Source organism: Streptomyces sp. NPDC001100 (assembly GCF_053598575.1).
In genome coordinates, this window is record NZ_JBSFKO010000058.1 from 1 (window position 1) to 45714 (window position 45714).

General features: G+C 70.5%; 37 protein-coding genes and 1 pseudogene. 23 read left to right on the forward strand and 15 right to left on the reverse strand.

Translation table 11 applies throughout. From position 1 onward, the window contains the following. Positions 1-137: 137 nt before the first annotated feature. Positions 138-890 carry an NPP1 family protein gene (locus ACWDEW_RS45685; protein WP_450521863.1) on the forward strand — a complete coding sequence of 251 codons (753 nt, stop codon included), beginning with the start codon at positions 138-140 and terminating at the stop codon, positions 888-890. Positions 891-915: 25 nt separating this feature from the next. On the opposite strand, the gene ACWDEW_RS45690 is transcribed toward ACWDEW_RS45685, so the two are convergent. The 3 genes from ACWDEW_RS45690 to ACWDEW_RS45700 all read right to left on the reverse strand — a co-directional run bounded on the left by ACWDEW_RS45690 (position 916) and on the right by ACWDEW_RS45700 (position 5608). After that, positions 916-2331 (reverse strand): FAD-binding oxidoreductase, encoded by a 1416-nt coding sequence (locus ACWDEW_RS45690; RefSeq protein WP_450521803.1) that lies wholly within the window; start codon positions 2329-2331, stop codon positions 916-918. A 102-nt stretch (positions 2332-2433) separates the two neighbouring features. After that, entirely contained in the window at positions 2434-5034 is a 2601-nt protein-coding gene (locus tag ACWDEW_RS45695; RefSeq protein ID WP_450521805.1) for an ATP-binding protein, read from the reverse strand. 64 nt (positions 5035-5098) lie between these two features. Beyond that, a complete protein-coding gene (locus ACWDEW_RS45700; protein WP_450521807.1) occupies positions 5099-5608 on the reverse strand; it encodes a hypothetical protein in 510 nt (169 codons plus the stop codon). Between the two features lie 304 nt (positions 5609-5912). On the opposite strand from ACWDEW_RS45700, the gene ACWDEW_RS45705 reads away from it, so the two are divergent. The 6 genes from ACWDEW_RS45705 (at position 5913) to ACWDEW_RS45730 (ending at position 14075) form a co-directional block, all read left to right on the forward strand. After that, positions 5913-7283, forward strand: coding sequence for a ricin-type beta-trefoil lectin domain protein (locus ACWDEW_RS45705; RefSeq protein ID WP_450521809.1), 1371 nt, complete (start codon positions 5913-5915; stop codon positions 7281-7283). Between the two features lie 53 nt (positions 7284-7336). Then, positions 7337-9562 (forward strand): RICIN domain-containing protein, encoded by a 2226-nt coding sequence (locus ACWDEW_RS45710; protein ID WP_450521811.1) that lies wholly within the window; start codon positions 7337-7339, stop codon positions 9560-9562. A 26-nt stretch (positions 9563-9588) separates the two neighbouring features. Then, positions 9589-10887, forward strand: a complete 1299-nt coding sequence (locus ACWDEW_RS45715; protein WP_450521813.1) for a ThuA domain-containing protein — start codon at positions 9589-9591, stop codon at positions 10885-10887. A gap of 120 nt (positions 10888-11007) precedes the next feature. Further along, the gene (locus tag ACWDEW_RS45720) at positions 11008-11715 is read left to right on the forward strand and encodes a TetR/AcrR family transcriptional regulator (protein ID WP_450521815.1); all 708 of its coding nucleotides are present in this window, start codon (positions 11008-11010) and stop codon (positions 11713-11715) included. After that, complete coding sequence (locus tag ACWDEW_RS45725) at positions 11708-12451, forward strand: SDR family oxidoreductase (RefSeq protein WP_450521817.1); 744 nt, start codon at positions 11708-11710, stop codon at positions 12449-12451. The genes ACWDEW_RS45720 and ACWDEW_RS45725 overlap by 8 nt, the downstream gene beginning before the upstream one ends. Positions 12452-12467: 16 nt before the next feature. Further along, positions 12468-14075 (forward strand): FAD-dependent oxidoreductase, encoded by a 1608-nt coding sequence (locus tag ACWDEW_RS45730; RefSeq protein ID WP_450521819.1) that lies wholly within the window; start codon positions 12468-12470, stop codon positions 14073-14075. A gap of 54 nt (positions 14076-14129) precedes the next feature. On the opposite strand, the gene ACWDEW_RS45735 is transcribed toward ACWDEW_RS45730, so the two are convergent. Both ACWDEW_RS45735 and ACWDEW_RS45740 read right to left on the reverse strand, forming a co-directional pair. Continuing rightward, positions 14130-14744: a TetR/AcrR family transcriptional regulator gene (locus ACWDEW_RS45735; RefSeq protein WP_450521820.1), complete on the reverse strand. Its 615-nt coding sequence runs from the start codon at positions 14742-14744 to the stop codon at positions 14130-14132. 36 nt (positions 14745-14780) lie between these two features. Further along, positions 14781-15641, reverse strand: coding sequence for an alpha/beta fold hydrolase (locus ACWDEW_RS45740; protein ID WP_450521821.1), 861 nt, complete (start codon positions 15639-15641; stop codon positions 14781-14783). Between the two features lie 169 nt (positions 15642-15810). Here ACWDEW_RS45740 and ACWDEW_RS45745 point away from each other — a divergent pair, with 169 nt between their 5' ends. Together ACWDEW_RS45745 and ACWDEW_RS45750 are read left to right on the forward strand one after the other, a co-directional pair. Continuing rightward, on the forward strand, positions 15811-16683 hold the full coding sequence (locus tag ACWDEW_RS45745) for a VOC family protein (protein WP_450521823.1): 873 nt from the start codon (positions 15811-15813) through the stop codon (positions 16681-16683). A 331-nt stretch (positions 16684-17014) separates the two neighbouring features. Then, complete coding sequence (locus ACWDEW_RS45750) at positions 17015-18571, forward strand: peptidoglycan-binding protein (RefSeq protein WP_450521825.1); 1557 nt, start codon at positions 17015-17017, stop codon at positions 18569-18571. Positions 18572-18680: 109 nt separating this feature from the next. Here ACWDEW_RS45750 and ACWDEW_RS45755 read toward each other — a convergent pair whose 3' ends face one another. Further along, complete coding sequence (locus ACWDEW_RS45755) at positions 18681-18872, reverse strand: ferredoxin (protein WP_200709256.1); 192 nt, start codon at positions 18870-18872, stop codon at positions 18681-18683. Positions 18873-18885: 13 nt separating this feature from the next. Further along, positions 18886-19005: pseudogene (locus ACWDEW_RS45760) on the reverse strand (SDR family oxidoreductase); the annotation flags it as partial. Between the two features lie 38 nt (positions 19006-19043). On the opposite strand from ACWDEW_RS45760, the gene ACWDEW_RS45765 reads away from it, so the two are divergent. Further along, positions 19044-19271, forward strand: a complete 228-nt coding sequence (locus tag ACWDEW_RS45765) for a GMC oxidoreductase (protein WP_450521865.1) — start codon at positions 19044-19046, stop codon at positions 19269-19271. 14 nt (positions 19272-19285) lie between these two features. Here the strand turns inward: ACWDEW_RS45765 and mftR are convergent, their stop codons facing one another. The 3 genes from mftR to ACWDEW_RS45780 form a co-directional block, all read right to left on the reverse strand. Then, positions 19286-19915, reverse strand: coding sequence for a mycofactocin system transcriptional regulator (gene mftR, locus ACWDEW_RS45770; RefSeq protein WP_450521827.1), 630 nt, complete (start codon positions 19913-19915; stop codon positions 19286-19288). Positions 19916-20064: 149 nt separating this feature from the next. After that, positions 20065-20280, reverse strand: coding sequence for a hypothetical protein (locus ACWDEW_RS45775; protein WP_450521829.1), 216 nt, complete (start codon positions 20278-20280; stop codon positions 20065-20067). Between the two features lie 63 nt (positions 20281-20343). Continuing rightward, positions 20344-21573 (reverse strand): PP2C family protein-serine/threonine phosphatase, encoded by a 1230-nt coding sequence (locus ACWDEW_RS45780; protein ID WP_450521831.1) that lies wholly within the window; start codon positions 21571-21573, stop codon positions 20344-20346. Positions 21574-21695: 122 nt separating this feature from the next. Here ACWDEW_RS45780 and ACWDEW_RS45785 point away from each other — a divergent pair, with 122 nt between their 5' ends. Together ACWDEW_RS45785 and ACWDEW_RS45790 are read left to right on the forward strand one after the other, a co-directional pair. Beyond that, the gene (locus ACWDEW_RS45785) at positions 21696-22250 is read left to right on the forward strand and encodes an AAA family ATPase (RefSeq protein WP_450521833.1); all 555 of its coding nucleotides are present in this window, start codon (positions 21696-21698) and stop codon (positions 22248-22250) included. Next, positions 22247-23110: a fructosamine kinase family protein gene (locus tag ACWDEW_RS45790; RefSeq protein ID WP_450521835.1), complete on the forward strand. Its 864-nt coding sequence runs from the start codon at positions 22247-22249 to the stop codon at positions 23108-23110. Before ACWDEW_RS45785 ends, ACWDEW_RS45790 begins: the two co-directional genes overlap by 4 nt. 156 nt (positions 23111-23266) lie before the next feature. Here the strand turns inward: ACWDEW_RS45790 and ACWDEW_RS45795 are convergent, their stop codons facing one another. Beyond that, a complete protein-coding gene (locus ACWDEW_RS45795) occupies positions 23267-24694 on the reverse strand; it encodes an alkaline phosphatase family protein (protein ID WP_450521837.1) in 1428 nt (475 codons plus the stop codon). Between the two features lie 253 nt (positions 24695-24947). Continuing rightward, positions 24948-26180: a PP2C family protein-serine/threonine phosphatase gene (locus tag ACWDEW_RS45800; protein ID WP_450521839.1), complete on the reverse strand. Its 1233-nt coding sequence runs from the start codon at positions 26178-26180 to the stop codon at positions 24948-24950. A 180-nt stretch (positions 26181-26360) separates the two neighbouring features. On the opposite strand from ACWDEW_RS45800, the gene ACWDEW_RS45805 reads away from it, so the two are divergent. Continuing rightward, positions 26361-26957 (forward strand): CoA transferase, encoded by a 597-nt coding sequence (locus ACWDEW_RS45805; protein ID WP_450521841.1) that lies wholly within the window; start codon positions 26361-26363, stop codon positions 26955-26957. A 30-nt stretch (positions 26958-26987) separates the two neighbouring features. On the opposite strand, the gene ACWDEW_RS45810 is transcribed toward ACWDEW_RS45805, so the two are convergent. Further along, positions 26988-28469 (reverse strand): serine/threonine-protein kinase, encoded by a 1482-nt coding sequence (locus tag ACWDEW_RS45810; protein ID WP_450521843.1) that lies wholly within the window; start codon positions 28467-28469, stop codon positions 26988-26990. Between the two features lie 296 nt (positions 28470-28765). On the opposite strand from ACWDEW_RS45810, the gene ACWDEW_RS45815 reads away from it, so the two are divergent. The 3 genes from ACWDEW_RS45815 to ACWDEW_RS45825 all read left to right on the forward strand — a co-directional run bounded on the left by ACWDEW_RS45815 (position 28766) and on the right by ACWDEW_RS45825 (position 33100). Next, entirely contained in the window at positions 28766-31003 is a 2238-nt protein-coding gene (locus ACWDEW_RS45815) for an MMPL family transporter (protein WP_450521845.1), read from the forward strand. A gap of 142 nt (positions 31004-31145) precedes the next feature. Next, positions 31146-32447 (forward strand): sensor histidine kinase, encoded by a 1302-nt coding sequence (locus tag ACWDEW_RS45820; RefSeq protein WP_450521867.1) that lies wholly within the window; start codon positions 31146-31148, stop codon positions 32445-32447. After that, a complete protein-coding gene (locus tag ACWDEW_RS45825; RefSeq protein WP_019068012.1) occupies positions 32444-33100 on the forward strand; it encodes a response regulator in 657 nt (218 codons plus the stop codon). The genes ACWDEW_RS45820 and ACWDEW_RS45825 overlap by 4 nt, the downstream gene beginning before the upstream one ends. A gap of 9 nt (positions 33101-33109) precedes the next feature. Here ACWDEW_RS45825 and ACWDEW_RS45830 read toward each other — a convergent pair whose 3' ends face one another. Beyond that, the gene (locus tag ACWDEW_RS45830) at positions 33110-33892 is read right to left on the reverse strand and encodes an alpha/beta fold hydrolase (protein WP_450521847.1); all 783 of its coding nucleotides are present in this window, start codon (positions 33890-33892) and stop codon (positions 33110-33112) included. Between the two features lie 255 nt (positions 33893-34147). Between ACWDEW_RS45830 and ACWDEW_RS45835 the strand changes: the two genes are divergently transcribed. After that, a complete protein-coding gene (locus ACWDEW_RS45835; RefSeq protein ID WP_450521848.1) occupies positions 34148-34555 on the forward strand; it encodes a hypothetical protein in 408 nt (135 codons plus the stop codon). Positions 34556-34562: 7 nt separating this feature from the next. Here the strand turns inward: ACWDEW_RS45835 and ACWDEW_RS45840 are convergent, their stop codons facing one another. After that, a complete protein-coding gene (locus ACWDEW_RS45840; RefSeq protein WP_450521850.1) occupies positions 34563-36374 on the reverse strand; it encodes an ABC transporter ATP-binding protein in 1812 nt (603 codons plus the stop codon). A gap of 367 nt (positions 36375-36741) precedes the next feature. Here ACWDEW_RS45840 and ACWDEW_RS45845 point away from each other — a divergent pair, with 367 nt between their 5' ends. The 6 genes from ACWDEW_RS45845 (at position 36742) to ACWDEW_RS45870 (ending at position 45598) form a co-directional block, all read left to right on the forward strand. Continuing rightward, a complete protein-coding gene (locus ACWDEW_RS45845) occupies positions 36742-37893 on the forward strand; it encodes a LacI family DNA-binding transcriptional regulator (RefSeq protein WP_450521852.1) in 1152 nt (383 codons plus the stop codon). 358 nt (positions 37894-38251) lie between these two features. After that, positions 38252-39649: an ABC transporter substrate-binding protein gene (locus ACWDEW_RS45850; protein WP_450521853.1), complete on the forward strand. Its 1398-nt coding sequence runs from the start codon at positions 38252-38254 to the stop codon at positions 39647-39649. A 70-nt stretch (positions 39650-39719) separates the two neighbouring features. Then, positions 39720-40637 carry a carbohydrate ABC transporter permease gene (locus ACWDEW_RS45855; protein WP_450521855.1) on the forward strand — a complete coding sequence of 306 codons (918 nt, stop codon included), beginning with the start codon at positions 39720-39722 and terminating at the stop codon, positions 40635-40637. Next, on the forward strand, positions 40634-41560 hold the full coding sequence (locus tag ACWDEW_RS45860) for a carbohydrate ABC transporter permease (RefSeq protein WP_450521857.1): 927 nt from the start codon (positions 40634-40636) through the stop codon (positions 41558-41560). Before ACWDEW_RS45855 ends, ACWDEW_RS45860 begins: the two co-directional genes overlap by 4 nt. 52 nt (positions 41561-41612) lie before the next feature. Further along, on the forward strand, positions 41613-43769 hold the full coding sequence (locus tag ACWDEW_RS45865; RefSeq protein ID WP_450521859.1) for a beta-galactosidase: 2157 nt from the start codon (positions 41613-41615) through the stop codon (positions 43767-43769). A 23-nt stretch (positions 43770-43792) separates the two neighbouring features. Further along, positions 43793-45598: an RICIN domain-containing protein gene (locus tag ACWDEW_RS45870; RefSeq protein ID WP_450521861.1), complete on the forward strand. Its 1806-nt coding sequence runs from the start codon at positions 43793-43795 to the stop codon at positions 45596-45598. Positions 45599-45714: the final 116 nt, after the last annotated feature.

Consider the following 45714-nt stretch of genomic DNA (forward strand, 5'->3'; position numbering starts at 1 on the left):
GCCGAACTCGCCGACTGCTCCCCCGAGCGCGTCATGCGCTACTACAAGGCCTGGGCCAAGAAACTGGAGTCGGCGTGCCCGAACAGACACCCCCCACCGACAGCCCGGCGAGAACCCCGAAGTCCCGCGGCCGGCGCCTGCGCCGCTCCGCCGTCGTCACCGTCCTCGGTGCGCTGGCCCTCGTGGTCGGCCAGGCGACGGCCGCCCAGGCCAATGTCCTCACCCTGCTGCCGCAGAACGCCGACGGCCTGGAGCAGACCTTCTCCCCGGCCTACGACTACGACACCGACGGCTGCTACGCCACGGCCGCCATCGGTCTGGACGGCACCATCAACCCCGGGCTCAAGCTCGGCGGCGACGTCAACGGCCACTGCCACGACATGGCCCAGCTGAACAACGCCAACACCTACTCCCGCGAGAAGTGCAACAACGACTGGTGCGCGGTGATGTACGCCAGCTACTTCGAGAAGGACCAGGTCACACTGGGTCCGGCGGCGATCGGCCACACCCACGACTGGGAGCACGTCGTGGTGTGGATCAAGGACAACACGGTCCAGTACGTGTCGGTGTCGCAGCACTCCGCCTACCAGGTGTCGGCGGCCTCGGGGGTGCGCTTCGACGGCACACACCCCAAGATCGTCTACCACAAGGACGGCATCGGCTCGCACGACTTCCGCTTCGCCAACACGAACGACGAGCCCCCGGAGAACGCCACCGGCGGCTGGTTCTACCCGCGTCTGGTGGGCTGGAACGGCTACCCCGCTGGCCTCAAGGACAAGCTCCTGGCCGCCGACTTCGGTTCGGCCACGCTGAAGATCAGGGACAGCGACTTCGACTACGCCCTGTCCATCGCGAAGCCGTCCGGCATCTCGTTCGACCCGAACGCCTGATGCCGGCCCGGCCTCGGAATCGTGGTTACGGACGGGTCTCGTAGCGCGGTTTCGGGGCCGGGTGGATGTTCTGGTTGAGGCGGAAGACGTTGTCCGGGTCGCGGTCGGCCTTGATGCGGGCCAGCCGGGCGTAGTTGTCGCGGTAGCTGGCCCGGACGCGTTCCTGTCCCTCGTCCATCATCATGTTCACGTAGGCGCCGCCCGCCGAGTACGGGTGCAGGGCCTCGAAGTAGTCGACGGTCCACTGCTTGATGAGGCCGGCGTTGGCGGGGTCCCGGTCGACACCGGCGAAGACCGATGCCCAGGTCGCGTCGCGATACGCCCACGGGGTCTCGTCGTTGCCGACGTCGTGGGCGGCGCCGTCGATCGGGTAGAGGTGCATCGTCGACTGCGGGGTGGGCACCTCGGCACCGAACTTCGCGTGCAGCTGCACGGCCTCGTCGGGGATCTCGTTGACGAAGTCGGCGCGCCAGTACCACTGGTCGCCGGGCGGGTAGAGCCCGTCGAACATGCCCTGCATGTCCGGGTGTTGCATCGGTCCGGGCGCGTGCAGCAGCGGTGCGGGCAGCGCGTCGAGCAGCGGGGCCATCTCGCGTGCGGCGGCCTCGGTGTCCCCGCCGGTGTAGCACCACACCACACCCGCCGTCTTGCGCAGCTGCAGCTCCTCGGGGAAGGGCGGGGCGGGCGGCACGCTGCCGTGTAGGAAGAACGCGGTCAGTTCGCGGGGCGCGGTCGGCAGGAACTCCCGGTAGGCGGTGAGGACTTCGGCGCTGATCTCGACCGGCCAGAAGGTGGGCCCGGCGACGACCGTGCTGATCTCGTGCAGCCGGAACAGGAACGAGGTGACGACGCCGAAGTTGCCGCCGCCGCCCCGCACCGCCCAGAACAGGTCGGTGTTCTCGTCGGCGCTCGCCCGCACCCGGCTGCCGTCGGCCAGCACGAGGTCGGCCTCCACCAGGTTGTCGATGGTCAGCCCGCACGTGCGGGTGAGGTGGCCGAGCCCGCCACCGGTGGCGATGCCGCCGACGCCGGTGGTGGAGATGATGCCGCTGGGAGTGGCGAGCCCGTACGCGTTGGTCGCGCGGTCCACCTCGCCCCACACGCAGCCGCCGCCGACCCGGACCGTGCGGGCCTCGGGGTCGACGTGGATGTCCTTGAGCGGGGAGAGGTCGGCGACCACTCCCCCGTCGACGGTGCCGAGCCCGGCCCCGTGGTGGCCGCCGCCGCGCACCGCGAGGGGCAGGTCGTGGGCGCGCGCGAAGGCGATCACGCAGGCCACGGCGTCCGCGTCGGCGCAGCGCGCGATCACTGCGGGCCGTTTGTCGATCATCGCGTTGTAGACGGCGCGGGCCTCGGGATAGGCGGCGTCGTCCGGGCCGATCAACTCCCCGGTGAAGTCGTTCAGTTCACGGCGAGCGTCCTGAGCGGGCGAGCTGGACATGGGTTCCCCGTTTCTTGGTGCGCTGGATGACCCGCTTGTTGTATTTCGCCCGCACCTGTGCGGTCATCCGTGCGCGTCACCCACCTCGGCGCCCCCGGCTACCTACGTTTCGCCGTACGGCGGCAGACCGAGCTCCGCGGCGCGGTCGGCCGCCTGCCGTCTGGTGGGCGCGTCCAGCTTCTCCAGTACGGCCCGCACATGGTTGTCGACAGTACGGACGGACACCACGAGCCGGTCGGCGATCTCCGGGTTGGTCAGACCGTCCACCAGCAGTCGTACGACCTGGAGTTGGCGGTCCGTGAGACCGGCCGGGTTGCCCCGGGTCGCCGCGTGCGGGCCGCGCGGGATCCTGCCGACGCCGAGGCGGCGCAGTTCGGCGCGGACCAGACGGGCGAGGGGTTCCGCACCGAGGGCGTCGAGGTGGGCGAGCGCGGTGAGTTTGTCGGCCGGGTCGGGGCTCTCGGCGAGCGCGGCGGCGTGTTCGTAGGGGCACCCGGCCTGCCGCCACAGGTCCGCGGCCCGCTTCCACTCCCCGGCCGCCTGCAGTGCGTACGGATGGTCGCTGTCGTCGGCGGCCACGGTGTGCCCGACTTTGGTGAGCCAGTAGCCGAGTTCGGCCCGGTAGGGCCCGTAGTCGAGCCGCCCGGCCTGCGCGTGGACCGGCGCCGCCGCCTCGGCCGCCGCCGCGTGATCGCCGCGCAGCCAGGCCGCCTCCGCCCGCGCGGCGGCCACCGGTCCGGTGCGCTGCAGCTCCTGGGTCCGTACGGCGATCTCCCAGGCCTGGTCGAGGAGTTCACCGGCGCCGGGCCTGCCGCGCCGGACCCGTACCCGGGCCAGGACGGTCAGCGCGGGACAGCGGGCCGGTACGAACTCGTGCATCCCGTACTCGGCGTGCCGCTCGGCCTCCTCCCAGTCGGCGGCGGCGAGCCGGCGCATGGCCTGCTCGACGTGCAGGTAGTTGAGGAACCCCAAGTGCTCGGCGCGGTCGGCGAGTTCCATGGCCGGGGGCAGGAAGCGGTCGGCCTCGGCGTACTGGAGGTTGTCGAGGAGGGTCCAGATGATGTTGGCGTAGGACCGGCAGGCGTGTTCGACCTCGCCCGCGGCCAGTGCCACCGCGAGGCTCTCCTCCAACTGCCGTCGCCCGTCCGGGTCTCCGCTGCGCCAGCGGGTCGTGCCCACGTTGTTGAGGGCGTGCGCCAGGATCGCCGGGTCGTCGGCGCGGCGGGCCAGGGTGATGGCGCGCTCGCCGTGGGCGAGGGCTTCGGCGTACCGGTCGGAGAGCATGCGCAGTTGGGCGGTGTTGCTGTGCGCGAGGGCCAACAGGCGGTCGTCTCCGGCGTGTTCGAGGACGGCGATGGCCTCGCGTGCCGCGTCCTGCGCCTCGTCCGCGTGGCCCGCCCACCAGTGGATGCGGGACAGCCAGCGCAGGTCTGCGCCGAGCGCGAGGGTGTCGCCGAGGGAGCGGCGCAGGGCCACCGCGTCGCGCTGGGCGGCGACGGCGTCGACGGAGTCGGCGAGGGTGTAGCACTCCACGGCGTAGCGTTCGAGCAGGTCGGCGAGTTCGGCGGGGCTGTAGCGGTGCCGCTGGCGCAGCACGAGCCGCAGATGGGCGGCGGCCTCGCGGTGGGCGCCCGCCTCGGTGGCGTCGCGGGCCGCGTCGGGGCCGTAGCGGGCGATGGCGTCCTGGTCGCCGGCCCGCGCCGCGTGGTGGACGATGCGGGCCGGGTCGGAGCCGGGCCGGGCCACGAGCGCGGTGAGCACCCGCCGGTCGAGGTCGATACGGCGGGCGGCGGGCAGCGAGTCGGCGACGGCTCTGCGGATCAACTCGTGGCGGAACGTGACCCGTTCGGGGGTGACCGTGAGCAGTCCCCGCTGTTCGGCGGCGGCGAGTCCGGCCACGCCGTCCGCCAACAGCGCGTCGACGAGGGGACCTTCGACGGCGGAGGGGACCACGGCGAGTTGCTCCAGCGCGTCGACGCTGGGGCCGTCGAGTCCGCGCAGCCGCGCGAGCACCGCGTCGACGACCGTCGGGGGCACGGTCCCGGTGCCGCCGGCCGCGAGGATCTCGGTGACGAAGAAGGGGTTGCCGGAGGTCACCTCGTACACCTGGGCCGGGTCGAGGCGGCTGGCCGAACTCAGGGTGCGCACAGCCGCCCTGGAGAGGCGGGCCAGCGGCAGCCGGTGCACGCGGTCCGTGCGGGAGACCTGCCCCAGGAGGTGGCGCAGCGGGTGCTCGCGGCTCAGCTCGTCGTCCCGGTAGGTGAGGACGAGTACGGCGGGCAGCTGTGCCATGCGGCGGACCAGGAAGCGCAGTGCGTCCAGCGATGCCTCGTCGGCCCAGTGGACGTCCTCCACGACGAGCACCGCCGGATGCGGTACACCGGACAGCTCATTTTGCAGGGCTTCGTAGACGCGGTGGCGGTCGCCGCCCTCCATGACGGCCCGCGCGAGTTCGGCGCCGACGCTGCCGATCAGGTCGCGGAACGGGCCGAGGGGGCGGCGGGTGACGAGGTCGTCGCACTGGCCCAGGAGGATGCGGGTGTGCTGGGGCAGCCGCTCGGGCATGGCCCTGACCAGGCTCGACTTGCCGATGCCTGCCTCGCCGAAGACGAGCGCGACGGATCCGGCCCCGTCCGCCGCCTCACGCGCGGCCGCGGCCAGCCGTACCAGCTCCGGCTCGCGTTCCAGGATCCCCCGATCCACGGCGTCGATTCTGCCACTCGGGGGAGAAATCCCGTACGGGTGTCACATTCCGGACCGGCCCGGCTCAGCGGGGAGTCCGGGCACCCCGCTGTCCGGGCCGGACCGGTCTGATCTGGTGCCGGCGGCGCGGTTTGGGGGCGTCGAGCATGCTGACGCCGTTGTAGTTCCGGCCGTGCACGTAGAACGTGGGCGCGGCGACGAAGGTGACGGCGATGGCGATCACGCTGATCGGGAAGAGGACCGGCAACGACTGCCCCTCGGGGAGGGTCTTGCCGCCCTCGTGGACGGCGTAGGCGAACGCGGCGAAGAAGGCGACCGCGCAGACCGCGCCGATGATCCTCAGGACGGCGGAGAGCGTGCGGGTGAAGGACTGGTCGCGGACCTCGGCCAGCAGGGACGCCGAGCACTCGGTGCAGGTCAGTTCCACCGACTGCTTGCCCGACGGGGGCCGTTTGACCACGTAGTGGGCGGCGGACCAGGTGATCGTGCGCGTCCTCGGTGCGAGGAAGCCGCCCGCGACCTTGTCGCTGAGTATGTGCCGGACTGCGACCTCCGCGGTCCCCGCTGTGTTCATGGTTCCTCCGACACGCGCCCTGACGATCATCACGAAGCCCGCACAGTGTGACTTGTGGGAACCGGCCGCTCAATGGTCCTGGTGATTTCTTTTCCTTCGCCTACAACTTCTCAACTCAGCCAGGGCCTGCGGGACTTATCCGGTCGCACCTCTTGACGGCTTTGGTTCAGACCTTTAGGTTCACCAGCCAGTAGACCTCCGATGAGTGTATTTCGCGCTCACATATGTGAACGCGAGCGTTCACCTCTCACCGCCTTCACGCCGGCGGCGTCCACCCCCCACCCAGGACGAAAGGCCCCTCGTCATGCAACGCCTCGCCCTGCGCTGCGCCCTCGCGCTCTCCCTCGGCCTCACCGCCGTCGGCACCCTCGGAGCACCCTCCGCCTCGGCCGCGACCGGCACCGTCACCGGCCTGGCCGGCAAGTGTCTCGACGTGGCCGGCGCGAGCTCGGCCGACGGCACCGCCGTACAGATCTACGACTGCAACGCAACCGCCGCCCAGCAGTGGACGGTCGGCTCCGACGGCACCATCAGAGCCCTCGGCAAGTGCCTCGACGTCACCGGCAATTCGACGGCCAACGGCGCCCAGCTCCAACTGTGGACGTGCGCCGGCAGCGCCAACCAGCAGTGGACGGTCACCGCCGCGCACGACATCGTGAACCCGGCGGCCAACAAGTGCCTCGACGTCACCGGCAGTTCCTCGGCCAACGGCACCCGCACCCAGATCTGGACCTGCTCCGGCGCCGCCAACCAGAAGTGGACGGCACCCGCCGCCGGCGGCACCACCCCGCCCACGACCGCGCCGATGGCCGTGGCGCCGTACCTCTACAACGGGTGGGGCAACCCGCCCAGCCCCACGACTGTCATGAACGCAACCGGCGTGAAGTGGTTCACGCTCGCGTTCGTCCTGAGCAACGGCTACTGCAACCCGCAGTGGGACGGCGGCCGGGCGCTGACCGGCGGAGTCGACCAGTCGACCATCAACACCGTGCGGGCCAACGGCGGCGATGTCGTCCCGTCCTTCGGCGGCTACAGCGGCAACAAGCTGGAGAGCTCCTGCTCCAGCGCGAGCGAGCTGGCGGCGGCCTACCAGAAGGTCATCAGCGCCTACTCGCTGAAGGCCATCGACATCGACATCGAGGCCGACGCGTACAGCAACGCCACGGTCCAACAGCGCACGGTCGACGCGCTCAAGACCGTCAAGGCCAACAACCCGGGCATCAAGGTGTACGTCACCATCGGCACCGGGCAGAGCGGCCCCGACACCAGCCTCATCAACCGGGCCGCGTCGTCCGGACTGACCGTGGACGCCTGGACGATCATGCCGTTCGACTTCGGCGGCGCCGGCCAGAACATGGGCACCCTCACCCAGCGCGCGGCCGAAGGCCTCAAGACCGCGCTGAAGAACGCGTACGGCTACAGCGACGACGCGGCCTACCGGGACATGGGCATCTCGTCGATGAACGGCATCACCGACAACAACGAGACCGTCACCACCGCCGACTTCCAGACCATCCTCGGCTACGCGCAGGCGCACCACCTGGCACGGCTGACGTTCTGGTCGGCCAACCGTGACCGGCCCTGCCCGGGCGCCTACCCGAACGACGACACCTGCTCGGGCGTGAGCCAGAGCGACTGGCAGTTCACCGGCATCTTCGCCCAGTACACCGGCTGACGGACGCCCCCTCCGATCTTCCTCCCCAACCCCCCATCACCACAGGAGAATCCGTGCTCAGACGGAAAAGACTGTCCGGCCGCCACGTCATACCGAGAGCGCTCACGGCCGTCGCGCTCGTGGCCACCACCGTGACCGGCGTCGAGTTCGCGACGCAGGGCTCGGCCAGCGCGGCGAGCACGGCCGCCGCCGCGATACCGACCGGCTACACCACCGTGGTCAACAAGGGCAGCGGCAAGTGCGTCGACGCCCGCTCGGCCGCGAGCGCCGACGGGACCGCAGTGCAGCAGTACACGTGCAACGGAAGCACCGCGCAGAACTGGCAGTTGGTCGCCACCGACAGCGGCTACTACCGCGTCAACAGCAACCTGAACGGCGCCGAGGCCTGGGACGTCACCAACGTCTCGACCGCCGACTCGGCGCCGATCCAGCTGTGGACGTACTCCGGCGGCAACAACCAGCAGTGGCTGCCGGTCGCCGAGTCCGACGGCTCCTACCACTTCGTCAACCGCAACAGCGGCAAGTGCCTCGACGTGCCGAGCGCGTCGACCGCCGACAGCGTGCAGTTGGCGCAGTACACCTGCAACGGCACGGCCGCGCAGTCCTTCACGCTGAGCGGCGGCGGTACGACGAACCCGCCCGGCACCCCGGACTTCGGCCCCAACGTGACGGTGTTCGACCCGTCGATGTCGGCGTCCAGCATCCAGTCCAAGCTGGACTCGGTCTTCGCCCAGCAGGAGACCAACCAGTTCGGCTCGGCCCGCCAGGCCCTGCTGTTCAAGCCGGGCACCTACAGCGCCAACGCCAACGTCGGCTTCTACACGCAGGTCGCGGGCCTCGGCTTCTCGCCCGACGACGTGACGATCAACGGCGCGGTGCACGCGGAGGCCGACTGGTTCCAGGGCAACGCGACCCAGAACTTCTGGCGCGACGCCGAGAACCTCTCGGTCAACCCCACTGGCGGTACTGACCGTTGGGCCGTCTCGCAGGCCGCCCCCTACCGCCGCATGCACGTGCGCGGCAACCTGGCGCTGGACGACGGCGGTTGGTCCAGCGGCGGCTTCCTCTCCGACACCAAGGTAGACGGCCAGATCCAGTCCGGGACCCAGCAGCAGTTCCTCACCAGGAACTCCACGATGGGCAGTTGGTCCGGCTCCAACTGGAACATGGTCTTCGTCGGCGACCAGGGCGCACCCGCCCAGTCCTTCCCGACGTACACCAACGTCGCCAGCTCCCCGACGATCCGCGAGAAGCCCTTCCTCTACGTCGACAGCGCGGGCGCCTACCAGGTGTTCGTGCCCGGACTCCAGTCCAACGCCGTCGGCACCACGTGGAACGGGAAGACCCCGGCGGGCAAGTCGCTGCCGATCGACCAGTTCTACATCGTCAAGCCCGGCGCCACCGCGGCCGACATGAACACCGCCCTGGCCGCCGGCAAGAACCTCCTCGTCACCCCCGGCGTCTACCACCTCAACCAGACGATCAACATCACGCGCCCCGACACGGTCGTCCTGGGCATGGGCCTGGCCACCTTCGTGCCGGACGGCGGGATCACCGCGATCTCCACGGCCGACGTGGACGGCATCGAGCTGGCGGGTCTGCTGATCGACGCCGGCACCACCAACTCCGCGACGCTGGTGCAGATCGGCCCGTCCGGTTCGACCGCCTCCCACGCCTCCGACCCGACGCAGTTGTCCGATGTCTTCGTCCGTATCGGTGGCGCCACCATTGGCAAGGCCACCAACTCCGTTGTAATCAACAGCGCGAACACGATCGTCGACCACACCTGGATCTGGCGGGCCGACCACGGCAACAGCGGCACGGTCGGCTGGACCACCAACACAGCGGACACCGGACTGATCGTCAACGGCGCCAACGTGACCGCGTACGGCCTGTTCGTCGAGCACTTCCAGAAGACCCAGGTTCTCTGGAACGGCAACGGCGGCCGGACGTACTTCTTCCAGAACGAGATGCCCTACGACCCGCCGAACCAGTCCTCCTGGATGAACGGCACCGGCAAGGGCTACCCCGCCTACAAGGTCGCCGCGGGCGTAACCACTCATGAGGCGTGGGGACTTGGCAGCTACTGCTACTTCAGCTCCAACTCCGGCGTGGTCGCCGATCACGCCTTCGAGGTGCCGAGCGTGTCCGGGGTCAAGTTCCACGACATGGTGACCGTCTCGCTGGGCGGCGTCGGCACGATCAGCCACGTCATCAACAGCACCGGCGGCCCGTCCAACTCCAGCACCAACGTCGCCTACCTCACCAACTACCCGTAGACCGCACGGAAAGGGTCGATCAGCTGATGCAGACCATCAGATCCGGTTCCACTCGCGCGCTCCTGCGGGTCCTCCTCCTGCTGGCGACGCTGCTCGGGCTCGCGTCCGTGCCGCCCGCCGCACAGGCGAGCACCGCGGCAACGCCGTTCAAGATCCTCGCGCTCTACAGCGGGACCTACGACGCGGCGCACATCGACTTCGACAAGGAGGCGAACGTCTGGTTCCCGCAGCAGGCGGCGGCCAACGGCTACACCTACACGGCCAGCACCAACTGGGACCTGCTCGCCAACGGCGGGGTCAACGCGTACCAGGTCGTCCTGTTCCTCGACGACCTGCCGCAGACCACCGCCCAACGCAGCGGATTCGAGGCGTACATGAGGGGTGGCGGCGGCTTCATGGGCTTCCATGTCTCCGCCTTCACGACGGACGCGGCGAGCTGGTCCTGGTACCACAACACGTTCCTCGGCTCGGGGAACTTCGTGTCCAACACCTGGGGTCCGACCTCGGTGACCCTGAAGGTGGAGGACCACTCGATCCCGCCCACCGCGAGCCTGCCGGCCACGTTCACCTCGTCGGTCAGCGAGTGGTACAGCTGGTCCAACGATCTGCGGCAGAACCCGGACATCAAGATCCTGGCGTCGATCGACCCGAGCAGCTTCCCGGTCGGGACCGACCCCAACCAGTCCTGGTACAGCGGGTATTACCCCATCATCTGGACCAACACGAAGTACAAGATGCTCTACGCGAACTTCGGCCACAACGCGATGAACTACACGACCAACACGCGGCTGTCGTCGACGTTCGCGAGCGCCACCCAGAACCAGTTCCTGCTGAACGGGCTCAAGTGGCTCGGCGGGGGCGACACTTCGACGCCGCCGACGGACACCCCGATCTCCGAGACCTCCTGGTACTCCGTGCAGAACGGCGGCAACGGCACCTGCGTGGACGCCCGTTCGGCGGCCACGGCCAACGGGACGGCGATCCAGCAGTACGCCTGCAACGGCACCACGGCGCAGCAGTACCAGTTCCGCTCCACCGACAGCGGGTACATGGAGATCACCGCGCGCGGCAACCCCGCGCAGGTCATCGACGTGACCGACCGCTCGACGGCGGACAACGCGCCGCTGCAACTGTGGGCGTACTCCGGTGGCACGAACCAGCAGTGGCAGCCGGTGCGTGAGACGAGCGGGCGCTACCACTTCGTCGCCCGGCACAGCGGCAAGTGCCTGAGCGCCGCCACGGCGGCGACCAACAGTGTCCAGCTCACCCAGCGGACCTGTGACGGCTCGACCGCGCAGTCCTTCTCACTCGCCGTGCAGTCCTGAGCCACCGCACGGCAGAGCAAGGGCGTCTCCCACCGTATGGACGCGGTGGGAGGCGCCCTTGTTTTCACCGCTAACAGCGCCCCGTTGTCATCGGTACGCATCGGTGTTATCGTCGATTACATGAACACTAGATCGCTGATTATCGAGGCGGCGGCGGAGCTGATCGCCCGGTCGCCGAGCGGCGATGTGTCGACGCGCGCGGTGTGCGAGGCGGCGGGTGTGCAACAGCCGGTCCTCTACCGCCTGTTCGGCGACAAGGACGGGCTGCTGGCGGCGACGGTCGACCACGTGTGGGACCAGTACCTGGAGACCAAGCGCGCGGCCGAGAAGTCGGCTGACCCCCTGCGGGACCTGCTGGCCGGCTGGGACAGCCATGTGGCGTTCGCGCTGGCGCACCCCAACGCCTACAAGCTGATGTTCGCCCCCGCCCTGCGTGCCACACCCGAGGCGGCACAAGAGGCCCTGCGCATCCTCCGCGAGGTCCTGGACCGGCTCGCCGCACAGGGCAGGATGCGGATCGCGCCCGAAATCGCCGCGCAGATGGTGATGACGGCGACGACCGGTGTGGCACTGGGCCTGATCACGCGCCCCGAGCTCTATCCGGACACGGACCTCTCGACGTCGGTCCGTGACGCGATGGTCCAGGCGATCCTGCTGGACCCCCCGTCGGATCCGACGGCCCACGACGCCCGCACGGCAGCTGCCACCACGCTCCTCGCGTCGTTGAACGACCTCACCCCCGAACCCTTCACCCCCGCCGAGTCGGCCCTGCTGGGGCAGTGGCTCACGCAGATCCCCCGCTCAGGGAAGGACACCCACCATGCCTGACACCGAGACCCTCACACGCGTCGCCCTGGTCACCGGCGGTTCCGGCGGCATCGGCCGCACGGTCGCCGAGCGCCTGGCCAGGGACGGCATCGCGGTCGCCGTGCACTACGCCGGCAACAAGGCCAAGGCCGACGAGACGGTCGCCGCGATCGTCGCGGCCGGCGGCAGGGCGATACCGGTCGGCGGTGACGTCGCCGACGAGGACGCGATGTCCGCCGCGTTCGACGCGGTCGAGGCGGAGTTCGGCGGCATCGACGTGGTGGTGAACACCGCCGGGATCATGGTGCTCTCCCCCATCGCCACCATGAACCTGGACGACCTCGACCGCATGCACCGCACCAACATCCGCGGCACGTTCGTCGTCTCCCAGCAGGCGGCCCGGCGCGTCCGCGCGGGCGGCGCGATCATCAACTTCTCCACCACCGTCACCCGCACCAAGTTCCCGACGTACGGCGCCTACGTGGCGAGCAAGGCCGCGGTCGAGGCCATGACCCTGGTCCTGGCCCGCGAACTCCGCGGCAAGGACATCACCGCGAACGCCGTGGCCCCCGGCCCCACCGCGACCTCCCTCTTCCTCGACGGCAAGGACGAGACCACGATCGAGAACCTCGCCAAGGCCGCCCCACTGGAACGCCTGGGCACCCCGGAGGACATCGCCGAGTCCGTCGCCTTCCTGGCCGGCCCGGCCCGCTGGATCAACGGACAAGTACTGTTCGCCAACGGCGGGTTGGCCTGAACCTGAGGAGGTCATCTTGGCCAGCAACGAGGACGTCTACGACGTGATCGTGGTCGGGTCGGGCGGAGGTCTGGTCGGCGCCTGTGCCGCCGCCTCGCGCGGACTGCGCACCCTCGTCATCGAGAAGACCGACCGGGTCGGCGGCACCACCGCCTACTCCGGTTCCGGTCTGTGGTACCCCGGCTCCGCACCCATGCGACGGGCCGGGCTCGACGACAGCGTCGAGGACGTGCGGACGTATCTGCGCGAGAGCGTCGACGACAAGTCGCGCGAGCCGCTCCAGGAGGCCTATCTGCGGGCCGGCGTCCAGCTGATCGACGAGCTGGAGCAGAACCCGTGGTTCCAGTCGTTCGAGCACCTCCCGGTGCCGGACTACTATCCGTCGGTCGCCGGCGCTTCCCCCACCGGGCACACCGTCTTTCCGCCGAAGGTCACCGTCGCCGAGCTCGGCGATCACGCCCGACTGGTCCGCGCCTGCCTGCCCACCCAGCGCTGGGGACACGACGAGGGCCCGGTCCTCAGTGGGGGCCGCGCGCTGATCGGCAGGACGCTGGCCGCGTTCCTGGAGACGGGCCGCGGCGCGCTCCGCCTCGGCACCGCGTTGGAGAGCCTGGTCGTCGAGGACGGCAGGGTCGTCGGCGTGGAGGCGGTGAGCGACGGCGAGCGGGTCACGTTCCGCGCCACCGGCGGGGTGATCCTCGCGGCCGGCGGCTTCGAGCGCAACCGCGAGCTGCGCGAGAAGTACCAGCCGGTTCCGGAGCGCGGCAGCGAGTGGACCCACGGCGCCCCGGGCAATACCGGCGACGCGCTCCAGGCCGGCATCGCGGTCGGCGCCGCCACCGATCTGCTCGACGCGGCCTGGTTCACCCCCGGGCTCGTCTGGCCGGACGGCCTCCCGCTCTTCCACACGGGTACCCGTGGCGGAATCTGGGTCAACGCGGCCGGCGAACGCTTCGTCAGCGAGACCCGCCCCTACGACCAGGCGGGCCGCGAGATAGTCCGCCTGCACGCGACGTCGGGTGTCTCGCACATCCCCGCCCACTGGATCATCGACCAGCGCCAGCTCGACCGGGACGGCTTCGGCGGCCCGTACGACGAGCCGGTCGGCCCCGAGTGGTTCGAGTCGGGCGCGCTCAAGAAGGCCGACACGCTGGAGGAGTTGGCGCAGCTGATCGACGTACCACTGGACGCCCTGCGCGGCACCATCGAGGAGTTCAACGGCTACGCGCGCACCGGGGTCGACGAGAAGTTCCACCGCGGCGAGACGCCCTGGGACCAGATGGCCCAGTACGTCCTGGGCTTCCCCGCCCTGCCCCAACTCAACTACCCCGCGCCGCCGCCCACGAACGACTGGCCCAACCCGATTCTGCCCCCGCTCGACACCCCGCCGTACTACGTCGCGACCATCGTCCCGGCCGACATCGGCACCAAGGGCGGCCTGAGAGTCGACGAGCACGCGCGGGTGCTGCGCCCGGACGGCGGCCCGATCGAGGGGCTCTACGCGGCGGGCAACACCGCCGCCGCGATGACGGGCCGCGTGTACCCGGGTGCGGGGGCGCCCATCGGTTCGAGTGTCGCGTTCTCGTATCTGGCCGTGCTCGACATCGCGGACGCCGAGAGCTGACACGAAGTCAAGTGCCCGGAACACCAAGGGTGTTCCGGGCATCGTCATGATGTCCTACGGCGTGAGGAGCAGCCGCGCGGCCAGGCGCATGTTGGTCTCCGCCTCCTCGGTGGTGAGCTCCTCGGTGAGCAGGGCCACGAACAAGCCCCACCAGCCGTAGATGAGTAGGCGGGCCCGGCTGCGGTCGGTCGCCGAGGCCTCACGGACGCTGCCGCAGAGGAGGCGCAGGATGGCCTGGCCCAGAGGACTGTCGACGAGGTCCGCGCGGGCCGGGACGATACTCGTGTACTCGGTGAACGACGACAGGGCCACCGCCGAGGCGAGCAGAGGACTGTCCAGCAGCTTCACGCTGAGCGAGATGAGAAGTTCCGCGATCTCGCCGGCGGGGTCCGTGCCCTCGGCGGCGACGGCCGTGTTCCCGCGGCCGCCGACGAACTGCTCGATGTGCCACTCCAGGACCGCCATAAAGAGATACGGCTTCGACGGGAAGTAGCGGTACAGCGTGGCGATGGCGACGCCGGCCTCCTTGGCCACGTCGTGCATCTGGACGCTGGCCAGCCCCTCGCGGGCGCCGAGTTCGGAGGCGGCGCGGAGGATGCGGACCCGGCGGGCGGCCTGGCCGCTCGACATCGGGGCCGCCGGTTGCCGTCCCTCAGCGGGTCTCGCCACGTCGTCCCCCCGGTCGTTGGGTGCTCCCGCCGACGCTCAGGACGCCTCGGGGCGGGTCAGGAAGGCCAGGACCGCGCTCTCCCAGGCCTCCTTCTGCTCGATCATGGCCCAGTGTCCGCAGTCGGGCAGCACATGCAGTTCCGCTTTGGGAATCGTACGCATCGGGATCAGCGCGCTCTCCAGCGGTGTGACCCGGTCGTCGCGGCCCCAGGTCAGCAGCGTGGGTGCGGTGATCTTGTGCAGGGCGGCCCAGATGGGCTGGTCGGAGTGGGCCTGCGCGGCCTGCATGGCGGCCATGGCCTGTCGGCCGTAGATCCGCCGGGAGGCCTCCAGGGTCGCGGGCTCGGTGGCGCTCGCCCAGCGCTCCTCGATGAGTTCCTCGGTGAGGAGGGAGGGGTCGTGGACCATCGACCGCAGCCACTGGAGCAGGTTCTCGCGGGTCGGGTTCTCGGCGAACTCGACGAGCAGGTTGAGGCCTTCGCTGGGGCCCGGCGAGAGAATGTTGCGGCCGACGCCGCCGATGGTGACGACCCGGCGGAACAAGTCCTTGTGGGCGACGGCGAGTCCGGCGGCGACGAAGCCGCCCATGGAGTTGCCGATGACGTCGACGCGGTCGAGGCCGAGACCGTCGAGGAAACGCAGGACGGCCTTGGGGGCCGCCATCATCGGGTTCTCGTCGGTGGGGTCACTGACCCCGAACCCGGGGAATTCCAGGGCGAGGCAGCGGAAGTGCTTCGCGAACAGGGGGAGGTTTCCCCGGTAGTTGCGCCAGCCGGTCACCCCCGGACCGGAACCGTGCAACAGCAGCAGGGGCGGCCCGTCACCCGCCTCGTGGTAGCGCAACGTGCCCTCGTCGGTGCGCAGTTCGCGCAGGGTGTCCTCAGCGGTGAGTGTCATGGCGGTGCGTGGCCTCCGGTCGCGGGGTGACAGGCGACAGTCACCGTGCCACCGGGGCCCGGCCGGGTGTCGTACGTCTCCCGATCAGTGGGACGTTCGCGGCTCCTGGTCCGCCCGCCTGATTAGCGTCGGACCGCAAGGACTTGACGACGGTGACGGGAGAGCCCTGATGGGTGTGCGCTCACTCGGGTATGTCCGGCTGGAATCCGGTGACATCGAGAAATGGAAGGTGTTCGGGGCGGATTTCCTCGGCCTGATGCCTGTTGCGGGCGGCGACCCGGAATCCCTCTACTACCGGATGGACGACTATCCGGCCCGCATCGTGGTCTCCCCCGGTTCACAGAGCGGGATGACCGCGCTGGGCTTCGAGGTCATCGACGAGCGGGAGTTGGCCCGGCTGGTCGCCGACGTCGAGAAGACCGGCATCAAGGTCACCGCCGGCACCGAGGACGAGGCCGCGGAACGCAGGGTCACCGGCTTCGTCAAGTTCAACGACCCCGGCGGCAACCCGGTCGAGCTGTTCTACGGCGCGATCCTCGACCACGTTCCGGTGCACACGCCCCTGGTCTCGGGGTTCCTGACCGGTGACATGGGCTTCGGGCACGCGATCGTCTCCGCCGAGGACGCGCGGGGCACCTTCGACTTCTACGTCACCACCCTCGGCTTCATCGAGCGCAACACGATGCGCTCGCCGGGCGGCACGACCTGGTTCATGGGCTGCAACCCCCGCCACCACACCCTGGGCGTCACCCCGGCGCCGGGTCCCGGGCGGCTGCTGCACTTCATGGTCGAGGGCAGGACGCTGGACGACGTGGGCCGCGCCCTGGACCGGGCCGCGAAGCTCGACGTCCCGATGATGCACTCGCTCGGCAAGCACACCAACGACCACATGGTGTCGTTCTACGTGTGGTCGCCGGAGAACTACGCCGTCGAGTTCGGCTGGAACGGCCTCAAGGTCCCGGAGCCGGTGCCCGTCTACGAGATCACCGACGGCGCGTTCTGGGGCCACCACTTCACCCCGCCTCCGCAGCCCGCCGGCTGACCCGAACGCGCAGCGAGCAGCCCCACGGCCCATGGCCGTGGGGCTGCTCCGTGTCGGTGCCTGTGGCCCTTCCTCCTTCTCCGCCCGCTTCCGCGGGCCACGCCGAGGCCGTCCCGCGAAACCGTCACACCACTGCGGATCCCGGCAGGTCAGTGCCGGTGTCGTCCCGCCGTCCCACCAGATCCCGACTCGTCGTGGACACGGGCCGGACCGGGGCCCAAAGATCACCTGCAACGCTGCTTCCAACTCCCCAGCGGCTCCCGCGTTGCTCATCGCAACCAGACGTCAGGAACGGGAACATGTCATGAACCTGTTTGACAACGGCCAACAAATGTCTCGCCGCAGGCTGCTGACCCTCGCCGCCGGCGCCGCCGTGGCCACCGCGACCGGCATCGGAGGCGCCCAGTCGGCATCCGCGGCTGCCGCGGCGACCGGCTACGGGATCGACTACTCCGACGCGTCGCTCACCGCCGGATCGGTCGCCGCGGCGGGCTACGGCTTCGTGTGCCGTTACCTCAGCTGGCTGCCGAACCCGAAGGTCCTCACCCTGTCCGAGGCCCAGGCCCTCACCGCCGCGGATCTGGGCATCGTCTCCAACTGGGAGTCCGACGGACTGCAGGACTGGCAGAGCGGGGTCCCCTCCGACCCGTACTCCCAGGGGGCGGGGCACGCCACCGAGGCACAGCGACAGGCTCTGGCCAACGGGATGCCGTCGTCGCGGCCGATCTACTTCAGCGTCGACTTCGATCTCCAACCCTCGATGTATTCCGCGCTCAACTCCTACTACGACGGTGTCGCCTCGGTGATCGGCCGGTCCCGGACCGGTGCGTACGGCGGCTACCACGTGATCAAGGAACTCTTCGACAACGGGAAAATAGCCTGGGGCTGGCAGACGTACGCGTGGTCCAGCGGGAACTGGGACAGCCGCGCGCAGTTGCGCCAGGTCCAGAACGGCATCTCGGTGGCCGGGCACGACGCGGACCTCGACCAGGCGATGGCCGCCGACTACGGGCAGTGGGGCGGTACGGGCGGCGGCGGTACCGGCGTCATCCTGCCGTCCTGGCCGAACATCACCGACGGCATGACGGGACCCAGTGTCCAGGCGGCGCAGTATCTGCTGCGGTACCACGGTGCCTCGATCACGGCCGACGGCCAGTTCGGGGCGGGCACCCTCGCCGCGACCAAGAGCTTCCAGTCCGCGCACGGCCTCAGCGTGGACGGCCAGATCGGCCCGCAAACCTGGTCCGCACTGATCGTCCAGGTCCAGAACGGCTCCAGCGGCGACGCCGTCCGCGCCGCGCAGGTGGAGCTCAACCGATTCGGCTACGGCCTCACCGTCGACGGCAGCTTCGGCTCCGGCACCGTCACCGCCGCCCGGGCCTTCCAGTCCGCGCACGGCCTGGGCGTCGACGGCCAGGTGGGACCGCAGACCTGGCAGATGCTCGTGGGTACCGGGACCGGCGCCACGGGCGGTGGCACCGTCGTGCCGCCCTGGCCCAATGTCATCGACGGCGACACCGGGAACAACGTGCTGGCCGCGCAGTACCTGCTGCGCTACAACGGCGCCTCGATCACCGCCGACGGCCAGTTCGGGCCCGCCACCCTCGCCGCGACCAAGAGCTTCCAGTCCGCGCACGGCCTCAGCGTGGACGGCCAGATCGGCCCGCAAACCTGGTCCGCACTGATCGTCCAGGTCCAGAACGGCTCCACCGGCGACGCCGTCCGCGCCGCCCAGGTGGAGCTGAACAAGTTCGGCTACGGCCTCACCGTCGACGGCAGCTTCGGCTCCGGCACCGTCACCGCCGCCCGGGCCTTCCAGTCCGCGCACGCCCTGAGCGTCGACGGCCAGGTGGGACCGCAGACCTGGCAGATGCTCGTCGGCAGCTGAGGCCGCCGAGTCGCTCCGGTGGCGCGGGTGTCGAGGGTCCACCGCCGACGCCGACGGTGTCGTCGGTGGAGCTGCGGGACGGCTGCCATTGCCGTCCCGCAGCGGGCTGTCAGCGCTCGACCGTGACGGCCCGCTCCGGGCAGGCCAACTCCCCGTCCCTGGCCGCCTGTTCGAGTTCCGGCGGCACCTCGCCGTCATAGGGCAGCGCATAGCCGTCGTCGTCGAGCCGGAACACCTCCGGCGCCGCCGCCGCGCATCTCGCGTGCCCGGAGCACAGCGAGGAGTCGATGGTGATCTTCATGCACAACTCCGTTCTACGGCTTGTTCGTCGAGCCCGCGTCGACGGTGAACTGGAGGCCGGTGACGTAGCGCGACTGGTCCGAGGCGAGGAACAGGACGGCGTTCGACACGTCGCGCGGTTCGACGTACGGGGCCAGGGGTACTGGCGGACGACGAGCTGCTCGACCGGTGGATCGAGACGCGGCTCGGTACTTCGCACCACACCTGCGGCACGGTTCCCATGGGCCCGGCCGGCGATCCCGGAGCGGCCGTAGACCACTACGGGCGGGTGCACGGTGTCGTGGGCCTGCGCGTCGCGGACACCTCGATCCTGCCGACTCCGCCCCTGCGCGGCCCGGCGGCCACCGCCGTGCTCATCGGCGAACTGGTCGCCGACGCCATGCGGCGCGACCTGCCGTGACACGGATCGAGGGATCAGGCGAGGGCCGGCGCCGGGCCCTCGAAGCCGGCCGCGAGTTGCCGCAGACCCTGGTCCAACAGGTCACCCAGGCTTGCCTGTTCGTCGGTCAGCCAGTGTTCGTAGGCGGCGATGCACGCGGCGAGGAAGGTGTGGCCGATCAGCCGGGGCAGCAGATCGGAGGGTGCCCGGCCGGTGCGCCGGGCGGCGAACTCCGTGACCAGTGTCCGCCACGACGCGTACCGCACGGTCGAATCGGCCTGCAGCGTCGGCACCCGCAGGATGAGCGCCATGCGTTGCCGGTGCCAGGGCACCACCGCCGGGTCGAAGCGGTTGAACTCCACGACCGCACCGCGCAGCGCGTCCATCATCGGGACGGCCGGATCCGTGGCGGCCAACAGGGCGTCGAGCCTGACCAGTTCGGCCGCGAAGTCGCCCCACACCAGGTCGTTCTTGGAGGCGAAGTAGCGGAAGAAGGTGCGGCGGCCGATGCCCGCCGCGGCAGCGATGTCCTCGACGGTCGTACGGTCGAAGCCGCGCCGCGCGAACAGCTCGAAGCCCACCCGTTCGAGAGCGGCCCGCGAGGTCGCGGGCGGCCGACCCGTTCTGGCCGGTCGCTGTCCGCTGTCGTCGTTCGCACCATCCACAGCGCACATCATGCACACCTGCGGGGGTCGACGTGGTCCCGCACCGCCCGCGTCGCCATGTCCACGACCCTGCTCAGGCGGCGCTTGCGGAGGTCCAGGACGGGTGTCGTGACCGAAGGGCCTTGGGAGGCCGGCAGGTTCATCAGGGCTCAGATGAGTTCGGGGCGTCCCGCCACGGGCAGTTCCCGGCCGTCCGGGGCGACGACCCCGATGGACTGCGCACCTCCGAACTCGGCCTGAACCGGGTGCACTTGCTGATGGACCGGGGGCGCGTGGGGAGCCGCCGAGGAACAGGCGGCCGCCGGCAGCGCCAACACCTCGACCGCTGGCGCGCCGAGAGCCGCGCCGACGGCCACGTCGAGCACCCGCCCCTGCTGTGGGCGACGCTGACCTGCATCGTCGTATGACGGAGATCGCTCTGCCGTCGGTCACAGCCGCACGATGACCAGGGCCGTGTCGTCGGTGGCGCCGCCGTGCGGGAGGAGTTCGAGGAGTACGGCGTCGGCGAGGGCTTCGGGGTCGCTGTTCCGGTGGCGGACGAGGGAGTCGGCGAGGCGGATCAGACCCTTGTCGATGTCCTCGTGGCGGCGTTCGATCAGGCCGTCGGTGTAGAGGACCAGAGTGGCGCCGGGTGAGAACGTGGTGCCGGACTGCGGTCTGGGCATCGGGGCGGGGCGGGCGTCGAGGGGCGGGTCGGTGGCCCGGTCGAGGAATTCCACGCCGCCGTCGGGACGGACCAGGACGGGCGGTGGGTGTCCCGCGCTGCTGTAGGTGATGGTGTGGTCGTCGAAGTCGATGAAGGTCGTGACGACGGTGGCGGATTCGGCGCCGTCGACGACGTGGGCGTAGCGGCCCAGGACGTCGAGGGCCTGGGCGGGGCCGTCGGCGACTCGGGAGGTGGCGGTCAGGGCGCTGCGCAGCTGGCCCATGACGCCGGCGGCGGCCAGCCCGTGCCCGACGACATCTCCCACGGACACGCCGATACGGTTGCCGCCGACCAGGTCGACCACGTCGTACCAGTCCCCGCACACGTTCAGTGAACCGACGGCGGGCCGGTAGCGTACGGCGATCTGGTGGCCCGCGCTCTGTCGGCCGGTGGGCAGCATCGCCTCCTGTAGGGCGAGGGCGACCTCGCGTTCGCGGGCGTGGGCACCGCGCAGGCGTTCGTTGACCTCCTGCAGTTCGCGGGCGCGGGTGTACAGCTCGGCCTCCAGCACCCGGGTGCGCCCGCCGCCGGAGCGGCCGCGGGCCCGGATCAGCTCGGTGACCTCCTCCACGCGGTGGACCAGCAGCACGACCTTGCCGTCCGGGTCGAGGAGCGGTGTGTTGACCGGGCTCCAGTAGCGCTCCTCCCACTGCCCGGGGCAGGCCGCGGATTCGACGTCGTACCGCTGGAGGGCCATGGTGTCGCGCTCGCCGGTGGCGATGACGCGGCGCAGCGAGGTCTCCAGGTTGCGCATGCCGGTGGCGGCGGGGTCGTTCGGGTTGTCGGGGAAGACGTCGAAGAGGAAACGCCCGACGACCTGCTCGCGGGTGCGGCCGGACATCCGCAGGAACTCCTCGTTGGCGTCCGCGTACACCAGGTCGGGGGTCAGCAGCGCCACCATGCCGGGCAGCCCCTGGAACACCGCCGCGTAGTCGATCGTCGCGTCCGCCATGGCCCTGCCACCAATCACCGCTGTCACACCATTTTCTCACGATATAAGCAGAGTGAACGGCCCCAGGGGACGCAATGTGCCCACTCGGTCACTGGGCGACACGCGACCGATAAGGTGCCCCGGTGACCACGCCGCCTCCCTCCCCCACCCGGCTCATCGTGCTGCGCGGGAACAGCGCCTCCGGCAAGAGCACGGTGGCCACAGCCCTGCGCGAGCGGTACGGGCGCGGTATCGCCCTGGTGCGCCAGGACGTCCTGCGCCGCGAGGTGCTGCGCGAGCGCGACGTTCCCGGCGGCGCGAACATCGGCCTGATCGACCTGACCGTCCGGCACGCCCTGGCGCACGGTTTCCACACCGTGCTGGAAGGCCTGCTCTACGTCTCCCACTACGGCGAGATGCTGGCCGGGCTGCTCGCCGACCATCCGGGCCGCACGCACTGCTACTACCTCGACGTGCCGTTCGAGGAGACCTTGGCCCGGCACGCCACGAAGCCCATCGCGGACGAGGTGAGCGAGGACCAACTCCGCGAGTGGTACCGGCCGTTGGACCTGCTGCCCGGTGACGTCGAGACGGTGGTCCCGGCGACGAGCCCGCTGGAGGAGACGGTCGACCGGGTCCTGCGGGAGTCCGGCCTGCGGGTCGGGAGCTCGTTGACCGGTCGTACGCTGTCCCCGTGATCGAGGGCGAGACCCCGGGCGCGGCGGCGGCCCGGCTCACCGGGTGTGCGGTGACCGGTGAGCGCCCGCTGTCCGGGGCGGTCACCGAACTCGCACTCGACAGTGGGCAGTTGGTGATCATCAAGGGCGATGCGGCTCCCGGCGCGGTGCGGGCCGAGGCGGCGGGGCTGCGCTGGCTGGGCGACGCCGGTACGGTCCGTGTGCCCGCCGTGCGCGGGCTGGACGAGCGGTGGCTGGTCACCGACCGCGTCCGCACCGGTCCGCCGAGCGCGCGAGCGGCGGTCCGGTTCGGCCGGGAGCTGGCCGCCCTGCACGCCTCCGGGGCACCGGCGTTCGGCGCGCCGCCGCCCGGCGGACCCACGGAGGCGTACATCGGACTCGCCCCGATGCGCAACGTTCCCGCCGCCGACTGGCCCAACTGGTATGCCGGACAACGGGTGTTGCCCTATCTGCGGAGCGCGGTCGACACCGGGACCCTGGAGCACGCCGAGGCCGCGGTGGTCGAGCGGGTCTGCGAACGGCTCCCCGAACTCGCCGGTCCCGCCGAGCCGCCCGCCCGGCTGCACGGCGATCTGTGGAACGGCAACGTGCTGTGGGGCGCCGACGGACACGTCCGGCTGATCGACCCGGCCGCGCACGGCGGACACCGGGAGACCGACCTGGCCATGCTGCGTCTCTTCGGCTGCCCGTATCTGACGGAGGTGCTGGCCGCCTATCACGAGGCCGCGCCGCTCGCCCCCGGCTGGACCGACCGCATCACGCTGCACCAGCTGTTTCCGCTGCTGGTGCATGCGGTGCTGTTCGGGCGCGGCTATGCCGAGCAGGCGCTGTCGGCGGCGCGGGCGGCCTTGGCCCGATGACGCCAGGCGGGTCGCCAGCCGCTACGGCCCAGGTCAGACGCCGCTGGCCACGTGTCGCGGTTCGGCTGCGGCTCCGCCGAGCACACCGTCTCGGCCGCGCGGGCGGCCCTGGCCCTATGACACCGGCCAGGGCCTCCCATGACGGGGTGGCCCGGGTCAGACGTGCGGGCGACGGCCCCGCTCCTGGTGCGGGAACTTCTGGTCGGCGCCCGGCAGGGTCGGCTTCGGTAGGGTCGCCACTTCTTCCTGGGCCTTCTCCAGCTGCTCCGCCGTGTCGTGGGGCAGCCGGGGCGAGCGCGGGCGGGCGTCGCGGAAGCGGAACGCGGTGGTGAGGTCGCCGAAGGTCTCACGGCGCCAGTCGGAGACGTTCGGCTCCTCGACCCCGGTGAACCGCTCCAGGAACTGCAGCGCCGAGGTGTGGTCGAAGGCCTCCGAGGCGACCCAACCGCCCACGGTCCAGGGCGAGATGATGATGGCGGGGACGCGGAAGCCGCCGCCGATGGGCAGGCCCTGGATGAACTCGTCCTTCGTACCGGCCGGCGGCGTCGGCGGCACGACGTGGTCGAACAGGCCGTCGTTCTCGTCGTAGTTGAGGATGAACGCGGTCTTGCGCCACACCTTCGGGTTCGAGGCGATGGCCTCGATCTTCGAGGCGACGTAGTCGGCGCCGGCGGCGGGGAGGTAGTCCGGGTGCTCCGACTGGTAGCTCGTGGGGCAGATCCACGACACCGTCGGCAGCCGGTCGTTGCGCGCGTCGTCCTCGAACGTGCCGTGCGCCTGCGGCCGTACACCCCGCTCGTACAGGTCGGAGCCGGGCCGGGCGTTCTTGAAGGAGGCGAACTGCTCCAGCATGTTGGTGCCGTAGTCGTCCTCCTCCTGGTACACCTTCCAGCTCACGCCCGCGTTCTGGAGTCGTTCCGCATACGTCGTCCAGCGGTACGGCGTCGGCGCGACGTTGCTGATGATCGGGCCGCCCCGGGTTCCTGCGGGGTCAATCGAACCGGTCATCCACATCAGCCGGTTGGGCCAGGTGGGCCCGAACACCGAGCAGAAGTAGTTGTCGCAGATGGTGAAGGTCTCGGCGAGCGCGAACTGGAACGGGATGTCCTCGCGCTTGTAATAGCCCATCACGTAGGGGCCGTTGACGCCATCGGCCGCGCGGTGGGCGGGCAGCCACTGGTCCATCCTGCCGTTGTTCCATGCTTGGTGCTGCACCGACCAGGCGTGGCTGGTGGACGGGATGGCCTGGGCGCTGGAGGTATGGGTGTCGAGGTGGAACGGGAGGAGGTAGCCCTTCGAGTTCACCGCGTCCGGCTGGTAGAAGACGCTGCGCCCGGTGTCGAGTTTGCGAGCGTGCGGATCGGCGAAACCGCGAACGCCGGACAGCGTGCCGAAGTAGTGGTCGAACGACCGGTTCTCCTGCATCAGCATGACGACGTGTTCGATGTCCCGCAGCGAGCCGTTCTTCGGAGGTTCGGCGGCGACGGCCTTCTGGACGCTCGGCGGGAGGAGGGAGAGAGCCGCGGCACCGCCCAGTGCGCCGGCGGCCGAACCCAGGAGTCTACGACGTGTCAACTCGGCCATGATTGCCCCTTCTTGAAGAGCATCGAGGGATCTCGTGGACCAGACCTCGGATCACTCTCCGCCCGCGCCGGTATGGGGCGTCAGGGGCGTGCGGTGAATTTGCGGCCAACGTGCGGAAAGGGGTTGGCCAAGCCGTGACCGTCACCATCCGGGCGTTGCCGGGGTGTTGCCAAACCTTGGGGGACGACTGGCCGGCGCATGATCCGGCCCGGCCGGGGACCTCGGCCGCCGTACTTCTTTCCCGTTTGCGAAGTTATCCGGGAATCGAACCGCGGGGGCGCAGCCGGGCGGCGATCGCGGCGACGTCGTCCTCGGCCTCCTGGACGTGGAGGCGGAGGACGATGTCGTCGAGGAGGCGGGAGACGCCCTGGCCCGGGTGGAGGCGCAGCCGGGCCAGGCGGGACAGGGAGACGTCGATGTCCTCGCCGCGCCGCTCGACCAGCCCGTCGGTGAACATGACGAGGGTGTCGTCCGGGGTGAGGGTGAGCGTGGTCATCTCGTAGTCGGCGGAGCCCGTGCCGAGGGGCGGGCCTACGGGGACGGGGATCAGTTCGCCGGCGCCGTCGCGGTGGAAGACGGCGGGCGGGAGATGGCCCGCGCCGGCGAAGGCGGCCGTGCCCCGGTCGGGGTCGAGGAGGGCGAGCAGACAGGTCGCCGGGCGGCGGTTGTGCTCCTCGGACATGGCGGTGTCCATCTGGCGCAGGATGCGGTGGGGCGGCAGGTCGGTGGAGGCGACGTAGCGCAGCATCGAGCGGTAGGCGTTCATGTCGACGGCCGCGTCCAGGCCGTGTCCCATGACGTCGCCGATCACGAGGAGGGTGCGGCCGTAGTGCAGTCGTACGGCCTCGAACCAGTCGCCGCCGACGAGGGTGCCGCTGCCGGCGGGCAGGTAGCGGGTAGCCATCTCGATGTTGGGGTGGGGGCGGCTGGGTTCCGTGAGCAGGACCTGTTGCAGGTTGAGGGCGGTGGTGCGCAGTCGGTGGTGTTCGACGGCGTGGTGCAGATGGGCGGCGGTGAGCCGGGCCGCGTAGTGCACGGCGGCGGCCTCGTCGTCGCCGAACGTGCGTCCGGCGCGGATCGCGAGGAGCGCGCCGTAGGCCTTGCCCCAGGCGGTCAGTGGCACGGACAGGGCTGCAAGGACGCCGTGGTCGTTGGTGGTGAAGGAGGTGGTGATCGGGTGGCCGGCGTCCAGGGCCCGGACCATGACGTCCTCGCGTGGCGCGCTGCGCAGGCTGTCCAGCAGTTCCTTGCGGCCGACGGCCGCCATCGGGTGCAGCATGCGGTGCGGTGCCGGGCGCGCCTCGTCCTGCGCGAACAGGTCGACGGCCGCGGCCTCGCACAGCTCGTCGACGAGGAACCCCGCGCACTCCGCCGCGGTCCTGCGCTCGTCGAGCGTCGACCCGATGGCGGACACCGCCCGCCGCGCGAGCACGAACCGATCCGCCGAGCCCTGCTCCGACCCGGTTACCTCGTCGTCGCCGTCCACCGCGGCCCCTTTCTGCCACCTCCATCCCAACACCCGCACGCCCGATCGAGCGGTAGCGACCCGTGGTGGGGTGCGATCGGGTTGGGGGTGGGGGTCGGTCGCCGGGGGCGAAACCCCTTGGCCGTGCCGTTCCCGCCGCGGATATCGTCCACCGCGACCCCATGATCACCGGCCGGACCCTTGCCGATCCCTACCTACGGCGCGCTGCTGGAGCGGGCCGGGAAGCGGGGACCCCGCGCGGCCCCGCAGAACCTCTGTCTCACCGCGGACACCGACGAGTTCGGCCGGGAGGACTCCTGGGTGGCCATCGCCGTGGCCACCGACGAACAGTGGGAGGCACTGCGCGACGCCCTCGACCGCCCCGACTGGGCGTCGGACCCCGTGCCGTCCACCGCCGAAGGGCGGCGCGCGCATCATGACGCCCTCGACGCGCGGCTCGCCGCCTGGTGCCGTGAGCGCGGCGCGGACGAGATCGTCGACCGTCTCCGGCAGGCCGGTGTCCCGGTGGGCAAGGTGCTCCAGCCGCACCGGCAGGCCGAGTTGGAGCAGCTGCGGTTCCGCGGTTTCTTCGAGGAGACCGACCACCCCGTGGCCGGCCGGGCCCGCTACAGCACCTTCCCGGCGCGGCTCTCCCGAAGCCCCGGCCCCCGCCGTACTCGCCCCGCGCCCCTGCTCGGCGAGCACAACCACGAGCTGCTGACCGAACTCGGGCTGCCCGCACGGGAGATCACCGCGCTGGAGGCCGACGGGGTCATCGGCCGGGCGCCGACCCGATAGCGGGCCGGACACCCCGACCCAGCCCGCGAGTCACCGCGCGCTGGTCACGAACCCGTCCCTGGCCTTGTCGAAGACGGGACGACAGGTGTCCCACTTCGCGTCCGGGGCCGAGAGGTAGATGTCGTACTCGCGGTCGCCCTCCTTACCGAAGCCGAGGTCGATGGCACGAAACATCCGGACCCGGCCCTGGAAGGTGAACTCCCAGATCGCGGCGGGCAGTTCGCGGAAGGTGGTCTGCTGCATGCGGAGCCTGCGATAGGTGGGGTAGTTGACCTTGGTGTTGGCCTCGATGTCCGCGAAGTGCGTGCTCGGATTCGGCCCCGCCGGGTCCACGACGCCGATGGTGAGCCCGGCCAGGCCCGTCGCGTCGGTGTAGGTGACGCTCTCGGCGGACCGCTTGCCGGCCTTCCAGTCGTCCGGGACCGGGAAGGAGACTCCGAGTTGGCGGTCCCGGACGAGGTGGTAGCCGGCCGGGACGGGGGACGCCGAGGGCGTGGTCGCGGGCGAGCTCGTCGCGTGCCCGGGCGGCGATGCCGATGTCCCGTGCAGCACGAACGCCGTGGCCGCCGCGGCCATCGCCACGACGAGGGCGACCACCCCGAGGAAGAGCCCTCTGCGGCTGCGGCGACCGGTGTGTCCCGTCGGCTCCACGGTGGTCAACTCCGGCTCGGACGGCCGCAGTTCGGTGGTCGCGTCGCCCCACCACGCGGTCTGCAGGGCCCGCTCGGTCTGCTGTGCCGTCGGGCGCTCGTCGGGCTCCTTGACCAGGAGTGCCTCGATCAGCGGCTCCAGGGGTCCGGCCCGCTTCATGGGGTCGAGGGGGTCGACGGCGATGGCGTAGGCGGTCTCCATCGCGGTGGCCCGGCGGAACGGCGGGCGGCCCTCGACGGCCTGGTAGAGGGTGGCGCCCAGGGCCCACAGGTCGGAGGCGGTGCCGGGGGTGAGGCCGCGGATCCGCTCCGGGGCCATGTAGTGGATGGAGCCGACCATCTCACCGGTCTTCGTCAGGGTCGACGCCCCGTCCGTCATGGCGATGCCGAAGTCGGTGAGGACCGTGCGGTCGCCGGTGCCGAGCAGGACGTTGCCGGGCTTGACGTCGCGGTGCAGGACGCCGGCGGCGTGGGCCGCGCGCAGGGCGGCGACCGTGTCCAGGCCGATCCGGGCCGCCTCCTCGTGCGGGAGGGTCCGGCCGTCCTTGAGGAGGTCGGCGAGCGTGGGACCGGGGACGTACTCCATGACGATGCAGAGGCGGCCGTCGTCGTCGACGACGTCATGGACGACGATCACGTTCGGGTGCTGGATCCGGGCGGCGCTGCGGGCCTCGCGGCGGGTGCGCTCGTAGAGGGTGGCGAGTTCGTCGGCTGAGAGTTCCGGCCGCGCGTGGAGCCGTTTGATCGCGACCTGACGGCCGAGGACCTCGTCGTCGGCCCGCCAGACGGTGCCCATGCCGCCGCGGCCGATCTGCTCGGCCAGCCGGTAGCGCCCGGCGATGCGACGCCCTTCGTCCGACACGCTGCCCTCCGCCGGTTCTGTCCCTGTTCGATTCGCCTGGTCACCATAACCGGCTCTTGTCCCGGATCGTGTGGGGCGGATCACGGCTCCGTCCCGGACCGGACGGCCTCCCACCTCGGCTGGAGGGTGGAGAGGGCCTAGTACCCCGGTACTAGTCACCCCGGCCGTTTTCACTTCCCGGGTGCTGCGGAGGCGAGGAAAGGCGCTCTTAGCGTGAAGTCGTGGGTCGCGCAGGCCCTCCTTCTCCTCTCGAACCCTTTCTCTCGAATTTCTCTCGAACCTGGTGGGAGTACCCCGTGGCCACCTTCCTCTACCGACTGGGCCGGTTCTCGTTCCGGCGCCGACGGCTCGTCCTCATGCTGTGGATCGCCGTTCTGGCGGCCGTCGGTATCGGTGCGGCGAGCGTGTCGTCCAACACGTCCGACAGCTTCACCCTGCCCGGCACGCAGTCGCAGAAGGCGATCGACCTGCTGGGCAAGGAGTTCCCGCAGGCATCGGCCGCCGGCGCCACCGCCCGCGTGGTGTTCGAGGCACCGGACGGGCAGCAGCTGAAGTCCGGGGCCAACAAGACCGAGGTCGAGTCACTGGTCGCCGACCTCAAGAAGGCGCCCCAGGTCGCGAACGTCAGCGACCCGTACCAGAGCGGCCTGATCAGCAAGTCCGGCACCATCACCTACGCGCAGGTCACCTACAAGGTCGCCCAGGCCGACGTCAGCGACGCGGCCCGCGACGCGCTGCACTCCGTGGCCGACCGGGGCGAGAAGGCCGGTCTCGCGGTCAGCCTGGGCGGGAACGCCGTACAGGAGAAGGCCGGCAGCAGCGCGACGGAGCTGATCGGTCTGCTGATCGCGGCCGTGGCGCTGGTCATCACGTTCGGGTCGCTGCTCGCGGCCGGGCTGCCGCTGCTGACCGCGATCTTCGGCGTGGGGGCGGCGGTCTCAGCCATCACGGTCGCGAGCGCGTTCTTCGACCTCAGCTCGGCCGCCTCGACGCTGGCGCTGATGCTGGGTCTGGCGGTGGCCATCGACTACGCCCTGTTCATCGTGTCCCGGTACCGCGGTGAGATCCGGGACGGTCACGAACCGGAGGAGGCGGCGGGCCGCGCGCTGGGCACCGCCGGTTCCGCGGTGGTGTTCGCCGGTCTCACCGTCGTCATCGCCCTGGCCGGTCTGAGCATCATCGGCATCAGCATGCTGACCACCATGGGCCTGGGCGCCGCCTTCGCGGTCGTCGTGGCCGTCCTGATCGCGCTGACCCTGCTGCCCGCGGTACTGGGCTTCGCCGGGATGCGGATCATGGGCAGCCGGTTCACCAGCCGCCGGATGCGGGCGATCCAGGAGCGCGGCGAGGGCGAGACGACGGGCGTGCGCTGGGCGCGGTTCGTGACCCGCAACCCGGTGAAGATGCTGCTCGTCTCGGTCGTCGGGCTCGGCATCCTCGCCATCCCCGCCCTGTCGATGCGCCTGTCCCTGCCCGACGACAGCATGTCCGCGCCGGGCACCAGCGAGCGCATCGCCTACGACACCATCACCAAGGGCTTCGGGGACGGCTACAACGGCCCGCTCACGGTGGTCGTCGACGGTCGCGGCAGCAGCGACGCCAAGACCGCCGCACAGGACACGGTCGACCAACTGGGCAAGCTGTCCGACGTCGCCGCCGTACGCCCCGCGGTGTTCAACCAGAACGGCGACGTGGCCCTGATCTCCGTCGTACCGAAGAGCGCCCCCACCAGCCAGGCCACCGTCGACCTGGTCTCCCGGATCCGCGACCGGGGCCCGGCGCTGAAGTCCGACACCGGCTCCGAGCTGATGGTGACCGGCACGACCGCGCTGAACATCGACGTGTCCAACAAGCTCAGCGGCGCCCTGGTTCCCTACCTCGGTGTGGTCGTCGGCCTGGCGCTGGTCCTGCTGCTCCTGGTGTTCCGCTCGATCCTGGTCCCGCTCAAGGCCGCCCTCGGCTTCCTGCTCAGCGTGGTCGCCACGCTCGGTGTGGTGGTCGCGGTGTTCCAGTGGGGCTGGCTGGCGGACCTGTTCGGCGTCGACGGGACCTCGCCGATCGTGAGCGTGCTGCCGATCTTCATGATCGGCGTGGTGTTCGGACTCGCCATGGACTACGAGGTGTTCCTGGTGACCCGGATGCGTGAGGAGTACGTCCACGGGGCCGAGCCCACCGAGGCCGTGATCGCGGGCTTCCGGCACGGCGCCCGGGTGGTCACGGCCGCCGCGGTCATCATGATCTCGGTGTTCGCCGGCTTCCTGCTGGACGACGTGGCCCTGATCAAGTCGATCGGGCTGGGCCTAGCCTCCGCCGTCCTCTTCGACGCGTTCGTCGTCCGCATGACGCTCGTACCGGCGGTCATGGCCCTGCTCGGCCGCCGCGCCTGGGCGCTGCCCGGCTGGCTGGACCGGATCCTGCCCAACGTGGACGTCGAGGGCGAGCGGCTGCGCCACCTGCTGGCCGAGACCCCGGACGACGGCTCCGACGGCCCGGACCGGGCCTCCGTGTCGCCCGTCGCCACCGGGAAGCGCTGAGGGCAGCGGCCGTACGATCCACACCAGGACGCCGGTCCGGGCCCGTCCTGGCCGCACCGTCCCCGCCCGCTGGTCCCCTCCCGCGGGACCGGCGGGCGGCCCGCCTGCACCATGGAGGGTGTATCCCGTGACCTCACCACCGATGACGGCCCGATCCCTCATGCCCGAGTCCCTGATGGGAGGGGCCCGGCTGGGCGACTCCGAGTACCGCGCGGTCGTCGGGCTGCTCACCTGGCTGGGGCGGGTGCGGCAGGCCGACACGGCGCATCCGCGGGTCAGGCTGTGGGGGGTGCCCGCCTGCTACGCGCTGGCCGGGATTCCGGCGCTGGTACGCGCGGCCCACGACTCCGCCTCGGCCTTCGTGCTGATACTGGCGGTGACCGCGGGGTTCACCGTGCCGCTGCTGTGGCGCAGGCAGCGGCCCGTGCTGGTGTTCGCCGCCCTGATCGTCCTCTCCCAGGTGTGCCTCGCCCTGGGGGTGGACTCGGGATCGAGCGCCACCCAGCTGGTGGCGCTGCTCAATCTGGGACGCTACGGGGCTCCGAGCCAGCTGGCCGTCGGCGTCGTGTACAACCTCCTGCAGACGTTCGTGTCGATCGTCTTCTTCAACAGCCTCAAGTCGTCGGATCAACAGGCAAGTACCCCGGTGCTGGCGTTCCTGGCCGTGGTCGCCGTCCTGTCGATGGCCGCGCTCGGCCTCGCCGGAAAACTCGTGAACGCCTACATCGAGGCCCTCAAGGACCACGCCGTCCGCCTTGAGGTGGAGCGCGACCAGCGGGCCCGGCTGGCCGCAGCCGGTGAACGCGCCCGGGTGGCACGGGAGATGCACGACATCCTCGGACACACCCTCGCCGTGATCGTCGGCCTCGCGGGCGGCGCCGCGGGGCTCGCCGAGAGCAAACCCAAGCGGGGCGCGGACACTTTGCGGATCATCGCGGAGAGCGGGCGCGGCGCCCTGGCGGAACTGCGCAGACTGCTCGCCGTCATCCACGAGGACGAACCCGACGACGCCCCGTTCGCACCCCAGCCCGGACTGTCCGACCTCGGCGCCCTGATGGAGCGGGTCCGGGCCGCGGGTCCCGCCGCCACCCTGCGCCTCAGGGGCGAACTCACGGGTCTCCCGCAGGGACTTCAGCTCGCCGTCTACCGCATCGTGCAGGAAGCCCTCACCAACACGCTCAAGCACGCGGCACCGGACACGACCGTCGAGGTCACGGTCGCGGCCGGCCCCGAGGCCGTGCACGTCACCGTCGAGGACACCGGCCCGCGCCTGCCCCCCGGCACCGACGAGCAGGGCAAGGGCCTGGTCGGCATGCGCGAACGGGCCTCGCTCTACGGCGGACAGGTCGCCGCCGGCCCCAACTCCCGGGGCGGCTGGACCGTCCGCGCCCTCCTCCTGCCCACCCCGACCGCCCCCGACCTCATGGAGAAGCACCCCGCGTGACCACCGTCCTCATCGTCGACGACCAGGCGCTGCAGCGCCTCGGCTTCAGCATGCTCATCGAGCAGTACCCCGACCTGAGCACCGTCGGCGAGGCCACGCACGGCGTGGAGGCGGTCCGGCTGACGGCCGAACTCCGCCCCGACGTGGTCCTGATGGACGTACGGATGCCCGGTATGGACGGCATCGAGGCGACCCGCCGGATCGTGCAGTCCGGGGGCCGCTCCCGCGTCCTCGTGCTGACCACGTTCGACCTCGACGAGTACGCGTACGCCGCGCTGCGCGCCGGGGCCAGCGGTTTCCTCCTCAAGGACGCGCTGCCCGAGGAACTGGTCGCGGGCATCCGCGCGGTGGCCGCCGGGGACGCGGTCATCTCCCCGGGCCTGACCCGCAAGCTCATCGACGCCTTCGGCGACCGGATGCCCGGCCGCACCCCCGAACAGGACCGCCGCCTCGACACCCTCACCGACCGCGAGCGCGAAGTCCTCACCGTCATGGCCTCCGGCTGGAGCAACACCGAGATCGCCGAACGCCTCTGCCTCGCCGAGTCCACCGTCAAGTCCCACGTCAGCCGCATCCTCGCCAAGATCGGCGCCCGGGACCGGGTGCAGGCGGTGATCTTCGCGTACGACGCGGGGCTGGTACGGCCGGCCTGAGGTTGTTCCTCACACTGCGGGAGCGGTCACGAACTTCCGGATAAGCGCGGTGAGTTCGGCCGGTTTCTCCACGGGCAGTTCATGACCGGCGTCGACGATCCGGACGACCGCGTCGGAGTAGGCGTTCGCCATTCGCAGCATCTGCGACAGCGGCAGCTGGATGTCGTGGTAGCCGTGCACGATGAGCGTGGGCGCGGTGATCTCGTGGACCCGGTCCAGGACGTCGAAGGCGCGCATGGCGCCGTAGCAGGTCATGACGACCTCGCGGGGTGTGGCGGCGGAGGCGTCGATGTACTGGCGGATCCTGTCCTTGGGGTAGCCGGGCGCGAAGGCGCGCTGGATGTTGACGGCGACGAACAGCTTGAACGGCAGCAGCGTGGACACCGCCAGCAGTAGACGGCGCGCCCAGCTATAGGTCATACGGCTGATCGAGTCGACCAGCACCATCCGCTCGACCCGCTCGGGATGGGCGAGGGCCAGGGTCTGCGCGATCATCCCGCCCATGGAGTGCCCGACCGGCACGAACCGCTCGACCTCCAGGTGGTCGAGCAGGGCGACGACATCCCGGGCCAACTCGTCGACAGTCCGCGCCCCGGCCCCGGTGCTCTCGCCGTGCCCGCGCAAGTCGAGCCGTACGACCCGCCGTTCGGGCGCGAAGTGCGCGAACTGGTCGTCCCACCGGTGCCGGTTGGCCGTCCAGCCGTGAATGAAGACCAGCGGCACGTCGGCTCCGTCGACGGGGCCGTCGTCGTCGTACACGAGTACCGCGCCGTCGACTTCGAGTTTCGGCATGGGCGTCTCCTGGGGTACGGCGGCCGTCCACCGGCCGGCGTCACGGGCGTTGACCGGGGTGATCCGGATCTTGCCCTGGACACAAGGGAGTTGCCGTCCCCGACCGTGATCCGCAACGAGATCGAGATCGGTGAGGGGCGGACACGAGCACTGTGCCGCAGACTACTCGGGTGATCGTTCTGCAGCCGGTCCTGGAAACGCGCGCCCGAGAGCGACACCGACCCGCTCGGCACCTTTCTGCACGGACTGCTCACCATGGACGACCTCTTCGCGTCCGGCGGCCTGCGGATCACGGACACGGCGACCGGCACCGCGCTGCTGCCCGGCTGCTGCAACGGACCGGACGAGCGCCGCGAATGGTGGGAGGTCGTCGGCGGTGACGGCTGGGCCTCCTTCGGGCACGACCCCTCTCCCGTCGCCGAACGCCACGGCGACCTCGTCCGGCTGGCCGTCGACGCCGAGGACGGCGGCAGTCCCGTGATCGAACTGCCCGTCGCCGAGCTGCGCGGCCTGCTCGCCGGCGCGGAGCACGATCTCACCGACTACCTCCAACTGGCCGCCGCCTGGGCCCCTTTGCACCTGTCGGGACACGCCGTCCCCGTCGTCCGGGCCCTCGGCCGCGCGCTGGACCTGCCGGCTGCGGTGCCACCGTCGAACCTCTAGGACGCGCTCAGGCCGCCTCGGTCGCGATCTCTTCAGGGGCCGTCAGTACGGCTGTCGCGTCGGTCAGGTGGAGAACGGCGTCCGCCAGTGCGGCCAGGCGGCGGTCGTGGGTGATGAGGAATGTCGTGCGGCCTGCTGCGAGGTGGCGGAGGGGTGCCATGATGCGGGCGACCGCCGCGTCGTCGAGGCCGGTCGTGGGTTCGTCCAGGACGAGTACGGGTGCGGTGCGCAGCATGGCGCGGGCCAGGCCGATCCTGCGGCGCTGGCCTCCGGAGAGGTTGTTGCCGTGCTTGCCGACCGGGGTGTCGTAGCCCTCGGGCAGCGCGCTGACGAATCCGTGCGCGTCGGCCGCGACGGCGGCGGCGAGGACCTCGCTGTCGGCCGCGTCCGGACGGCCGTAGACGATGTTCGCGCGGACCGTGTCGTCGAAGAGCATGCTGTCCTGCGGGAGGAGGGTGATGTGGCGGCGCACCTCGTCCACCGGGAGTTCGGCGATGTCCCGGCTGTCGAGGAGGATGCGGCCCCGGGTGGGTTCGTGGAAGCGGAGCAGGAGTTTGCCGAGGGTGGACTTTCCGGCGCCGCTGGGGCCGGTGACGGCGACCAACAGGCCCGGGGGGATGTCGAGTTGGACGTGGTGGAGTACGGGGTCCGCCGCGCCCGGGTAGGAGAAGCCGACGTCCTGGAAGGTGACGGCGCCGCGTACGGGTTCGGGGAGTGGCCGCGCGTCGGGGCGAGGGACAGGTTCAGGGGTGGGAGTGGTGCGCAGGACCTCGACCAGGCGTTCGCAGGCGGCGGTGGCCGTGGAGGCGCCGACCAGGAGTTCGCCGAGTTCCTGAAGGCGCGGGTGGAGGTAGCTGAGGAAGGCGGCGAAGGAGAGCAGGCCGCCCACGGTGAGGTGGTGTTCGGAGATCTGCCACGCCCCGGCGCCGATCACGGCCAGCACGCTGAGGGTTTCGAGGAGTTCACCGAGCGGGCCGTACACGGAGGACAGCCGGATCTGGCGCAGACCGGCCCGCATCCAGGTGCGTCCCTCACGGTGCACCTTGCTGCGTTCCGCGCACTGACGGCCGTAGGCCTGCACCAGGGGCATGTTGGCGAGGCTTTCCTCCAGGAGGGAGGCGAGGCGGCCGTTGCTGTCGCGTTCCGCGCGGGTGGCGGTGCGCATCAGGGTGCCGAAGACGCGGGCGCCGAGCCAGATCAGCGGGGCTGCGGCGAGGGTGATGAGCGCGAGCTGCCAGCTGGTCCGGAACGCGGCGGCGGCGAAGACCAGGGCGCCCGCGGCGGAGGTGATCAGCTCGACGGGCGCGGAGGCGACCAGGGTCTCGACGACCTCGATGTCCCCGGTGAGACGGGTGACCAGGTCGCCGGTGCCGTAGCGGTCGAGGGTGTCCGGCGGGATGCGCTGGAGGTGTTCGAAGACGTGGTCGCGCAGGCCCAGGAGGAAGTGCTCGCTGGTCCAGCCGGACAGGTAGCTGCCCGCGGCTGAGGCCGCCGCGCCGGCCACGGCGAGGCCGAGCCAGAGCGTGGCCGGTCCCCAGAAGGCGTCGAGGTCGCCGGGGGCGAGGACGTCGTCGGTGAGGCGGCCCGCGATGGCGATCGCCACGGCGTCGGCGGCGGACGAGGCGATGAGGAGCAGGGCGGAGAAGAGGACGGCTGCGCGGTTGCCGCGGACCAGGGGCCAGAAGGTGCGGAAGGCGGCGAGCGGGGAGACGCGGGCGTGCCGCGTCCGGGACGGGCGGTGCTCCCCTGCCGCCCTCCGGTCCCAGGGCGTGCCGGGGTCCCTGTCAGGCGGACGGGCGGACCCCGGCACAGCCGTCACTTGCCGTGCTTCTTGTGCTTGCGGTGGTGCTTCTTCTCGTGGTGGTGGTGATGCGCCTCCTTGGCGCACTCCTTCTTCTTGGCCTTCTTGGCCAGGGTGATCTTCGCGAAGGACACGGCGTTCCCCTTTCTCGGAGTTGGCAACCGGTAGTACGGGGGCGGGAGTTGGCGAACTCAGGAAGGGAGGTGAGGGTTGGATGATGTTCCCTTACCGAATCCCTAATCGGGTCCGCCGGTGCCGTGCGGCGCCGGGCGCGACGTTACGGATACGTTCCGGACTCTTGACGACAGCCGTATGACTGCGTAGACATGACAGCGCAGACATGACTGCGTAGACAGACACGCAAGGCCGGCCATCGGGAGACACCATGACGCGCGGGACAGGGCGGGGCGGGAACACCGCGATTCCGCGCAGCGTGGACGTGGCCCGCCTGGCCGGGGTCTCGCAGAAGACGGTGTCGCGGGTCTTCAACGACGAGCAGTACGTCTCCGCCGAGGTCCGCCGACGCGTGCTCGAAGCCGCCGAGCAGCTCGGCTACCGGCGCAACAACGCCGCCCGGGCGCTGGCCTCCGGACGCACCCGCTCGATCGGTGTGGTGACCTTGGGGACGGCCCTGTACGGTCCGGCCTCGCTGCTCATGGGTGTCGAGCGGGTCGTCCGGGACACCGGCTACGCGCTGCGCGTGGTGAACACGATGGAAGGCGACCCGGCGGGCATGGCCGGTGCCGTGGACTCGCTCCTCGATCAGGGCGTGGACGGCATCGTCATCTCCGAACCGATCGACGAGGAGGGCATCCCCGGTGACGACGGAAGTGCCGCTCCGCGTCTGAACGTTCCGATCCTCGTCCTCGGCGCACCCTCCCCGGTCTCCGCGCCGCTCGTGCTGACCGCGGGCGACGGCGCCGACCTGATGGCCCACACCGCCACCGAACACCTCCTGGAACTCGGTCATATGACGGTCCATCACCTCGCGGGTCCGCAGCGGTGGTATGCCGCACGGGACCGCCTGGAAGGCTGGCGGGCCACCCTGACCGCGCACGGCAGGGCCGTACCGCCGCCCGTCGAGGGCGACTGGTCGGCCGCGTCCGGGTACCGGGCGGGACGCGAACTGGCCGAGGGCGGTGAGGTCACCGCCGTGTTCGCCGCCAACGACGACATGGCGATCGGACTGATCCGAGCGCTGACGGAGGCCGGGCTGCGGGTGCCCGAGGACGTCAGTGTGGTCGGCTTCGACGACATCCCGGTCGCCGCCTATGTGACTCCCCCGCTCACCACGGTGCGCCAGCCGTTCGACGCCGTGGCGCAGGAAGGGCTCAAGCGTCTGGTGCACGCCATCGAGAACCCGAACGCGGCTTCCCTGCCGTCGAGCCCTCCGCCGGTCGACCTCGTCATCCGTACCTCGACCGCGCCACCGCCCGTCCGGACGACCCCGGCTCGCGGCAGACGTACCGCCGCCCGTTCCCGCGAGGGCGCGCATCACGCCCCGCCGCCGAACGGAGGCCCGGCCACCCACCAGTGACGACGCCGGTCAGCCCGGACAGCACGAGCAAACGGCCGGCGCGTGACCCCAGGACGAGCCGCAGGTCCCGGTCACACCCCGTCCCTCCGAACGCCCTTGCCAGGCAAGGCCGTTCCTGAAGCCGGCAGACGGCGAGCCGCCTCGCCCCCACTGTCCCCGTCGCCGGTTCACCACCTTCTTCTTCGGCCACGACCTCGCTCTCCGCACCCGGAGAAGTCGTCGGCCCGGTCCACGAGGACGCGTGCCCGACCCCGTCGGCGTCCGCGCCTCGGCCGGCGCGTCCGCGCCCCTCCTCCATCACGCCTCCGCACGCCCTTGCCAGGCGTGCCGTCAACTTCGCCACCGGCGGGAGTTCACCATGCCCAGAAACACCTCTTCGTCCATGCCCGGCCCCTTCTCCATGAGCCGGCGGGGCTTCCTCGCCACGACGGGCGCCCTGTCGCTCGGCGTCACCCTCACCGCCTGCGGCGGCAGCGGCTCCGGCGGCTCGACCGCGTCCAGCAAGCCGGTCAGCCAGGCCGACATCGACAAGGCCATGAAGACGCCGACCGAGCTGACGTTCTGGACCTGGGTCCCGAACATCGACAAGGAGGTCGCGCTCTTCGAGAAGAAGTACCCGGCCGTCAAGATCAAGGTCGTCAACGCCGGCCAGGGCACACCGCAGTACACCAAGCTGCGCACCGCTCTCAAGGCGAACAGCGGCGCCCCGGACATGGTCCAGATCGAGTACCAGGCCATCCCCACCTTCACCATCACCGACAGCCTTCTCGACCTGCGGCCCTACGGCGCCTCGGCCCTCAAGTCGACGTTCGTGGACTGGACCTGGAGCCAGGTCAGCGGCAGCGGCGGCCAGATCTGGGCGATCCCGCAGGACACCGGCCCGATGGGCATGCTCTACCGCAAGGACATCTTCGACCAGCACGGCATCGAAGTCCCCACCACCTGGGACGAGTTCGCCGCGGCGGCCCGCAAGCTGCACAAGGCCGACCCGAACGTCTACCTCACCAACCTGGCGGCCAACCAAGTGGCCGCCTGGCACGGCCTGTTGTGGCAGGCGGACGCCAAGCCCTACAGCCTGTCCGGCAAGAGCGACATCACCATCGGTGTGGACGACGCCGTCTCGCAGAAGCTCGGCGCGTACTGGGGCGGACTCGCCAAGGAGGGAGTCATCGGCGTGGAGCCGGACTTCACCGACTCCTGGTACGCGGCCCTCAACAAGGGCAAGTACGCGACCTGGCTGACCGCCGCCTGGGGCCCGGTCTTCCTCTCCGGCTCCGCCAAGGCCACCGCGGGCAAGTGGCGCGCGGCCCCGCTCCCGCAGTGGGACGCGAGCAAGCCCAGCTCCGGCAACTGGGGCGGCTCGACCACCGCGGTCATCCGTTCCACCAAGAACCCCATCCAGGCAGCGGTGTTCGCCCAGTTCCTCAACACCGATCCGGCCAGCGCCAAGATGTTCGCCACCGAGCAGTTCTTCTTCCCGGCGACCAAGGCCCTGCTCACGGAGGCCGACTTCGTGTCGGACGCGCCGACCTTCTACGGCGGCCAGAAGGTCAACCAGGTCTTCGCCGACATCAGCTCCACGGTCAACTCCTCCTTCCAGTGGCCCCCGTTCCTCGACCAGGCGGCCACCGACTGGACCGAGACCGTCGGCAAGTCCCTCGCCGACAAGACCAACACCGTGCGCGCGCTGGGCAGTTGGCAGTCGCGGCTCACCACGTACGCCAAGACCCAGGGCTTCACGGTCCACTCGGCCTGACGGCGCGCCGGGTCCCGCGCGGCGGCGCGGGGCCCGGTCCCCGGCACACCCCACCCCTCAGAAAGGCCCGATGATGACTGCCACAACCGCGGCCTCCCCCAAGGGCCGGCGCGGCGGCGGGCGCCGCCGCCGGTCGGCAGGGCCGCTGTTCGTCGCACCCTTCATGGCGCTGTTCCTGCTGCTCTTCCTCGCCCCGCTCGGCTACGCCGCCTACCTCAGCCTCTTCCAGGAACGGCTCATCGGCGGAACGGCGTTCGTCGGCCTCGACAACTACGTCCGGGCCCTGGGCGACCCCCAGCTCATCCACGGTGTCGTGCGCGTCGCCCTGTTCTTCGTGATCCAGGTCCCGCTGATGCTGCTGCTGGCGCTGCTTTTCGCGCTCGCCCTCGACAGCGGGCTGCTGCGGTTCGCCAAGGTGATCCGGCTCGGCATCTTCGTCCCGTACGCCGTGCCGAGCGTGGTCGCCGCGCTCATGTGGGGCTATCTGTACGGACCGGACTTCGGCCCGTTCGCCCAGCTGAGCCACGATCTCCATCTGCCGGCACCGGCCTTCCTCAGCGACGGCTGGATGCTCGGGAGCCTGTCGAACATCGTGACCTGGGAGTTCGTCGGCTACAACATGATCATCCTGTACGCCGCGCTGCGCACCGTTCCCGAGGAACTCTACGAAGCCGCCGCCATGGACGGGGCGGGCGCCTGGCGCATCGCCTGGTCCATCAAACTGCCTGCCCTGCGGCCCGCGTTGATGCTCACCCTGCTGTTCTCGGTGATCGGCAGCTTCCAACTCTTCAACGAGCCGAAGCTGTTGATGAGCATCGCCCCGGACGTCATCAGCAGTTCCTACACCGCCAACCTCTACGCCTACACGCTCGCGTTCACCGGACAGCAGGTCAACTACGCGGCCACGGTGTCCTTCCTCCTCGGCCTCGTCATCGTGATCGTCTCCTACGCCGTCCTGCTCACCGCGAACCGCAGGAGGACCTCATGACGACCACCCTTCCCACGGCCGAGCTCGCTCCGCCGGCGAAGCGGGCTCCGGCCGCCGCGCGCAAGCGGGGCAGGAAGCGGCACAGCACCCCGCTGACGATCGCCATGCTGGCCGTCCTGGCGTACTTCCTCCTCCCCCTGCTCTGGCTGCTGGTCGCCTCGACCAAGAGCACTCAGGACCTCTTCAACACCTTCGGCCTGTGGTTCTCGCACGCTCCGCAGCTGCTGGCGAACATCAGGGCCACCTTCACCCAGGACGACGGCGTCTTCGTGCACTGGCTGCTCAACACGGTCATGTACGCGGGTGTCAGCTCGATCGGCGCCGCGCTGCTCGCGGCGGCCGGCGGGTACGGGTTCGCCAAGTTCCGCTTCCGCGGCGACCGGGTGGCCTTCAACCTGGTCGTGGGTGCCGTGATGGTCCCGGCCACCGCGCTGGCGATCCCTACCTATCTGCTGTTCGCCAAGGCGGGCCTGGTCAACACCCCTTGGGCCGTCATCCTGCCGTCCCTGGTCAACCCGTTCGGCCTGTACCTGATGCGCGTGTACGCCGAGGACGCCGTCCCCGACAGCATCCTGGAGGCCGCCCGGATCGACGGCGCCGGCGAGGCGCGCATCTTCTTCCGGATCGTGCTCAGGCTCCTCGGTCCCGGGCTGGTGACCGTCCTGCTGTTCACACTGGTGGCGACCTGGAACAACTACTTCCTGCCGCTGATCATGCTCAACAACCCGAACCTGTACCCCGTCACCGTCGGCCTCTCCTCCTGGGCGGCGCAGGCCCAGAACGGCGGGGCGGGCTCCAGCAGCGACATGCTCGCCCTGGTGGTGACCGGCTCCCTGATCTCGATCGTCCCGCTCGTCGTGGCGTTCCTGATGCTCCAGCGGTACTGGCAGAGCGGCCTGGCGTCCGGCGGCGTCAAGCAGTAGCGCGCATCCGCGTCCCTCGTACCACTTCCCGTTTCCCCGGAGGTTTCCCCCCATGGCGGCTCTGCCTGCCCGTGTCCTGTTCGGTGCCGCGTACTACCACGAGTACACGCCCGGCTACGGCTCCACCATCCGGCCCGACGAACAGCTCAAGACCGACCTGGACCTGATGGCCGAGGCGCACTTCACCGTGATCCGGGTCGGCGAGTCGGTCTGGTCGACCTGGGAACCGGAGAACGGCCGGTTCGAACTCGACTGGCTGCAACCGGTGTTGGACGGCGCCCACGAGCGGGGCATCTCCGTGGTCATCGGTACCCCGACCTATGCCGCCCCGCAGTGGCTGGTCCGCCTGTACCCGGAGATCACCGCCGAGTACGCCACCGGGCAGCGGCTCGGCTGGGGCGCCCGCCAGGAGATCGACTTCACCCACCCCGCGTTCCGTTTCCACGCGGAGCGGCTCATCCGCGCGATGGTCGCCCGGTACGCCGACCACCCGGCGGTCATCGGCTGGCAGGTGGACAACGAGCCGGGCCTGCACCTCCTCCACAACAACGGTGTCTTCCAGCGCTTCGTGGACCATCTGCGGGAGAAGTACGGGGACGTCGAGAGCCTCAACCGCGAATGGGGACTGGTCTATTGGTCGCACCGCCTGTCCACCTGGGCCGACCTGTGGACCCCGGACGGCAACGAACAGCCTCAATACGACGTCGCCTGGCGGGAGTTCCAGGCCCGCCAGGTCACCGAGTTCATCGGCTGGCAGGCCGACCTCGTCCGCGAGTACGCGCAGCCGGGCCAGTTCGTCACCACCTGCATCTCGTACACCCGCCAGGGAGTCGAGGACGACGAGCTGTCGGACCGCCTCGACATCGCCTCCGGCAACCCGTACTACGACATGCAGGACGGCCTCCTGCTGCCCGACCCCACCCTCGACGACCACGAGCAGCAGTGGAAGACCACCGGGGTCTGGTCGATGTACCAGACCGCCGACTGGATGTTCTCCTCGCGCCAGGAGCCGTTCCTCGTCACCGAGACCAACGCCCAGAGCATCGGTTTCCCCTGGGACAACCGGCCCGGCTACGACGGCCAGTGGCGCCAGGCTGCCTGGGCGCACGTCGCGCGCGGGGCCCGGATGATCGAGTACTGGCAGTGGCAGACCCTGCGTTTCGGCGCGGAGACCTACTGGGGCGGAGTCCTCCCGCACAGCGGCAGGCCCGGCCGCACCTATGCCGAAATCGCCCGGCTCGGGGCGGAGTTCAGCGCCGCGGGCCCGCTCGTCGCCGGTCTTGAGCCGGACGCGGACATCACGATGGTCTACTCGACGCCGAGCAAGTGGCTGATGCAGAAGTACCCGCCGCTCGCGAACGCCGAGGGCGAGCCGGACGCCGCCGCCTACCACCGCTTCTTCGACCCCTTCTACCGGGGCACCTTCGACGCGGGCCGCCAGGTGCGCATCGTCCACGCCCGCCAGCTGCACGATCCGCGCGGCGAGCGGGACGGCATGACACCGCAGGAGGCCGTAGGACGCCACCCGGTCCTCGTCGCCCCGGCCCTGTATGTCGTCGACGACTCCATGCTCGACTGGCTGGAGGCGTACGCCCACGCAGGCGGCCACCTGGTCCTGGGCCCGCGCACCGGTTACGCCGACCACGAGGCACGGGCCCGCCACGAACCGGCCCCCGGACGGCTCGTCGCGGCGGCGGGCGTGCAGTACGACGAGTTCGGCAACCTCACGCAGGACGTGCCGGTCCGCGCGGTGCCCGGCGGCTCGTTCGAGGTGCCCGCCAACGCCCGTGCCACGCGATGGATCGAGGGCCTCACGGTCGTGGACGCCGAGGTTCTCGCCGCGTACGAGCACCCGCACTACGGCCGCTGGCCCGCGGTGACCACCCGGGCTCATGGCGCGGGCCGGATCACCTGCGTGGGCACGGCGCCCGACCGTGACCTCGCCCGGGCGCTGGCCGAGTGGCTGTCCCCGGCCGCGGCCAGCGGCTGGCAGCACCTTCCCGCGACCGTCACCGCGACCACCGGGACCGCACCCGACGGCCGCCGTGTCCACATCGTCCACAACTGGAGCTGGGAGCCCGCGAGCGTCACCGCCCCGGCGGACCTCACCGATGCCCTGACCGGCGAACCCGTCGTCGCCGGCGCGGCCCTGAACCTCGGCGCCTGGGACGTACGCGTCCTCGTCTCCGGAACAGCCACCCGACCCTGATCCAACTCCCCTGAGGAGGGGCCATGCAGAGAAGACGGCTTGGACGAGCCCTCGGAACCTTTGCCGCTACATCCGCGATCCTCGCCCTACCCATGGTCAGTGCGCAGGCGTACAACCCGACCGGCGGGACCCTCTACCAACTCGGCGGTGACGCCTGCCTGAAGGGGCGCGGCAACTGCGCGATCTATCCGAAGTCGGCGCAGCTGCCGAGCGGCCGGCTCGTCGCGTCCTTCGAGAAGTCGACGGTCGTGACGGCGTCGGGCAGCGCCGACGGGCAGACCCTCCCGGTCTACAAGAGCGACGACGAGGGCACGAGCTGGCAGCCGCTGTCGGAGGTCAAGGCTCCGGCGTACCTCTCCAAGGATCCCCGGTACGCGAAGTACACGAGCAACTGGACCAACCCCTACCTCTACGTCCTGCCGCAGAAGGTCGGCAGCCTGAAGAAGGGCACGCTGCTGCTGGCGAGTGTCGTGTCGGGCGACGACTACTACTACAAGGAGCAGAAGGCGGCCGACCCCAACTGGACGCCGAACAACGACGGGGACCGCAAGGACCTGGCGATCGCCCTGTATGCGAGCGGTGACGATGGCAAGACCTGGAAGGTGGTCAACGTCGTCGCCACCGGTGGGTGGCAGGGCGGCAGCGCGGGCGCCATCGGCCGGAACATCGCGACCGCCAACACGGACAAGCAGGTCGACCCCCTGTGGGAGCCGTACCTGATTGTCTACAAGGGCAATCTCGTCTGCTACTACTCCGACGAGAACGACTACACGGGCTTCGACCCGGTCACCGGTGTCGCGACCCTCGACCCCGCAAATGACACCGCCGCCGACTCGCACGGTCAGATCCTCGTCCACAAGACCTGGGACGGCGGCGACGGGAAGTGGAGCGACCCGGTCGTCGACATCTCCGGTGCCGTCCAGGACATGGGGGGCGGCAAGACGGAGATCGGTGGCGGACGGCCGGGCATGACCAATGTCGTCCCCACGACGGACGGCCGGTGGCTGCTGACGTTCGAGTACTGGGGCGGCGGGGCCAACACCCAGTACGCGATCGCCGACGACCCGCTGAAGTTCTTCCGCGGCACCCAGACCGGCATGTCCGTCGGCTCGCTGCCCGTCGTCGCGGGGTCCCGCCCGCTCCCGGGCGGCGGCAGCCCGGTGATCGTCCGGCTCCCCGACGGACGCCTGGTGTACAACGCGGCGGGCAGCGGCGATGTCTGGGTCAACAAGAGCGGGCGCAGCGACGGAGTGTGGACGGAGTACCAGACGACCTCGCCGGCCGGCTACAGCCGCAACCTCCAGTACGTCGACGGCACCGGTCGCGTGGCGATCCTCAACAACCAGGGCACGTCCACGATCGCCTACGCCGAGGTCGACCTCGGGCACTCGGACGGTGCCTACTACAAGCTGGTCAACCGCAAGACCGGCCAGGTGATCGGCACCGGGAACAGGACCAACGACGCCAACCTCGGCAACGGGAACGTGCCCGACGTGGTCCTGGAGGACGCCGGCGCGGCGGCCGACCCGGACACCGAGTACTGGCACGTGGTGACCGAACCGCAGGGCGGTACGACCCTGCTCAACAAGTCCGGCGGCAGGGCGGCCGCCATCTGGACGGGCAACGCCACGGCCGGCCAGAAGATCGGCCAGTGGGTCGACAACAGCTCCACCGGCAGCTGGAACCTCGTCAAGAACAGCGACGGGTTCTACGCACTGCAGTCCGTGAAGAACACGAGCCTGTACCTGACCGGCGCGACCGCCGGAGCGCAACTCACCCTGCAGACCGCGCTCACGGACGGCTCGCAGGACTGGAAGCTCGTCCAGTAGGCCCCACCTGGGAAAGGGCCTGGCCGCTGCGGGCCTGGCCCCACAGGGCACACCGAATCACCGTCAAGCTCTGGCGCCACCACGCCGCGCAGGCCCAGGCCGACCGGATCACCGCG

Coding starts and splice junctions, on each gene's coding strand:
- ACWDEW_RS45690 (WP_450521803.1), bottom strand. CDS start 2,331: ATGTCCAGCTCGCCCGCTCAGGACGCTCGCCGTGAACTGAACGACTTC.
- ACWDEW_RS45715 (WP_450521813.1), top strand. CDS start 9,589: ATGCAGACCATCAGATCCGGTTCCACTCGCGCGCTCCTGCGGGTCCTC.
- ACWDEW_RS45820 (WP_450521867.1), top strand. CDS start 31,146: ATGACGGCCCGATCCCTCATGCCCGAGTCCCTGATGGGAGGGGCCCGG.
- ACWDEW_RS45795 (WP_450521837.1), bottom strand. CDS start 24,694: ATGGCCGAGTTGACACGTCGTAGACTCCTGGGTTCGGCCGCCGGCGCA.
- ACWDEW_RS45860 (WP_450521857.1), top strand. CDS start 40,634: ATGACGACCACCCTTCCCACGGCCGAGCTCGCTCCGCCGGCGAAGCGG.
- ACWDEW_RS45870 (WP_450521861.1), top strand. CDS start 43,793: ATGCAGAGAAGACGGCTTGGACGAGCCCTCGGAACCTTTGCCGCTACA.
- ACWDEW_RS45755 (WP_200709256.1), bottom strand. CDS start 18,872: ATGAAGATCACCATCGACTCCTCGCTGTGCTCCGGGCACGCGAGATGC.
- ACWDEW_RS45725 (WP_450521817.1), top strand. CDS start 11,708: ATGCCTGACACCGAGACCCTCACACGCGTCGCCCTGGTCACCGGCGGT.
- ACWDEW_RS45740 (WP_450521821.1), bottom strand. CDS start 15,641: ATGACACTCACCGCTGAGGACACCCTGCGCGAACTGCGCACCGACGAG.
- ACWDEW_RS45705 (WP_450521809.1), top strand. CDS start 5,913: ATGCAACGCCTCGCCCTGCGCTGCGCCCTCGCGCTCTCCCTCGGCCTC.
- ACWDEW_RS45850 (WP_450521853.1), top strand. CDS start 38,252: ATGCCCAGAAACACCTCTTCGTCCATGCCCGGCCCCTTCTCCATGAGC.
- ACWDEW_RS45845 (WP_450521852.1), top strand. CDS start 36,742: ATGACGCGCGGGACAGGGCGGGGCGGGAACACCGCGATTCCGCGCAGC.
- ACWDEW_RS45700 (WP_450521807.1), bottom strand. CDS start 5,608: ATGAACACAGCGGGGACCGCGGAGGTCGCAGTCCGGCACATACTCAGC.
- ACWDEW_RS45745 (WP_450521823.1), top strand. CDS start 15,811: ATGGGTGTGCGCTCACTCGGGTATGTCCGGCTGGAATCCGGTGACATC.
- ACWDEW_RS45835 (WP_450521848.1), top strand. CDS start 34,148: ATGGACGACCTCTTCGCGTCCGGCGGCCTGCGGATCACGGACACGGCG.
- ACWDEW_RS45720 (WP_450521815.1), top strand. CDS start 11,008: ATGAACACTAGATCGCTGATTATCGAGGCGGCGGCGGAGCTGATCGCC.
- ACWDEW_RS45865 (WP_450521859.1), top strand. CDS start 41,613: ATGGCGGCTCTGCCTGCCCGTGTCCTGTTCGGTGCCGCGTACTACCAC.
- ACWDEW_RS45750 (WP_450521825.1), top strand. CDS start 17,015: ATGTCTCGCCGCAGGCTGCTGACCCTCGCCGCCGGCGCCGCCGTGGCC.
- ACWDEW_RS45855 (WP_450521855.1), top strand. CDS start 39,720: ATGATGACTGCCACAACCGCGGCCTCCCCCAAGGGCCGGCGCGGCGGC.
- ACWDEW_RS45830 (WP_450521847.1), bottom strand. CDS start 33,892: ATGCCGAAACTCGAAGTCGACGGCGCGGTACTCGTGTACGACGACGAC.
- ACWDEW_RS45780 (WP_450521831.1), bottom strand. CDS start 21,573: ATGGCGGACGCGACGATCGACTACGCGGCGGTGTTCCAGGGGCTGCCC.